The organism is Mesorhizobium sp. 113-1-2 (genome assembly GCF_016756475.1).
GTDB classification, from domain to species: Bacteria; Pseudomonadota; Alphaproteobacteria; order Rhizobiales; family Rhizobiaceae; genus Mesorhizobium; species Mesorhizobium loti_C.
The window spans coordinates 6,596,687-6,652,412 of sequence record NZ_AP023242.1 but is presented as its reverse complement, the minus strand read 5'-3'; the positions used below and the strand labels follow the sequence as shown (position 1 = coordinate 6,652,412).

The window sequence follows — 55,726 nt, the reverse complement described above, 5'->3', positions numbered from 1 at the left end:
AATTCTTGAAAAGGATGGCTACCCGGTGGTCGCTGTCGCCAATCCTCTGCGCAGCGTAAAGGCAGATGGCGATTATGTCCGCTCCCTTCTCAATACGATCAAGACGCCAATCGTGCTGGTCGGCCATTCTTATGGCGGCATGGTGATCAGCCAGGCCGCCGACGGGGAGGCGAATGTCAAGGCGCTGGTCTATGTTGCCGGTTTTGCACCGGATAAAGGCGAAAGCGCCGGCGCGCTCGACACCAAGTTTCCAGGAGCCTTGGTTGGACCCGATACGCTGGCGCAGCCAGTGCCTCTCCTGGCTGGCGGCAACGACCTCTATGTCCGGCAGGACAAGTTCCACGAAGCGTTCGCGCCGGATCTGCCCGAGGATGCGGCGAGACTGGCAGCGGCAACGCAGCGACCGATCACCGACATCGCTTTCGGCGAACCGGCGACCGCCTCCGCCTGGAAGACCATTCCGTCGTGGTTCATTTACGGTGACGGTGATACTGCCATCCCGCCGAAGGCTCAGGCCTTTATGGCCGAGCGGGCGCACGCCAAGGGCGTCGTGGTCGTGAAGGGCGCGTCGCACGTCGTCATGATCTCGCATCCCGATGCGGTGGCCAAAATCATCGAGGACGCGGCGACCGCGGCTCCTTGATCCTTGCGGCAATGTGCCCCGTCATCGGCAATGCCGCGTCGCCTCAAATTTCACATCGGCGATCCGCATCCTGGATGCTGCCCATGTCACTTTCCTTGCGGTCAGGATCTGGAGAACATGGCCACGCTGGTTGATTGAACTGATAGCGGTCACGATGGCGTCGGCTGCTTCGCAGGCGATCAGGTGGCAGAGATCGACGGGCGTGTTCAGCGTCCAGACAACCTCGTAAAACCGTCGGCACTCCAGCGCTCGCTGCCGACACCGTGACGATTGATGAAAAGGCCATCCGGATCGTAGCGCTCTTTCGCCGCAAGCAATCGCGGATAGTTCGTTCCCCAGAACGCATCCTGCCAGCGCTCTTCGAAAAAGTCACTTTCGGCTACATAAGAGCCGGGATTCGGAACTAGGCGCCGAACCTCGCTCATCGCCCTGCCGATGGCTTCGACATCCCTGTCCGCCTTGACGGCGCCAGGCTCGTGGCCGGGGATGCCAGGATAGGCTGGCGGCCCTTCGGCAGCACTGATCAAAAGCGCGAAGGCTTCCAGTGCCGCCGGATTGATGGCGGTATCGCGCGCCTGTTCCACGACTTCAGCCGGTACACCGGCGAGCCCCTTGTTCGTGTGTAGCGAGATGCTCCAGTGGCGGCTTGCCGCAAACAGCATCTCGGCCAGTGCCTCGCGGCGGTCCCGCTCCAGAAGCGAGGCGGGCAACCAGGCTGACTGATAGCCATGCAGCACCTGGCCTGCCTCTTCCAGATTGCCGGCCCAGAACATGTTGTCGGCCCAGGCGCCGGGGCGGGTGTCGAACAAGACGATGCCCGGAACCTTCTCCAGGAAACGCGGATCCCAGAAATGTCGCGCCGGGGCCGAGATGAAGAAAGGATCAGCCGATAGCTGGAAATCTTGATTGCCTTCGGCTAGCAGTCAAGAAAGGGCCGCCATGCGACTTCGGCCTGTTCCTGATCGATGCCCTGAAACAACATGTTGATGGCAAGCAAATTGCCGGGGCGGAAGACGATCTGCTCGCCCCAATGCGGGTTGAACAGCGCGGTGGTGTAGAATTCCATGATACGCGCGATCAGTGCCTTGTAGGCATCATCCGAACATCGCGGCGGTACCCGGCACTTGCTCGACGGCGCGGAGAGACGCATCGAAAGGCCGGGTGCCCACACTGCCTAATCTGTAGGGTGTCTGCTGGTTCGTGGTTCCTTAGCTAAAGCGGTGGCGAAGATCGACCGCGTCTTTTCTCAATGCGGCGGCATGGATCGTCACCGTGCAGTGTCTGTAAGCGTTGAGAGGCGTCGAGTCGTCACCGTAAGCACGTGCCACGGGCGGTCCAGTTGCCCTTGTGCTCCATCGGCAATCTATCCCTGCATGAGCTTCTCACGCGAGAATATGAACGAGGCGACCCTCGCGAACGGCGACATCAACAAAGTGCCGTGTACTCGATGGTGACTTGGCCTCAAATCCCAGCTTGGCTAGAGTTCTTAGCATGCTGAATGCCATTCACCACGTCGCGCTCATCTGCACCGACTACGACCGGTCGCGACGGTTCTACGTCGAACTCCTCGGCCTCGATTTGATCCGCGAGGTCTTTCGGGAGGAGCGGCAGTCATGGAAGGCCGATCTGCGGATCGGGTCCGTCCAGCTGGAATTGTTCTCCTTCCCTGCACCAGCGATGCGGCCGTCTCATCCAGAGGCAACAGGCCTGAGACATCTGGCGTTTGCCGTGACGAAACTCGATCCCGTAATTGTACGCCTAGAAGCCGCCGGCGTTGCGGTTGAACCAATCCGGATCGACCCATACACAGGCCAACGGTTTACCTTTTTCAACGACCCAGATGGATTGCCGCTGGAACTCTACGAGGCCTCATAAGGTGGCGAACCTCCGGGCATCGAGAATGATCGCCAGCACTACGGCTACTACAATATGGGGTCACTGAGTTCGCTTCTTCGGCCTCGACGGAATGATACGGGACGGGAAGGCTTCAGATTTGGCTTACGAAAAAGTCAATGAAATCAAAGATTCCAACTCCGGTCCGGATTGACGACCTCCTGAAGGCCCACGGCTAGATCACCGTCTCTCCTCCATCGACAACCAGAATCTGGCCCGTCATGTACGAGGACCGGTCGGACACCAGAAACAGCACTGCCTCCGCGATTTCCTCGACGCTTGCCCAACGGCCAAGCGGCACTTTTTCGCGGATGTAGGCTTCGATGGCTTCTCGGCCTCCCATCTGGGCGATGAAAGGAGCATTGAAGGGCGTGTCGACCCAACCCGGGCAAAGCGCGTTGACGCGAATGCCGAAACGGCCATAGTCGCCCGCCATCTGCCTCGTCATCGCGATCACCGCGTGCTTGGTCGTCGTATAGGCGATCATCTCGCGGTCGTAGAGCACGCCGGAGCTCGACGACGTGTTGAGGATGACCCCGCGACCCGCCTTTTTCATGAACGGCATGACGATGCGGGCACCGAGGAAGTGAGCCCGCACGTTGAGCGTCCAGGACGTGTCGAAGCCTTTGACGCTCACGCCGAGCACGTCACCCTCTACCTGTACGCCGGCATGATTGTGCAGGATGTCGATCCTGCCTTGTGTGTCGATGAAATCGCGGAAACCGGCTTCAAGCGCCTGATCGTCGGTCAGGTCGAACACAAGCGCTTTCGCCCGGCCACCAGCAGCAACAATCTGGTCGACGGTCGCGTTCGCGCCGTCAGCGCTGCGGTCCGCCACGCCGACCACCGCACCCTCGCGCGCGATGATCAGGGCTGCGGCCCTGCCGATGCCTGATCCTGCCCCGGTCACGATAGCGGTCCTGTCCTTCAGGATCATCCTTCCCCCTTTCTCCCCGGTCGGTAATCCTGCATCATCGAGCGGGCGAGCCTCGCCGGCTCCGGTGCGCGCCGATCAACCTTTGAGGACAAGACAGGCATGTACGACTTCGGCCCCTTTGAGTTCGAGTCGAAGCAGGATTTTTTCGACAAGGCAATGCGTTTCTGGAATCCTGACAAGACCAGGTTCTGGCAGAAGGCCGGGATCGATCTGGTGATCGGCAGGCGGGAGGGTTATTTCCTCTACGACATGTCGGGGCGCCGCCTGATCGACCTGCACCTGAATGGCGGCACCTACAATCTCGGTCACCGTAATCCGGAGCTGGTCGAGACGCTGAAGAGCGCGCTCGACTATTTCGACATCGGCAACCACTGGTTCCCTTCAGTGGCGCGAACGGCGCTGGCCGAATCCCTCGTCAATGTCTCACCGGGAATGAAATATGCGATCTTCGCGCCGGGCGGCGCGGAGGCGGTGGACATCGCCATCAAGAGCGCCCGCTATGCCACCAAGCGGCGCAAGATCGTGTCGATCATCAAGGGTTATCACGGACACTCGGGGCTCGCGGTGGCGACCGGTGACGATCGCTTCACCAAGATCTTCCTTTCTGACCAGCCGGAGACGTTCATCCAGGTTCCGTTTAACGATATCGACGCCATGGAGCAGGCGCTGAAGGGCGAAGACGTCGCGGCGCTGATCATGGAGACGATCCCCGCCACGTACGGCTTCCCGATGCCGAAGGACGGCTATCTCAGCGCCTGCAAGGCGCTGTGCGAAAAGCATGGCGCGATGTACATCGCCGACGAGGTCCAGACCGGCCTGATGCGGACCGGCAGCATGTGGGGCTGGCAGGCCTATGGCGTCCAGCCGGACATCATGGTGACGGCAAAGGGCTTGTCCGGCGGCCTCTATCCGATCAGCGCGACACTGGTGAACGACAGGGCCGGCGGCTGGCTCAACGAGGACGGGGCGGCCCACATCTCGACCACCGGCGGGGCCGAACTCGGCTGCGTCGTTGCTCACAAGGTCATCGAGATGCTGCAGCGGCCTGAACTGGTGGCCAATGTCGGCACCGTGACCGAGTTCATGGCGCAGGCCATGCGTGAGATGCAGGTTCGTCACGGCGATATCTTCACCGGGGTGCGCCAGAAAGGCGTGATCCTCGGCCTGGAGTTCAGCAATCACAGGGAAGGCGCCGTCTTCGTCTCGCGCGCACTCTACGAGCACGGCGTCTGGGCGATCTTCTCGTCGCTCGACAAGCAGGTGCTGCAGTGGAAGCCTGGCGTGCTTCTCGATCACGAAACCTGCCGGGACATCATGGATCGCTTCGACGCGGCAATGCCGCGCGCCCGGGAACTGCTGCATCAGGCAGACAAGGCGAGTTGACATGGTCCAAGGCTGGTTGAAACTGCAGGGGTCCAACTCGAACCGGCGGTTGGGCTTGCCGGGACCGCACGGGTTCTGGCAGGGGACAAGGGCACAATGATCGGGCAGGACGGACAGTGACGGATTTCGACGCGCTCAGCCATGACCAGCAACTCGGCATCCTTCAGGAGACGGCCGAGGCGGCCACCGCCAACTACGACCTTCCGGCGGATGTTTCCGTCGAGATGATCAACCTGTCGGAGAACGCGACCTACAAGGTCGCGGCTCGCGACGGCCGGCGGTGGGCGCTTCGCATCCATCGCGACGGCTACCATTCAAGGACGGCTATCCAATCTGAACTGGCCTGGCTTACCGATCTGCGCCAGACCGGGATTGTCCTCACACCCGTGCCGGTTGCGGGCAAGGACGGCGAGCAGATCCAGCGTGTTGGCCATGCCAGGATGGCGCAACCCCGCAATGTCGTGCTGTCGCAGTGGGAGACCGGTGCGGAGCCGGGCATAGGCGAGGACCTTGCCGAACCTTTCGAGGTGCTGGGCGAGGTGACTGCTCGCATGCACATCCACGCCCGGCGGTGGAAGCGCCCTGCCTGGTTCAGCCGCCACATGTGGGATTTCGAGACAAGCCTCGGCGAGGAAAGCCCGCATTGGGGACGCTGGCGTGACGGCATGGGCGTCGACGCCGCGAAAGCCAGGCTTTTTGGCCGCACCGCGGAGCTGATCGGCCGCCGGCTCGCCGCCTTCGGCAAGGGCCATGACCGCTTCGGCCTCATCCATTGCGATCTGCGGCTCGCCAACCTTTTGATCGACGGCAAGACGGTGAAGGTCATCGACTTCGACGACTGCGGCTTCGGCTGGTATATGTACGACGCGGCGACGCCCATCTCTTTCTATGAGCACGAGCCACAGGCAGCCGATCTCATCCGATCATGGACGACCGGCTATCGCCGTGTGCTTGACCTGCCCAGGGCGGACGAGGACGAGATCCCGACCTTCGTGATGCTGCGGCGTCTGCTCCTGGTCGCGTGGATCGGCTCGCACGCCGAGACAGACCTCGCCAGGTCGATGGGCCTTCCCTATACCGAAGGAACGGTCGAGCTGTGCGAGGCCTATCTGAGCAAGTTTTGAACCGCTCTATGCCAGTGCCTCCAGGCTCTCCGGCAGGATCTGGCCGCCATCGACAATGATTGTCTGTCCCGTCACGTAGCCGGCTTCCTTCGACGCAAAGTAGAGCGCGGCGTAGCCGATGTCCTCCACGGTTCCGAGCCGCTTGAGCGGGATCGAGGCGGCCATGGTCTTCTGATAGTCCTCGCCCAGTCCGACAAGGCCCTCGGTGATGATGTTGCCCGGCATCACGGCGTTGACGGTGATGCCGTATTTCGCCAGCTCGATGCAGGCCGTACGCATGAAGCCGAGCTGCCCCGCCTTGGTGGCGCCGTAGTGCGACCAGCCGGGAAAGCCGGTGACCGGGCCGGTGATCGACGACGTCAGCACGATGCGGCCCTGGTCGGATGTCTTCAAATACGGCACCGCCGCCTTGACCGCGTGGAAGGTGCCCTTGAGGTTGGTGTCGACAACCTCGTCCCATTGTTCCGAAGTCATGTCCTCGAGCCGCGCCTGCGGGAAAATTCCGGCATTGGCGCACAACACGTCGACGCCACCGTTTCTCGCGGCCACTGTCGCAAACGCACTCTCGATGCTGGCCAGTGAGGTGACGTCGCCCACCACGCCAAAGGCGCCGTGGCCGATCTCGGCGGCCGCGGCTTCGGCCTGGTCGAGATGGCGCGCGATGATGGCGACCTTGGCGCCAGATAGCGCGAACACCCGTGCTATGCCTTTGCCGATGCCTTTCGATCCGCCGGTAACAACGACGGACCGACCCTTCAAAGACTGGGTCATGATTTGAAGCTCCAAATGAGAAGGGGACAGAGCGATACTCTGTCCCCGTTGCCGAAAAGGATTCGGGGCGGTGAGCGCCCTAGCCTTCGTTCACCATGTGCCCAATGTTCTCGTACGCCTTGGGATTGGCGGACTTCAGCACGAAGCCCCAGATCAGGCCGACGACAAGGATCGCAAGCCCGACATACGGGATGCTCCTGGCAAGACCATTGGTGCCGCCGAGCGTCGCGAGATTGGCCACGAGCGTGTAGACGAGGACCAGCTGGACAACGAGCGAGATCAACGGCGCGATGACAGTCGTCAGCATGCTGCCGCCGCCGTTCTTCTTGAACCACATGTAGATCGCCAGCGAGACAACGGCCTGCAACACCAGCAGCAGTCCGGTGCCAAGCACCGCAAACAGAGTGTAGACGCCAAGCCAGGCCTGCCCCGACGGATCGTCGAAGCCGTAGGCCAAACCGTAGAGCAGCACCCATACCGCCGCCAGCACCGACTGCAGCGCCGAGGCCTTGTGGGGGCTCTTGTGGTGGTCATGCGTCTCGGCGATCGCCTGTGGCAGGACGCCCTCGCGTGCCAGCGAGTACAGATAGCGGGAAGCGGTGTTGTGGAAGGCCATGCCGCAGGCGAAGGAACTGGTCAGGATGAGCAGCGACATCAGCTGATAGCCCCAGCCGCCGACATAATTCTGAACCGGCGTCAGGAAGAAGTTCACGCCGTCGGAGAAGGCCTTGGCCACCATGTCGGCCTCGGTGGGATAGGCCGCCACCGCGCACCAGCTGACGAAGGTGTAGAACAGGCCAAGGCCAATGACCGAAATCAGCAGCGATTGCGGAATGATGCGCTTAGGATCGCGCGATTCCTCGGCGTAGTTCGGCGCCATCTCGAAGCCGACCCACGACCAGAACGCCATGAAGATACCGACGGCCGCTTCGCCCGCCGGTATGGCGACAGTGCCGACCTTCTGCTCGGCGACAGGCGTGAACACCTTGAACACATTGAGCGAATCGCCGGAAAAATTCGTCCCGCCATGAGCGAAAAGCACGCCCAGCGAGAAGATCACCAGCATGATTACTTCAAGAATGAGGGCGATCCCGAGCAGCCGTGCCGACACTTTCACGTCGCGGTAGGCGAGCGCTGCTATGACCACGATCATCGCGAGCGCAAGGACGATCCACGGCACGTTGATGCCGAAGTGCTGGGAGATCCACAAATTGCCGAAAAATGCGAACAGCCCGGTGAGAGAGGCTTCGAAGAGCGAGTAGCAGGCGAGCGAGCCAATGCCTGCCGACATGCCGACCTCGCGGCCGAGCCCCTGGCTGATGAAGGAGTAGAAGCCGCCGACGGACGACACGCGCGATGCCATCGCCGCATAGCCGACCGAGAAGATGGTCAGCACGATCGTCGCCATCAGGAAGGCGGCCGGCGTGTATTTGCCGATGCCGTAGCCTGCCGCGAACGGGACATTGCCCAGCATCGCCGACATTGGCGCCGCGCCGGTGACGGCCAGGAAGAGCACTCCCGCGAGCCCCACGGCCTTGGAGTGCAAAAGATTGATGCTGTTACTCTTCGAGACGTCGATCGTCCCGCGTGCAGTTTCTATGGCCATGAAGCCCTCTCCATTCGTGACAGCTGTATTTGGTCCCCGCACGTGGCGGCCGATGTGTCCCGGCCTGCGAGTGCAGCCATGACACTACGGACGCCGCGTCACTTTGCCAAGGCCATGATTTTGCATAGCTCGGCGCTCGACATCACGTGGCAGTAGATCATGTTGATGATTTCGAGCTCCTTGCGATGGAGATCCTCGGTCGCCGCCGCGCAGCAATCCTCCAGCACAATGACCGCATAGCTCTCGTCCGCCAGGCTGCGCACCGTCGAAGACACGCACTGGTCCGTGAAGATACCGCAGCAGATGACATTCCTGATGCCGAGATTGTGCAGGATCAGGCGCAGATTCGTTCCCGTCAGCGCGGAATCGGTGGTCTTGGTCACCACGATTTCGTCGCCGACCGGCTGCAGTTCGGCGACCAGCTGCGAGGGCGCATCGTTCTTGGGCAGCAGCAAATTGTTCCAGCCCGGCATTTTCTGCGAGAGCGAGCGGTCACGCCCGTCCTTGGTGTGGCAGGCGATGCGGGCAAAAAGGCATTCGATGCCGTTTTGCCGTGCCAGCGCCAGCAGTCTTGCCGTGTTCGGTATGACCGTGCCGTGCATGCGCTCATGGAACGGCGTCCACAGGTCGTAGCGGTGTTGCTCTTGTGGCGAGACCGCCGCGCGATCCGGCCGTTCCAGGTAGGTGTTCTGAACGTCGATGACCAGGATGGCGGTTTGCGCCGGCACTAGTACCGGGTCATCCGGCTCGGGTGCGCCGAGATAGTAGAGCGAACGGAATCCGGTTTTCCAGCTCATGCGGTCCTTTCAGAAGCGGAAGGTGAAAAGGCCGCGCGCCGCATAGGTCTCGGCGGCCTCCTCGATGAAACGGGCGATGCGTTCGGCCTGGTAGGTGTCGCGCATCGTGGCGGCGGCCTCGAGCAATTCTTCCTTGGACTTGGCGCGGCCTGGGCGCAGCAGTTCGTAGACCTGCATGATGAAATCCTGCGGCACCTCGACAAGCTCTGCCCCACGCTCGAAGTTGAGTGCCAGTGTCGGCCGTCCGACATCGCGCGCCACATCGGCCTGTGCCTGCAGCGCTTGTGGGGTGATGCGAAGGTCTTCCATCGTCACGTCGCCGGCAAGCACCGAATCCAGCGTTATCTCAGCAAGCGACTTGCCGCGCTTGCCCTTCACCGCGCCGGGCTGTGTTTCGGCGAGCGGATAGTCGGCGCGCGTATGGGTCACGATTTCACCCCCGTCAGGGTGACGTCGACCTCTTCGGGAGCCGCACCGGCCTCGGTCAGCCCGGTTTCGATGGCGTATATGAGGGCGACGCGGGCGTGGTAGCGCGATCCCATGGCCTCGCCTCGCTGCGGCACCACGATGGGCTCCGGCATTTCGCCCAGTGCATAGGCCGCCGCATTGGCACCGAGCGCACGATAGTGCTCGAGCCTGGTGATCGGCGCATTGGAAAACAGTTCGAGATTGTTGTGCGGCTGGCGGTCGCGCTGATGGATGACGGCCGTGCCCTTGGCCTGGATGCCGATGCCGATGCCGCTGCCGGCAAGCCGGGCGGCGGACAGACCGAGGAAGGACGTATCCGCCGTATGACGGAAGCGGACGACGCGCGCCTTGAGCCCGCGTGCGCGAATTGCATCCAGCATAGCGCCAAGCACTTCGGAGAGCCGATGTCCGGCCGTCGTCCGATAAAGCTTGAGCCCGAATGCCGGGCTGATGCCGATGACCACATCGTCCTTGGCCGATCCGTTGGCCGCCGGCCCAAGATTGCGATAGCGGATGTGCCTTGCCTCGTCCTTCTCGTGCAAGGCTTCCGAGCGCAGCACCTCCTTCTGGTCCAGCACATCGCGGATGTCATTGAGCTGCAGACGCCGTTCTTCGGACACGCGGTAGCCGGAGCCCGGGCCGAGATAGTCGTTTGGATCGTTCACCGCGCTGACGATCCGCCCGTTGCGGATCATCGCCGAGGTCTGGAGATAGTCACCGGAAAGGCGCAGCTTGACCACGTCGAGGAGGTTCTCCGCCTCTTCGCGGAACCCACGCTTGGCCAGCGCCTTGACCACATCGATCACGGTGATGCCACGCTCCTTGATGGCTTCGCTGATAAAGCTGACGTCGCGCGGCATCAGGCTGCGCGTATCGTCGGAACCGGACGCGTAGACCACACTGCTCTTCATGTCCTCGGTCGGCGAGGACAGGCCGAGTTCCTCGAACACGGCGGCGATCGCTTTCACCGCCCGCTCGCGCAGCTCGATCGCGCGCGACTCGGGCAGCGGCGTCAGCCCGCCATCGGCCTCGAAATCGCGTTGCAGCACCAGATAATCTTCCAGTTCCTCGCCGTTGATCAGCGACGGGTTGAACGAATTGTCGTATTTCAGGATCGATCCCATGCCGGAGCAGATCAGATCCGAGCCGGCAATCAGATAGGGAAGGATTTTGGCGCCGACGCGAATTTCCGATTCGGTCGAGCGCGCGTCATTGCCGGACGCGCATTCGAGATCGAGCCAGACGGCGATGAGGTTCTCGGCCATCAGCTCGCGGACGCCGCCGGGTATAGTGGCGGTCAAGGGCGCCCCGTCGATGCCGCCATTTTGCGTGCCTTGTACCCCCATGCCACGCTGCAGACAGAGGCAGCGCGCCTCCAGGTAGAGCAGTGATTTTGCTTCATGGAAGCCCATCAGCAGCTCTGAGCCGGCACCCGACGTGCAGCGCATCTTGACGCCGCGCGAGGCATAGGCGGCGGCGAGAAATGCCTTGGACCACGGCGTGTCATCGCCATCGGTGAACGACTTTTCAGTTCCGTAGACGGAAACGGTTTCGGCGTAGGAGGTGAAGCCGGCCATGGCGATGCGCAGCTCTTCGGCTTCCTCGCTGGAACACTGGAACAGCGTTCCCCAGCGGCCAACCGCGCCGCCCACCGCGCACGCCACCGCGTTGGACCAGGCGTTGCGCGACACGCGCATGGTCGTTTCGATCTCGTCGAAGCCAAAGGCGACAGCAGTCGCCGCGTCGGCGGCGAGCTGCAACGGGTCGTCCTTGGCGTTGGTGACATGCGCCTGATTGCCCGGCGTCTTGCGCGCCCGCATCTTCGAATAGGCGAAGGCGATCTCCAGCGCGTTGAGCTGCGACACCACCTCGGCGAGTTTCGCGGGCGTCATGCCATGGGCGAGCCGCACCAGCGTTTCGCGCGGCACGTTCATGTCGACCAGCCAGCGTGCGACGGTCGCCGAGTCCAGCGCCATCGCTTCAGGCGCCACCTCCGGGTCGATGTGATGGCGGGCAATGAAGCGGTCGATCATGTCGTAGTCGTGTTCGAGCACCCCATCGAGGGACACGACGCGCCCCTCCTTGATGCCGACGCCGGGCTTGGGATCGGCCGGGCTGGAGAAGGCGGAGAAGCCGTTGGCGGGGTCTTCCGCCGCGAACTTGTCCAGCCGCAACGGCCGCTCGTCCCAGTCGGCGAAGCGCTTCCAGCGGTTCAGTTTCGGCGTCATGCGTGCTATCCTCGACCCAGCCGAAAGACTAGTGAATGCCTATTCGCCACACAATGACCCTGTATCGACCGCCGGCCAAGGGGGTGCACGCCGCAGGCTCAATATACCCGAAGCTCCTCGCCTCGATTGGCGCGGTGACGGTACTTTTGAAAGACCACCTAGGCGCTATCGGACGCCGCAAGCTGCGAGAAATCTTCCAATTGATCTCGATGGTTGGTGAAACCTCGAAATGTTTTTCACGGCAATTTTCCGTTTAAAATCAAAAGCGTAATTTTTTGATGGTTCTGGTGTCGGACTTTGTGGAGTTACGAAAATATTTGACAGTAATTTCAATGGGTTATGTGCTTTTTGAACAATCGAGTGGGAGTAGAGGGAAACCGGCGGCAATAGCGTAGCGGCGGCGATTTTCGCAATCGTATGAATTGTTTTCGTGTCCGCATTTCGCTTCCTGCCGAACTGGCATTCTCCATCTGCAGTCTGGCAAGTCAGATCTGCGGCAGCCCTTTCAAAAAGGGGAGAGGGCTATAGCGTAGAATGGCGTGCGAAGAGGCGGTCTGCCTTCCCCGCATCTCGGTCTTTGACATCAATTTTGCGGTTTGCCCGAAAGTAGACATCTACGGCGACTTCAGCGACTTGCCGCGTCGTGGCAAGCGTTCGCCTCCAGATTTGGAGGTACATTGGCGTCGCGGCCGGTCGGCCGTTCAATTGGCAATCCGTGAGGGTTCATGTTTGCAGCCGCATTTGCGCTGCATCAATGCCACGCACAGCCGACAGACTTAGAAACGAAATCAGTAGACCGGGATTTCAGCTCGGATCGAGAAAGGATCGCAGCCGTTACGTGACAGCGATGGTCACATAGTGGTCGATAGATATGTGCGACGGTTCCTGCCGAAAACGGATTGAAAGCGTCGAACGAACTCAACTCACTGGTTTGCGTTAGACGGTGGCCAGGATTTTCGCGAATGCAGAGGGATCGGAACATGGACGACCATTCGAGAACTGCGGCTGATGCGAACCGTTTGTCCGCACGGGAGCTACACGATCTCGACGCGTACTGGCGCGCCGCCAACTACCTGACCATCGGCCAGATTTACCTGCTCGACAATCCGCTGCTGCGCGAGCCGCTCCGGCTTGAGCATGTCAAGCCGCGGCTGCTTGGTCATTGGGGGACCTCGCCGGGGCTCAGCTTCATCTATGCGCATCTCAACCGCGCAATCAGGCAGCGCGACGCCAACGTCATCTATGTCTGCGGTCCCGGCCACGGCGGCCCCGCCATGGTGGCCAACACCTATCTCGAGGGCACTTACAGCGAACTCAATCCCGATGTCTCGCTCGATGAGACCGGCATGAAGAAGCTGTTTCGCCAGTTTTCCTTTCCGGGCGGCATTCCCAGCCACGCGGCGCCGGATGTGCCGGGATCAATCCATGAGGGAGGCGAGTTGGGCTATTCGCTCTCGCATGCCTATGGCGCGGCATTCGACAACCCGGATCTCATCGTCGCTTGCGTGGTCGGAGACGGCGAGGCGGAAACCGGACCGCTTGCCACCGCCTGGCATTCCAACAAATTCCTCAATCCGGCGCATGACGGTGCGGTGCTGCCGATCCTGCATCTCAATGGCTACAAGATCGCCAATCCGACCATTCTCGCCCGGATCCCCGAAGAGGAACTGCGCGCGCTGTTCGTAGGCTACGGCTATGAGCCGCTGTTCGTCGAAGGCCACGACCCGGCCCTGATGCATGAAAAGATGGCGGTCGTGCTCGACGAAGCGCTCGACCGAATCAAGGCGATCCAGGAAACTGCGCGCAGCAGCGGCGCCATTGTCCAGTCGCGGCCGAGATGGCCGATGATCGTGCTGCGCAGCCCGAAGGGCTGGACCGGGCCCAAGGAAGTCGACGGATTGAAGACCGAAGGTTTCTGGCGCGCGCATCAGGTTCCCTTGTCGGGTCTCGCCGAAAACCCGGCGCATCTGAAGATGCTCGAGGATTGGATGCGCAGCTACCGGCCGGAAGAGCTGTTTGACGCAACAGGTGCTCCAGCGCCGACGATCCGCGCGACTGCTCCGCAGGGCTCAAGGCGCATGAGCGCCAACCCGCATGCCAATGGCGGCCTTCTGCGCCGTTCTCTCGATTTGCCCGGTCTTGATCAGCACGCCATTGCGATCGAGCGCCCCGGAGCCGTGAAGGCGGAGTCGACACGGGTCATGGGCCACTTCCTGCGCGACGTGATGGCACTCAACCAGGGCGCCAGGAACTTCCGCATCGTTGGCCCCGATGAGACGGCGTCGAACCGGCTTCAGGATGTCTTTGAGGTGACGGAACGCGCCTGGATGGAAGAAATCCTTCCAGAGGACGTCCATCTCGGACGAGACGGCAGGGTGATCGAGATCCTGTCCGAGCATACCTGCCAGGGCTGGCTGGAAGGCTATCTGCTGACCGGCCGGCATGGCTTTTTCTCGTGCTACGAGGCCTTCACGCACATCATTGACTCCATGTTCAACCAGCATGCCAAATGGCTTGACGCCTGCCGCAAGCTGCCATGGCGGCAGCCGGTTGCGTCACTGAACTACCTCTTGTCCAGTCACGTCTGGCACCAGGAACACAATGGCTTCAGCCATCAGGATCCCGGCTTTATCGACGTCGCCCTGAACAAGAAGGCTGATGTCGTGCGTGTCTATCTGCCGCCGGATGCCAACAGTCTGCTCTGTGTGACCGACCATGTGCTGAAGACCTGGAACCGCATCAACGTCATCGTCGCCGGCAAGGCGCCATCCTGGCAGTGGCTGGGCATCGAGGAGGCGATCGTCCACTGCAACGCCGGCGTCGGGATATGGGAGTGGGCCTCGACTGACCACGGCGCCGAGCCGGACGTGGTCATGGCCTGCGCCGGCGACGTGCCGACGCTGGAGACGCTTGCCGCGGTACAGATCCTGAAAGAGCATATTCCGGATCTGCGGATCAGGGTGGTCAACATTGTCGACCTGATGACCCTGCAGCCCAAGGAGCATCATCCGCACGGCCTGTCGGACCGCGATTTCGACGCGCTGTTCAGCAAGGACAAGCCAGTGATCTTCGCCTACCACGGTTATCCCTGGACTATCCATCGGCTGACCTACCGACGGACCAACCACCAGAACATTCATGTGCGCGGCTACAACGAAGAAGGCACGACCACCACGCCCTTCGACATGACTGTACTCAACGGCCTCGACAGGTATCATCTTGTGCTCAGCGTGCTCGACCGGATTCCCGAGCCGAGCGGCGCCCATGTCGGGCTCAAACACGCGATGGAAGGAAAGCTGATTGAGCATCGAGCCTATATCCGCGCCCACGGGCAGGATATGCCGGAGATTCTCGGCTGGAAGTGGGGACAGTAAGCCGGTGACAGGCCGATCATGACTGATGCGGTCCTGGTCCTCAATGGCGGCTCATCAAGCCTGAAGTTCGCCGTCTTCGAGGAGCAAGGGGACCTTCCCCTGCTGTTGCGCGGCAGCGTGTCTTCGCTCGCCCGAAATCCGAGACTGCGCACGGTGGCCACGGCAGCGGCGGCCGCGGTCGACAAGAGCCTTGGCGATGGACCGATCGTGATCGCCGACGCATTTTCGGCGGTGGCCTCGTTGCTCGCCGATCGCAATCTCCTCGGCCGGATCGGCAAGATCGGCCATCGCATCGTTCATGGCGGTCAGGCCTTCACAGCGGCGGCTCTGCTCGACGCAGGTACATTGGCAGCCCTGCACGGGCTGGAGCCGCTCGCGCCTATCCATCAGGCTATCAATCTCGAGATCGTCAAGCTGGCAGCTGAGCTGCTGCCGCACGCCGTGCAAGTCGGCTGCTTCGATACGGCATTTCACGCAACCCGGCCGGCGCTCGCCAAGATCTACGGTCTGCCGCGAGACATGGCGGAGCAGGGGATCGTTTCCTACGGCTTTCACGGACTGTCTTACAGCCACATTGCAGGGATGCTGCGGGAACGGTACGGCGCCGGCACCGGTGGCCGGGCGATCGTTGCCCATCTCGGCAGCGGCGCGAGCCTGTGCGCCATGCGGGCAGGGGCAAGTGTGGCGACCACAATGGGATTTTCGACGCTCGACGGTCTCGTCATGAGCACCCGCTGCGGCGCGCTGGATCCGGGCGTGATCCTGCATCTTCTGCGTAGCAAGAACTTATCGGCCGATGAACTGACCGACCTTCTCTACGAGCGCTCGGGCCTGCTGGGCGTGTCCGGCATTTCCGGGGACATGCAGACCTTGCTCGACAGCAAGGACCCAGCGGCCGTTCAAGCCGTCGATCTCTTCATCTATCGCGTCGGGCGAGAGATCGGGTCGCTGGCAGCCGCGCTTGGCGGTCTCGACACTTTGGTGTTTACCGCCGGTATTGGCGAGCACGCGCCCCTGATCCGGCGCAAAGTCTGCGAGGCTGCCGCGTGGCTTGGCCTGGCGCTTGATGAAGGCTTGAACCAAAACGGCGATGGTCTCGTCAGCGCCGCTACGTCACGTGTCGATATTCTTGTCATTCCCGCCGATGAGGAGTTCGCCGTGGCGCGAGACCTGCTTGCTTTCTGAGCAGGTCTCGTTGCGGCTGGGAGGCGAGCGAGTACCTACGCCGGCAGACTGGCGCCCCGCTTGCGCTGAACCAGAACAAGTGTCGCATCGTCGGGGTCGGCAGTCACGGTGAAACCCATCTCGCGCTCAAGATCGATCGCTGCGCGGTTTTCCCGATTTTCGATCGATTCGATCGTTTCGAGACCGTGCTCATCTGCGTAGCGCGCGACGTGGGCGAGCAATTCCCAGCTGACCCCCAAATGTTTGCGGTCATCGCGGATGCAGATGGCGACCTCGCCACGCCTGTCGGCCGGATCGCTGGCCAGCGTCGCCACCGCGATCAACATTCCGTCCGGTGCGAATGCCAGGAAATTATGGATATGCGTATCGTCGGATCGGGTCATCGCAACCAGCCTCTCGTGCGAAACTTCCCGCACGGCGCCAAGAAAGCGGAAGCGCAGATCCTCGGGCGTCACGTGGGTGAAAAACTCGGCGACCGTCGGCTCGTCTTCGGGGCGTGCCCCGCGAACGTCAAAGCGGAATCCTGAGTGCGTGGTAAGGGTCGTGTTCATCGTCTTCGGTCCTTGGCTTGCCCTTGGGGGCATTGTTGTTCTGGATCGCTAAAGCGGTGCGCGTCATTCGCCCATGTCGAGCAGCACGTCCTGCTTGAGAATCTCGAGGCTGCGCAGGCCAAGCAGGCGAATGACGCCCTTGTCCTTCAGGCGGGTGAAGACCCGCGACACGGTCTCGATAGTGAGGCCGAGATAGTCGCCAATATCCATGCGCGACATCGGCAACTCGACCAGGCGCAGGCCGCCCTGGCGTTCCGCCATGTCGACCAGGAAGGCGGCGACACGCTCGATGGCATTCTGGCGGCCAAGCACCAGCAGATGTTCCTGCGCTCTGATCAGACCTTTGAGTGCCAGCGGCAGCAACTGCCGGGACATGTCCGCGGCTGAGGCGATCCGGAAAACCCGGATGCCGGTCGCATTGATCGCCTCGGCGAAGAAATGATGGGTGGCGTCGGCTTCGAAGCCGAATGTCTCTCCGGCCATATGGAAGGCGCTGATCTGCCGGCGGCCATCGGCCAGAAGGCGGTAGACGCGCACGGCACCGAATTCGACCTGGTAAAGCGGCCCTGCCTTTTCGCCCTGGGCGTAGATCTCCGTACCCGCCGGGAAGAAGCTGACCGGCTGCGTCGCATCGAGCAGAGCAAAAGGGGCCTGCTGCGTGGGCAGTTCAATATTGGCGATCTGTTGAGCGTACATGGCTGTGTTCCCGGTTGATCCGTGACAACAGAAGTCGCGCAAAATCGAACCGGCCGAAATTCGGTTATGTCCCTAAGGGAAACTACCTAGGCGCTCGTCGGCGCCGAGCCGGGCGAAGCGGCGTGGCCGCGGGAAACCGCGTAACTGGCGCAGCGCGATCGCCTTGACCAGGGTCAAATGACGACGAGGCCGGTCAGCTTGATCGGGATCAATGTTTCGCGCGGCGGTTCTGCCACTCTTGGCCAGAACCAACGAGAGGATTTGACCATGTCCGCCGATGTCATCGTTCTCTGGGGCGTCGCGTTTGGGTTTGCCTATCTCGCCGGAGCATCGATTTGCTTTGAACTCGCGTCGGCAACCACAGGCGAACCTTCTGCGACAAACTACAGCTTTGGCCGCCATGCACGACCTAGTCGGGTGAAGGTGAGGTACTGAGATGACGACATGCGATCTGGAAGACGTCATCGCACCTTGGAATGAGGCGTTGCGCGTGCCGGAGATGCTTCCTTTCATAAGGTCAGGGCAGAAGCTTCTGCAGGCGAACGTCGCCTTGCAGGCGCATTCCGCGCGGATTCTTATGCGCTATCAGCTTGAAGGCCTCTCGTTCCTCGGGCGTCGGTTGGAAGCCGACCTGAAACTGGTCGAGACACTGATCGCCAGCGGCGAATTCGTGGATGCGTTCGACGTCGTCGGCAACTTTGTCCAAAACTCCACAGCCGCCTATGCGGACGAAATCGGCAAGGTCGCCTCGATCGGCGCCAGCTTCGCCGCGGAGGCGGCCGGGCATCTGCGCAAGGAGGCGCGCAACACGATCGAGGACATGGCCGCGGCGACCGCCACCGCCTGAGAACGTCCGGCTCTACGAACGCGCCGCGGAGGTGGCGGGGGGCTCGGTTCGTGCCGAACGCGCCAGTAAAGCCATGTGTGATCGAGTGCCAGATTTGAGCCAGATCAAGGTATGGCGTCCACATCTCATCCATGCTGGGACGATGAAACCTCGATCCCTGCCTGGACGCTTCCTGCTGCTTGGACTTGCCCTTCTTTGCGCGACGCTGGCATGGGCAGGCGACGACGCGCAGACTGTTCGCGGCAAGAAGCTTGTCGAGACGAACTGTTCCGGGTGCCATGCCGTCGGCTTGAACGACAAGAGCACCCATCCCGATGCGCCGCCCTTCCGCACATTGTCGAGCCGCTATCCGGTGGGGGATCTTGAAGAGGCACTCGGTGAGGGGATCTCGACCGGCCACCCCGACATGCCGGAATTCGTCGCGACTCCCACGCAAATTGACGCCATCGTTTCCTACATAAAGAGCCTGGATCGCAGATGAGACGCCTCCGTCGGCCATAGGCTTAGGCCGCGCCGATGCCTATACGCACTCCGGGCTAGGGATCGAAAGCCGCTCAGGCGTGGAAGGTGGTGCCTTGCCGACCTCTGACGATTTCAACAGCGTCCTCGAGCCGGCCTATCGCTGCCGAATTGCCGGTCGCCTCAACGAATTCGATTGCGGCACTGACTTTCGGCCCCATGGAGCCGGCCGCAAAATTCTTCCCGGATAGCTCCTTGGGGCTCACGCGCCGGAGCGCCCGAGCAGCCGCCGTTCCATAGTCGACATAGACGGCGTCGACATCGGTCAACAGGAGCAGCATGTCGGCTTGCAACTGGCGGGCAAGAAGCGAGCTTGCCAAATCCTTGTCGATGACTGCTTCCACGCCGCAAAGACTGCCGTCATCCCGAGCTATCACCGGAACCCCACCGCCGCCGGTGCAGATGACGATCACGCCGCGCTCGACCAGGAACGAAATCACCGAGGCTTCCAGGATTGCCAGCGGTTTGGGCGAAGGCACGACCCGGCGCCATTTGTCGCCATCGGGTGCGATTCGCCAGCCGCGTTCGGTGGCAAGCTTGCGTGCGGCTGCCTCATCGTAGACCGGGCCGATCGGCTTCGTCGGGTGAGCGAACGCCGGATCGTGCGGATCCACTTTCACTTGTGTGAGCAGGGTTGCGAAAAGCCTCTCCTTGAGGAGGTTGCCGAGTTCCTGCTCGATCACATAGCCGATCATGCCAGCGCTCTCGGCGCCAAGCACGTCCAGCGGGAAGGAGCCGCCGTCCGGGTCCGCGGCCGACTGGAGCGCGAGTAGCCCGACCTGAGGGCCGTTGCCATGCGTGATGACGACCGAATGCCCTTCGCCGATCAATGCCGCCAACGCCGATGCCGCACGCCTGACATTGTCGCGTTGGTTGTCGGCGGTCATCGGCTCGCCGCGCCGCAACAGCGCGTTTCCGCCCAGGGCAACGACGATACGCATCTCAGGTGCCGATCGTGGCTACGAGCAGGGCCTTGATCGTGTGCATGCGGTTTTCAGCCTGGTCAAAAACGATCGAGGCTGACGACTCGAATACCTCGTCGGTAACTTCCATGCAGTCGATGCCATACTCCTTGGCGATGAAGGCACCGATTTCTGTTTCGGTGTCATGGAACGCCGGCAGGCAGTGCATGAATTTGGCGTGGGGATTGCCCGTCGCCGCCATCACCTCTCCGGTGACCCGGTATGGCGTCAACAGACGGATGCGTTCCGCCCAGCCGGATTTGTCCTCGCCCATCGACATCCACACGTCGGTGTAGACGAAGTCGGCGTTCTGAACGCAGCTCGTCACGTCTTCATCCAGCCGGAAGCGGCCGCCGCTTTGTGCCGCGAGCTCCCTGACATGGGCGCAGAACGCCTCGTCGGGCCAAAGGTCCCTTGGCGAGGCAATGCGCATATCGATGCCAACCTTGGCCGCACCCAGCGCCAACGACAGCGCGACATTGTCGCGTCCCTCGCCGACAAAGGCGACGGTCATGTCCGACAAATGCTTGTGCGTGTATTCGCGCATCGTCATGAAGTCGGCAAGGATCTGCGTTGGATGCGCCTCGTCGGTAAGGCCGTTGTAAACCGGCACACCTGCATGCGCGGCAAGCAGTTCGGCCTGGTGCTGGCCAAAGCCGCGATATTCGATCGCGTCATACATGCGGCCCAGCACCCGCGCTGTATCTTTCATGGATTCCTTGTGGCCGATATGGCTGCCGCTCGGCCCGAAATAGGTAACGTGGGCGCCCTGGTCATACGCTGCCACCTCAAAGCCTGTCCGGGTGCGCGTCGAATCCTTCTCGAAGATGAGCGCGATGTTCTTTCTGACAAGACGCGGGATCTCATGTCCTGCGACCTTGGCCGCCTTGAGATCGGCCGCCAGTTTGAGAAGGAAGCGGATCTCATCGGCGGTCAGATCGTCCAGGGTAAGGACGGAGCGGCCGTGAAGGTTGATCGACATTGGAAAATCCTTTCTGGTCAGACCGGGTCGCGGGCAATGGGACAGGTCATGCAGTGGCCGCCGCCGCGGCCGCGGCTTAGTTCGGCCCCCTCGACGGTGATTACTTCGATGCCCGCGCGGCGCAGAAGCGTGTTGGTGTAGACGTTGCGGTCGTAGCCGATGACGACGCCGGGCTCGACCGCGACGACATTGTTTCCGTCGTCCCATTGCTCGCGCTCGGCCTCGTAGCGGTCGCCGCCCGTTGCGATGATGCGTAGTGTCTTCAGCCCGAGGGCCTCGGCGACCACCGTCGTGAAGGGCTTTGTCTCATCGATGACCTCGACCGCCGCCTCTGCATCGCCCGGGCGCAGCGAGAAGGTGCGCAACCGGTCAACCACCGGCGGGTACAGGGTGACGAGGTCGCGGTCGCAGAAGGTGAAGACGGTGTCGAGATGCATGAAGCTGCGGTCGCGCGGCATCAAAGCGGCAATCACCCGTGTCGCTTCACCGGCTGCAAAGAGGCTTCGCGCGAGGTCGCCCACCGCTTGCGGCGTCGTGCGCTCGCCCATGCCGACAAGAACCGTCCCGTCGCCGATTGGCATGACATCGCCACCTTCGAGGCTGATGCCCGTCCCCTGGCTCGGCGAGACGAATGGGACGCCGCTGTCGCGAAAGCGAGGGTGAAAGCGATAGACAGCCTCGACATTGGCTGCCTCCGGGCGCCTGGCAGGCCAGTACATGGCGTTGACCGACACGGCGCCATAGATCCAGCAGGAACTGTCGCGTGTGAAAAGCTGGTTCGGCAGCGGCGGGAGCACGAAGTCCTGGGGGCCAAGCGTTCGTCCAGTCAGCCCCCTGGGCTCGAAGGGAAGCTCCGCACGCGCAATGCCGCCGACCAGATGAGCGGCAAGTTGCTCCGATGGCATTTCGTTCAGCCAGCCGCGCAGCTCGCCGACCATGTCCAGTCCAACCACCCCCGGATGAACCCGGCGCTCGAGCAACCAGTCACGCGCTTCGGCAAGACCTATTGTCTCCGTCAACAGGTCGGCGAACGGATGGACCACGACGCCGCGTTCGCGCAACGCATCGACAAAAACGTCGTGCTCCTGGCGAGCGCGCTTGACCCACAGCACATCATCGAAGAGCAGCGCTTTGCAGTTCTCTGGTGTCAGCCTGCGCAGGCTGAGGTCCGGACGGTGGACCATCACCTCGCGCAGCCGGCCGACCTCGGAGTGGACACCCAGGCTTGTCATCGCGTCAATCCTCTCACAGCGGGCTGACAGCGCCGGTCCACATCTCGTAGACGGCGAGGATGGCGACCGCGATGAGGGTTCCGGCGAGGGCGGCCTCGGCAGGATGGAAAACACGCTGATTGGTTTCGCGACGCGCCCAGATGAAGAAGATGATGCCGGGCGCATAGAGGATCGCGCACATGAACAGGTAGGCAGGCCCTGCCGCGTAGACGAGCCACAGGCCGTAGACCGTTGCCAGCAAGCCGGCGAAAAGCGGACCGACACGCTGCTCGCCGCTTTCGTAACTCTCTCCGGTCAAGGCGAGCTTGGCCGCGTAGGCTCCCGAAAAGATATAGGGCACCAGGATTGCGGCCGACGCGATGTAGAACAGTGCCTGGTAGGTGCTTTGTGCGAAGAGCGTGATCACCAGAAAAGCTTGGACCAGCAGGTTGGTGATCAGAAGCGAAGTCGACGGCACGCCACGTCCGCTTTCCCGGCCGAAGAATTTCGGCATCGTCCCGTCCTTGGCGGCGACATGCGGAATTTCGGCTGCAAGCAGCGTCCAGCTCAGGAAGGCGCCGACGACCGACACGACAAGCGCGATGTTGATGAGGACAGCGCCCCAGGGACCGACGACCGCCTCCAGCACGCCCGCCATGGACGGGTTCTTCAGCGCGGCGAGTTCAGGCTGGCTGAGGATGCCGAGCGACAGCAGCGACACCAGGGCGTAGAGGGCGAGACAAGTGAAGAAGCCGAGGACTGTCGCCATGGCGATGTCTTTGCGGCGCTCCGCCCGGCCGGAAAATACGCTGGCGCCTTCGATGCCGATGAATACCCACAGGGTCACCAGCATCGTGCTCTTCACCTGGGCGGTAATCGAACCGAGACCGGCGTTCCCGAGACCGGTGAAGTCGAGGGACCAGACCTGCAGTTTGAAGGCGACGGCAACAACCCCAACGAACAGGACGATTGGAGCGATCTTCGCTACCGTGACGATGAGGTTCACAACGGCGGCCTGCCGGATGCCGGCGAGAACCAGGACATGGATCAGCCATAGCAGGATCGATGCGCCGAGCACCGCCTGCCAGGTGTTTCCGTCGCCAAAGGCCGGAAAGAAATAGGAGAGCGCGCTGAAAACGATCACCGCGTAGGAGACGTTGCCGACCCATGCGCTTATCCAGTAGCCCCAGGCGCTGTTGAAGCCGATGAAGGGACCGAAGCCGGCCTTGGCGTAAGCGTAGGGCCCGGCGTCGAGCTCGGGCTTGCGGGTGGCGAGCGATTGATAGACGAAGACCAGCGCCAGCATCCCGACAGCGGTGATCGCCCAGCCAATCAGGATAGCGAGAGGCCCGGCGCCTGCCGCCATGTTCTGCGGCAGGCTGAAAACGCCGGAGCCGACCATGGACCCGATCACCAGTGCGGTCAGGGACCCCAGTCTGAGTTTCGTCGGCGCCGCGGTAGCGACTTTCCGAACAGGAACGTTGATGTCGGCCGTGGTCATGATGCTCTCCCGGACTTGAGGCTCAGATGGGAGGCAATCAACAGGAAGACCGGCCAGGCAGCTTTGATGTTGGTCAAATAGAAGCTTGATTTCCAAAGGCGCGAGCTCGGGGCCCGCCGTTTGCTCGAGATCGTTTGATCCGCATCAACGTCCACATGACCTCGCCTCTCCATAATCAAACCTTAGCCGAGCGAGCGCGGCCCGCTCACAAGAAGAGGTGCAACCATGAACAACAACGTTTTGAGGCAGAACATCATCGATGAGTTGGAGTTCGAGCCAAGCATCGACGCAGCCAATATCGGCATCGCCGTTGACAACGGCGTGGTCACGTTGACCGGCCATGTGTCGACCTACGCGCAGAAGGCAGCCACGGAAGAAGCGGTACGGCGCGTCAAGGGTGTGAAAGGTATCGCGGAGGAAATCGAAGTACGGCCCTTGGGGAGTAATCTGACGGCCGACGACGAGATCGCCAAGCGTGCTCTGCACTCGATCAGCTGGAATACTGTCGTGCCGGACGGAGCGGTCCAGGTGAAAGTCCAGAATGGCTGGGTGACCCTCACCGGCAAGGTGGAGTGGCAGTATCAGAGATCCGCCGCGTTCGCCGCCATCCGATACCTGGCCGGCGTGATCGGCGTCGTCAACAACATCGAGGTGATGCCGCACGCGACTGCGCCGAATGTGAAAAAGTGCATCGAAGACGCCTTGAAGCGTAATGCCGAGGTCGAGTCAAAAGCGATAGAAGTCAACGTATCCGACGGCAAGGTTACCCTGAAAGGCAAAGTCAACAGCTGGGCCGAACGCCGCACAACAGAGCGCGCCGCCTGGGCTGTGCCTGGCGTGCGCATGGTTGAAGACCACCTTACAATCGCCTGATGCGTCGGAACGTCAAAGGGAAGCGAGCATGACCCGCTTCCCTTGTTCCTTGCGGCGAACTCGCACGCACACCAAAGTCTATCCGCTAGAACAGGCCAATCGGGCGTTGGACGATCTGAGACAAGGGAGATTGAGCGGCGCCGCTGTCCTGGTGCCATGACGCCGGATTTTGATTATCAGCGCATTTGTCGGACCCACTTCGCCCGTATGGCGTCGCTGGCGCCCGCGATCGCGCTGAACAGGGGCGATCGAAGTGCGCACCGTGATCGTTGAGATGCGAACCGGACTTGGCGCGCTGCAGAACGTCAAGCGATGTCAACGGGCCCGGCCTTGCGTTTGCGGCCGGTGATCATCGCCCGAACCAGGTTTTCGCGATGGCGAAAGCTTGCCAGTGCGACGCCGCCAATGTGGAGGAAGACGAGCAGCAGCAAGCCATGCGCGGCAAGGCTGTGCGCCGCCTCGACCCACGACACGCCGAAATAGGCGTCTGTTGTCATCAGCCATCCGGTCAGCGCGGTTGAACCCATCACCGCAATCAGCGCGATCACCATTGCGCCGCCTGCCGGATTGTGGCCGATGTAGCGGGCTTCGCGACCACTTGCTATTGCGGAGAGGTAGCGCAGCACCGTCACCGGATCGCGCACGAATTGCGAAAACCGCGCATAGGGCGTGCCCAGAACGGCCCATAAGAGCCGCATTGCGACCAGCGCGGCAGCGGCGTAGCCGGCCCAATGGTGAACGTCCTCCGCGGAATGGGAGGTAAACCAGGCCGTAACGAAGCTGAGCACCAGCGCCCAGTGGAAGCTCCGCACGACCCGGTCCCAGACGCGCACCATCTCCGGCGATGGCTGCGCGTCCGCGACTACCGATGCGTTCCGATCAGTTTTCGCCGGCTTCGGCATTGTCGAGCTTTTCAAGGGTCTCTGCGTTGTAGGCGAGGTTCACTTTCTTGCCGGCCTTGTCGACCGCGTAGACTTCGTAGCAGCCCTTCTCGACCTTGATCTGGCGAACGGTGAGGCCTTCGCCCGTCAATTGAGCCTCGAGCGTAGCTTTGGGTTTGAACTGTGATTTCGGGGCGGTGCTGCAGCTGCCGCCAGCAGCGAGCGTTGGCCCTGCAATCATCCCGGCGAGTGCGGCGAGGACAAGTGTGCGATACATGATGGCTCCATTCGGGTGGTTGGGCGCGGATCTTGCGCCTTGAGGGGTGGATTTCGACCGGTCCGGTCAGACGGCGGTATGACCGTCATTGGTGCGGGATAAACAATTCAAGCTGACAACTGGCTGACAGCGGCATCGACGCTGCTGGCTCGGCTCGCCGCCGGTCGATTTGATCTGGCGCAAGGACGGCGGGTGGTGTCACGAGCAGTATGACAATTGGGAAGTAGAGCGCTTCCGCTGCCTTCCTGAGGAGAACGTCATGAAAACCATATCGAGGAGAGCGGCGTTAGGGCTTGCCGCCGCAATGCTCATGGCCGGCAGCGCCGGTGCTGTCCAGGCTGCTGCGATTGTCCAGATCTCGCTATGGGACAAGGGCGCGAGTGCGGAGATGCCGATGGGGCTCGCTTATGCGGCGCCGGGGATAGATTTCTCCAAGGCCACCATGGGCATCAAGGCTTCCCCCGGAACGGTGAAGGCCGGGGAGGTCACATTCAATGTGAAGAATGACTCCAAGGACACCGTTCACGAAATGATCGTGATGTACCTTGCCGATCCTGGCAAGCCGCTTCCCTACGTTGAGGCCGAGAACCGGGTCGACGAAGACAAAGCTGGCGACAAGGGCGAAGTTTCGGAACTTGACCCTGGCAAATCAGGCACGTTGACCGTCGAATTGAAGGCCGGAAAATACCTGCTTATCTGCAACGTTCCAGGTCACTATGGGGCCGGCATGTGGGCCGAATTCACAGTCGATCCATAGGCCGCAGAACAAGGCAACGCCTTGATCAGAGTCGGTGACTTGTCGCAGTTCTCGAAAGCTTGCCGGGATCGCCGTACTTTACCGGTGGGCCGCCGTACGACGGCAAGGCCAAGAGTGGGTCGTAATCCGCTTCGTTTGTTTCCGGGGCAACGTGGGGCGCATCATGAGAGCAATGGTGCTCGAGAGCATCGGCACTCCCTTGAGACTGGCCGACAGATCCGACCCCTTACCGGGGGTCGGTGAGATACGGTTGAAGGTCGAGGCATGCGCGGTCTGCCGGACCGATCTGCATGTCATTGATGGGGATCTTCGTCACCCAAAACTGCCGCTGGTTCCCGGTCACGAAATCGTCGGCATTGTCGATGCCGTGGGCAAGGGCGTTGCGCGTTCCAGGATCGGGCGCAGGGTTGGCGTGCCTTGGCTTGGGCACACTTGCGGACACTGTCCCTACTGCCTCGCGGATAGCGAAAATCTCTGCGATCAGCCAGATTTCACCGGCTATACCCGCGATGGTGGCTTTGCCACCCATGTCGTTGCCGATGCACGCTTCGCCTTCGATCTGGATGCGGACGCAGACCCTGTATCCCTTGCGCCGTTGCTTTGCGCTGGCCTGATCGGCTGGCGATGCCTGAAGAAAGCCGGGGACGGCAAGCAGCTTGGGATCTATGGTTTCGGCGCCGCTGCGCATATCGTTGCCCAGATCGCGATCTGGCAAGGTCGTGAAATCTTCGCCTTCACCCGGCCTGGTGACGAGCAAGCAAAGGAATTCGCCCATTCGCTGGGCGCGGCCTGGGCAGGTGGATCGGATGAGTCACCGCCCAAGCAGCTGGACGCGGCGATCATCTTCGCCCCTGTTGGCGATCTGGTGCCGATCGCGCTTCGTGCCGTGCGCAAGGGTGGCCGGGTGGTGTGCGGAGGCATCCACATGAGTGACATTCCAGCGATGCCTTACGATTTGTTGTGGGAAGAGCGCGAGCTGATTTCCGTCGCAAACCTGACGCGACGCGACGCGCAAGAGTTCTTTCCCATTGCCAAGCGTGCGCAGGTGCGCACGCATACCAAGGTCTATCCGTTGGAACAGGCCAATCAGGCGTTGGACGATCTGAGGCAAGGCAGATTGAGCGGCGCTGCCGTGCTGGTTCCGTGATCGACTGTCGAGGACTATCTGGCCCGTTCACCAAGGTCGCGCATCTGCCGGATCCATTTCGCACGGGTCGCAACGCTGGCGCCAGCGACCATGCCAAACAAGGTCTCGCGCACCGGACTGATGCCGACAAAATGCAGGATGCTTCGCTTCATGCCGGCGATGCCGTGTCCAAGAAACCATAGCCGGTAAAGAACGGATGGCATGCCCATCGTCACCACGACGCGCGCGGAGCGGCCGCGAAGCAATGTCTTGGTGAAGCCGCCGCCCTTGTCCGGGTAGGCAAAAGCCATTCCCGGCCGCATGACCTGTTCGAGAAAAGCCTTGAGCATTGCCGGCATGGTCCCGAGCCACAGCGGAAAGACAAAGACGATGTGCCCTGCCCAGATGATCGCTTCGGCCGCTTCCTTCAGCTCATGGGGAATCGAACCGTGCTCGAACTCCTGCATTGTCCGCAGCATCGGAAAATCGATCGCCGCCAAATCGACCCGGCGAACGGCGTGCCCCGCCTTCTCCGCGCCCTCGCCATAGGCCCTGGCGAGACCACGGCAGAGACGGTCCGGGGACGGGTCGGGATGGCCGACCACAATGAGGATGCGTCGTGACATGGTCTACTCCCGGGGAGCCTGACGTTGCCGCTTCAGGGGCGTTCCACCCTCGCCACCTGATAGGTGTGCATGGCGCCGTTGCGCTCGATCGACACATATTCGCCGGTCACGAACCGTTCGTCGCCGAGATGGAAGCCGATCTCGTCATCGCGATCGCCTTCGGCATAGTCGAAGTACCACTGTCCGCCAGGCTTGCGCCTCAGCCGGCCGATCAAGTCCTCCTCGCCGGTGCGAAAGCGGCGAACGCGGCAAGAGGCTCGGTGCGATTTCCACTCTTCCGCGTCGATTCGGCCTTCGCCGGTCAACGGAGCCAGCACGTCGTAGCCCTCTTCGCGGTCGCCTTCCGGGTGACCCTTTTCACGGGCCAGCAGCAGCCGGACGTGGCGGAATTTGGGGGTGAGATCCTTCAGACTGGTCATGGCGAACTCCTTTCACGGAGTTCTATAGAGCGGTGGCTGGACCTCGCCCTTGATCCGCGTCAAGGAAGGCTCCGTCGCCGCGTTTCTATCCAGGACCAAGCAACAACATGGCGCCGTAGCCGGCGGTCGCTGCGGCCAAGGTTGCGCCGGCTAGCGGCAACCAGAACCTGATCGGCCCGGCAAATACCGCCAGCGAAAGACGGCCGATCGCATTTGCCGCCAGTGCCGCCAGCACCGCCTGGCCGATAGTCTCGACAGGGACGGAATGCGTGACCAGCCGCAAGGCACTGAGCACCGAGACGTCGACATCGAACGTGCCAGCCAGCGCCGAGGTACCCAGCAGGCCGCGGCCACCGAATTGGGCTGCCAATGCAGCGCTTGCGGTCGCGACAACCGCGAAGAGCAGGGCGAACAGAAGCAGTGGACCCAACTCGAATGGATTGCGCGCAATAGCGCTGCCTTCTCCATTCCCGCTGTGGCGAGTCAGTAGCATCGCACCGCAAACAGCGAAGCCGAGCGCGGCTGCCATCGCCGGTATGGCGACTGAAGCCAACACAATTGGCTCTATGATCAGCACCACGGCACAAACGCGGAGCACCGAAACCATTGCTGCCAGGGATGCCGCCCCTGCGAGTGGTAGCGGATTGCTCGCCGAGGCGGCGTTGCGGGCAAGCGCCAAGGTCACCGCGGTGGAAGAGACGATCGCGCCGGCGAGCGAACTGACCAGCAGGCCGCGCGTATTTCCCAGAATTCGGACAGCCACATAGCCGGCGAACGAAATCGAGGCCATCAGCACCGTCAGAAACCAGACTTCCCACGGATTGAAACCGCCCCACGGGTCCATCGTCCGGTTAGGCAGCAAGGGTAGGACGATCGCCGTCATCACGGCCAGGATCAGCGCCGATCGCAGCTCGATCCAGGTCAGTCGCTTCAGCAGGCCGTGCAGGACCTCTCGGCTGGCCAGGATTGCCGCCAATGCGGCGCCGCCGGCGGCAGCCGCCCGATAGTCGTCGGTAACCGAAAGCGCGCCCAGCGCAAAAACGCCAAGGCCCGCGATCACGCTCGTGACACTGAAATCCTCGTCATGGGCAGCCTCGCGCGCCTTGTACCAGGCAAAGATTGCCGCAAAGGCGATGAAGCCTCCGACCAGCACCGATATTGCGCCGAGCGCGTTGGCGAGCGCGGCCAGAACTCCGCCAAGCAGGCCGGATATGCCAAACGTGCGAATGCCCGCCGTGCGGCTGCGATCGGGCGCCTCCCGCTCGCGCCAGCCACGCTCCAATCCAACGAGCAAGCCAATTGCCAGGGCCAGTCCAAGCCGGGCGATGAGCGGATCCATTGGAGCGGCGACTTCAGGCCGCGACCGTCGGCAGGCGGTCGCGAACCCACCTGACGATCTGGCCTGCCGTCATTGCGCCGGATGTGCGCGCGTGCCCGCCATGAAAGAGGATCATGGTCGGGATGCCGCGAATGCCGAGTCTGGCGGCAACAGCCTGCTCATTGTCGGAGTTGAGTTTGATCAGGCGAACATGCGGTTCCAGTTCGCTTGCCGCCGCTTCATAGGCCGGCGCCATCATCTTGCAGGGGCCGCACCAAGGTGCCCAGATGTCGACAACAACGGGCAGGCTGCTGCGCGCGATCTGATGATCGAAAGCTGCGGCATCGACATCGTCTGGATGCCCTGAAAACAGCTTGGCTCCACACTTTCCGCATTTTGCCTCCATGGCGTTGCGGACGGGTGGCAGGCGGTTGACCCCACCACATTTGCCGCAAACCACAAGATCTTGCTGTGCCATGGCCATCCACCGATTTTGTTCTCGACCACTATGCGCGCCACAGATGCCCATCGCCAAGGGTGCGCAACGCGTTGAGGATAACCGCTACGTCGATCCCTTCCTGAAGCAGCGCACCGGCAACCGGCGTGATCTGCCCCATGGCAGCCGCGATCATTGCCAGCCCGGACAGCGCCAGCCCGGCGATGATGCTTTGCAAGGCGATCGATCGCGTTCGCCGTGCAATCCAGACCGCATCGGCAACCGGCTGCAGCCTGTCGGTCAGCACAATGACGTCGGCGGCCTCGGAGGAGGCGGTCGCACCACGTGCGCCCATGGCGATACCGACCGTCGCGGCCGCGAGGGCCGGGGCATCGTTGATGCCGTCGCCGACCATCATCGTCGGCGCCGAAGCTTTCTCGGATTCGACCGTTGCGACTTTTTGGGCAGGGGTCGCATCGGTGACCAGGGCGTCGAGGTCGAGCCTGGCGGAGATGCGCTTCGCCGCCACGCCGTCGTCGCCCGTGAGCATAATCAGGCGCGCAATGCCGGCTGAGCGCAGCTTGCCGAGTGCATCATGCGCATCAACACGCAAGGCGTCGCCGAACGTGAAAACACCGGCAAGCCGTCCGCCGAGTGCTAAAAAAACCCTGAGTACGGGCTCGCCCCGGTATTTTTCTTCACCGCTTTTCGCCCATCCGGGCAGCGGCTTGTCGGCGAGCACGAGAGCCCGCGATCCCGCGGTGATCGACATGTCGTCGACCCGGCCCTTCAGGCCGGCACCGCGATGCTCCTGGACACCACGCGGATGCGAAAGCACCAACTGCCTGCCGCGCGCCGCGCGGATGATCGAGTCGGCGAGCACATGGTGCGAGGCCTGTTCCAGGGATGCCAACAGCTGCAGCAGATGGTTGGCGTCGCGGCCGGGTGCAGCTTCGATTTCGATGAGCTCGGCGCCGCCGATGGTCAAGGTTCCCGTCTTGTCGAAGATCGCGGTTCGGACTTGTGCAAGCGCTTCCAGAGCCGCGCTGCCTTTCATCAGGATGCCGGCACGCGCGGCGCGCGATACGCCACCGATGAAGGCAACGGGCGCGGCGAGGATGAGCGGGCAGGGCGTCGCGACGACCAACACGGCAAGCGCTCTGATTGGGTCGCCGGAAACATACCAGGCGGCGCCGGAAACCAGCAATGTGACCGGCAGAAGGAACAGGGCAAAGCGGTCGGCCATGCGAATGAACGGGGATTTAGCGGTCTGCGCTGCGGCAACCATGCGCACGATCGCGGCATAAGTGCTTTGTTCCGCGAGGGCAGAAGCCCGCATGCTGAAGGTCTCGCCGGCATTGACGGTGCCGCTGCGCAGCACATCCCCTGCGCTGCGCCGCTCCGGCAGGGGTTCTCCGCTCACCGCCGACTCGTCGAGAGAGGCCGAAGCATCAAGCAGGATGCCGTCGACAGGAAGCAGTTCGCCAGCCCGAACCAAAAGCTCGTCGCCGACAGCAACGTCTTCGACGGGGATGGTCTCTGCCCCTGGCGTTGACGTTCGGTGGGCGACACGCGGCGACCGGTCGGTGAGTGCCTTTAGGTTCCGCTCCGCGCGGCCGCGCGCAAAATCCTCGAGCACGGTGCCGCCAGCATACATGATCGCGACCACCACTGCAGCCAGGGGTTGGCCAAGAAGCAGCGCGGCGGACATCGACACCAGCGCAATAACATCGACACCGAAGCGGCCGATCCAGAAATCACGCAGAATGGAGATGGCGAGAGCCACCACCACGGGCAAGGTCGCCACTGTCCAGATCGTGTCGGCCCGAAGGCTGCCCAGGCCGGTTCGCCAAACGCCGATCCCAAGGGCGAGGCCCAGGATGGCAATGACCAGCAATGCGCGCCGCAGGATGGTCTCGTTCATGCAATGCTTTTCCGATTTGAACGATGCGGGCCAATGTCGCAAGCACTGACGAGCGCGTGGTACTCGCGCAATGGGTAATCCGGATAGGCCGAGAAGGCTTTGATCCAACGCAACGAACGGGCAAGCTCGACAGGTGATTGTTGCAAACGAACAGGAGACATCAGGGGTGACGATCCGAAATCTCGAATATGCATTCGCTCCAAAGTCAGTTGCCGTCGTCGGAGCATCAGGGCGCGAGGGCTCTGTCGGACGCGTCGTTTTCGAGAACATCGTGAACGGCGGCTTCGAGGGCGAGATATGGCCGGTCAACCCAAAATACTCGCAAGTCGCCGGTCGACGCTGCTATGCTGGGGCTGCCGATCTGCCTGATATACCGGACCTCGGCGTCATCGTGACGCCGCCTGAAACGGTTCCCGGCATCGTGCGCGAACTAAGTGACAAGGGCACACGGGCCGCGGTCGTCATTACCGCCGGACTGACGCGCGAGAACGGCTTGCGCCAGGCGATGCTCGATGCCGCCAGGCCCAGCCTGTTCCGCATCATCGGGCCGAACACGGTCGGGCTGATGATACCGCCATTGAAGCTCAATGCCGGCTTTGCTCATATGGCCGCCGAGCCTGGCAACATCGCGCTGCTGTCGCAATCCGGCGCCATTGCCACGTCGCTGATCGACTGGGCTGCGGACAACAATGTCGGCTTCTCGCAGATCGTCTCGCTCGGCGACATGGCGGATGTCGACGTAGGCGACTGCCTCGACATGCTGGCGGGCGACATGCACACACGCGCCATCGTAATGTATCTGGAAACCATTCCCAATCCGCGCAAATTCATCTCGGCAGCCCGCGCGGCGGCACGGATCAAGCCGGTAATCGCGATCAAATCTGGTCGGCATGAGCAATCGGCCAAAGCGGCTGCGACCCACACCGGTGCACTATCGGGGGCCGATCGTGTCGTCGATGCGGCATTGCTGCGCGCCGGCATCCTGCGTGTCAAAGGCCTGACCGAGCTGTTTGACGCTGCAGAAACGATCGCCCGCTTCGCTCCCCTCAAGCAGGCCCGCGTCGGCATTGTCACCAATGGCGGCGGGGCAGGGGTATTGGCCATCGATCAGCTCGTCGACTGCAAAGGCGAATTGGCCGTGCTTTCACCCGCCACCATGGAACGCCTGAACGCCGCATTGCCGCCGACATGGTCGCACGCCAATCCGGTCGACATCATCGGTGACGCCCCGCCGGAGCGCTACAAGGCCGCCGTTGGAGCCGTTGCGGCCGATCCGGCAACGGACGTCGTCCTGGTGATGAATTGCCCAACCGGACTGGGCTCGCCGCTGGCCACCGCAAGCGCGGTGGCGGAACTCGCAAGGGACGGGATGATTGGCGGCAAACCGGTCCTGACCTGCTGGCTCGGGGAACGCACGGCGCGCTCCGGGCGGCAAATCCTTCACCAGGCCGGCATTGCGAGTTTCGAAACGCCCGCTGACGCGGCAACGGCCGTCTCCTATCTCAGTGAATGGTCGCGTGCCCAGCGGGCACTGATGCGTACACCGTCGAGCCTCAGCGAGGACGTCGCGAGCGATCGGGAAGCCGTGCTTTCCATATTCAGGCAGGTCGCGAGGGAGGGTCGGCGAATGCTGACCGAGCCCGAAGCCAAGGCAGCAATTTCCGCCTACGGCATCCCGGTGCCCGAGACGGTCGTCGCCAGATCTCCTGCAGAGGCGGAAGCCGCGGCCAGCCGGCTCCTCAAGACGTCCGAGCAGGTCGTCGTCAAGCTGCTGTCCAAGGCAATCTCGCATAAGTCGGACATTGGCGGGGTGGTACTCAACATTGCCGATGCCGAGGCCGCAGGGGAGGCCGCACGCGCAATCGAGGCACGCGTGCGCAGGCACGCGCCGCAAGCCGATATTGAAGGCTATGCCGTTCAGCCCATGGTCGTGCGAAAACAGGCGCAGGAACTCATCCTCGGAATGAGCCGGGATCCGATCTTCGGGCCGGCCATCCTGTTTGGCGCCGGCGGCGTCGCGGTCGAGGTGATGGACGATACGGCGATCGCGCTGCCGCCGCTCGACGACGTTCTTGCCGGGGACCTGATCGGGCAAACGCGAATAGGCCGGCTGCTCGCCGGCTTCCGCGATCGCGAGGCGGCGGATCGGCAAGCGATCATCGCGGCGCTCAACGGGCTGTCGCAGATGGTTGTCGACTTTCCGTGCCTCGTTTCAATGGATGTCAATCCGCTGCTGGCGGACGCCGCAGGCGTGGTTGCGCTCGATGCCCGCGTCGAGATCGAGCCCGAACGCGTGGAGGAGCCTGGACCCAATCCGGCACTTGCCATCAGGCCCTATCCATCGGGTTGGGAGAAGGAATTTTCGACAGGTGGTGCGCACTATCGCATCCGGCCAATCAAGCCGGCCGATATCGCGCTCTATCCCGAATTCCTTGCCAGGATTTCGCCAGACGATCTGCGCCTGCGTTTCCTCTCGCCGCGCAAGAGCTTTTCCGACCAAGCATTGCAGCGGTTCACCCAGCTCGACTACGACCGCAACATGGCTTTCGTCGCTCTGGACGCAAGCACTGGCACCTTGGCGGGTATCAGCCGGCTAGCCTATGATCCTGACCGCTCCGTCGCCGAATATGCCTTGCTGGTGCGCACGGATCTGCAGGGCCACGGCCTAGGCTGGGAGTTGCTCAGACGGATCGTTGACTATGCAAAGGCCGATGGCATCGGCCGGATCGAGGGCATCATGCTCAGCGAAAATGTAAAGATGCTCTCGATGTGCCGAGAGGTTGGGTTCTCGATCGCACATCACCCAAGCGAAACCGGCTTGTCGATTGCGACGTTGGACGTCCGGTGACGAGGCGGTACCGCTCGTCTTCGCAGGCGGTAGGTATCGACGCTCCAAGCCCATCATACCAAAGTGTAAGGTTCCTGCCACAATTCCGGGAGGATTCGGGCGAATTTCGACCAATCTTACGCGATCTTTTCAGTCTCACTACAGCGTGTTGCCTTATAAGGGAGATGGACGTGCCTAAAACTATACGAGGATACTCATTTTATCAGGTCGCTTTGCATTGGATTATTGCATTGCTCGTCCTGTTCCAACTGTTCTACGGTGAGAGCATGACCGGCATCGTCGATGCTGCCGGCGAAGGCCAGCTCGTATCGGCAACCGATCAGGTGTTGGCGTCGGCCCATTATTGGGTAGGCATTGCGATACTTGGTTTCGTTCTGCTGCGCTTGATCCTCAGGCTTGTCCACGGTGCGCCCGCGCCGGCGAACGAGGAACCACGCTGGATGCAACTCGCGGCCCATGCATCACACGGTTTGTTCTACTTCCTGCTGCTGGCGACGCCGATCGTGGGCCTGCTCGCCTTCTACCTGGGTGATCCGTGGGGCGACATTCACGCCCTGAACAAGCCGGCCTTCATCATCCTCATCGGCATCCACGTCGTCGCCGCCCTGTACCATCAGTTCTGGCTACGGGACGGGACGCTGAGGCGTATGATCTCTCCCGCCCGATAGGGACGATGCGGACGGAAGTGCCCCTTCGCGTCCAGAGGCTGGAGTCGCGGCCGCAACGAAACCCTGAATCTGCGTCGCGATTTCAGCGGCGCTTCGATCGGCCTCGATGCTCAACCAGTTCAGCGGACGGGTATCCCGCTGCATCTGCCGCGAAAGGATGTCGACCGTGGCATCGGAAGGGCCACTTGTGCGCTCTTGGACACGACGCCAAAGCACAAGCGGATCAGCCGTCAGCCAAAATCCGGCAAAGGGGATGCCCCTGTCAGCGGCGACGCGTTCGATCCTGTCCCGATCTACGGGCCTGTCGAAGACGGCATCGGCCACAACGGATCCGCCTTCCGAAAGAATGAGGCCGGCGCGCCAGGCAATCTGGCGATAGACCCGTTCGGACACGTCAGGCCGATAGGCCTTGTCTGGCAACCTCGTCTCGGCGGACACACCATGCATCGCCTTGCGTAAGCGATCGCTCTCGATAATCCGGGCGCCGGGCGGCGCGCCGACATGGGCCGCGAGCGCCTCCGCAATGGTCGTCTTGCCGGAACCACTGAGGCCGCCGATGGCAACGAGCCGGGGTGATGTTTGCTGGAGAAATGTCTGGGCAAGGTCGAAATAGCATCTCGCCTCCGCAGTCAGCTTGTCGGAGTCGGCACTGCCTTCCTCGACTTGCGTCGCCGTCACATGGGCGCGCACGGCAGCCCGCACCGCCATGAAAAACGGCAGCAGGATGAAACCGTCTTCGTCGTCGGCTTCGTCGAGATAGCGGTTCATGACCAGATTGGCGAGCTGCGGAAAACCGCGATGCCAGAGGTCCATCAACAAGAAGGCAAGGTCATACAGAACGTCGATGCTGGCGATCTGGTCGTTGAATTCGATGCAATCGAAGAGGCGAGGCTCACCTCCGAAGACGCAGATGTTGCGCAGGTGCAGATCGCCATGGCACCGGCGAACCTTGCCCGCAGACTCCCGGCGGTCGAGCAATCCGGAATGCCGGGTGAGGGCGATGCGGAAGGCCTTGGCAAAGATCTCTATCTCCGGCTTTGTGAATACGTGGCTGGTGCCGAAGCCGGCTTCGTTGATGTCGAGCACATCAGTCAGATTGAACGAGCCTGTGCCATTGTGGATCGTCGGCGCGGTGCGGTGGTAGCCCACGATCATGCGCGCGACCGCGGTCATCAACGCCGGGGTCAGTTCTCCGGCACTTGCCATGCGGTCGAGAAGCTTGGACTGATCGAACCGGACCATCTCGATCGCCGCGTCGACCATTTGCCCTGGACCGTCAAAAGCCAATTTACCGTCGGCTTCCTGCGTGATGCGCCGCACCCCCAGGTAAAGGCCGGGCGCGGTCTTCGAGTTCAGATCCACCTCCTGTTCGCAGGCGGCAAGCCGGAGGGCTGGCGTGGAAAAATCGACATAGGGCAGCTTGACCGCGCGCTTCATCTTGAACGCGCGTTCGCCGATCAGAAAAATACGCGAGATATGGGTCTCGATCGCCTCGACTGACCCGGCCGCGCCATATGAGGCGGGATCGAGCAGAAACGAGACAGCAGCTTGCTGGTCGTCTACGATCATCGCCGGCCTCCTTGATGTGTCTTGTTTCCGCGATCTGCGCTCATTGCTGCAGCGTCTCGACATAACCGGCCAGATCATGGATCCGTTCCCTAGTGACGATTTCCCCGGCATTCGAGCCATATTTCTTCACGTCACCCGGAAGGAATTGCCGGCCCCAGACCGGCATGTCGCGATCGCCATGCGCCGCCACCATGCCGCGGCCGTCGATGACGGCAAAGACGCGCCAATAAGGGAATTCGCCGCCATTGCGCCTGGAGAGGCGCGTCAGGTCGCTCGGCCGCTTCAACAACTCGTCGCCCAACGGGCCGTCCCCCTTGCCTTCAGGGCCATGGCAGACGGCGCATGAGTTCATGTATTCCGCCTTGCCGTTGCCGAGTTCCTGGGCGCCAGCCGCGTTGAGGGCCAATCCCGCCAAAATCGCCGCGATCAGGAATTTCATCTGCGTTTCCCCGATTGATCGACTGAAACCTACAGCCCCAGTCCGCGAGTGCGTTGATGCGGATCAAATGCCGACGCGGTCACGTTGTTTGATTCAGCGCAATGAACGCATCGGGCACCCTCGCTAATGACTGAAACCACGACTGATCTTTCAATCGAAATCAGGAGTTGCCGCCGTGACTTTCAGGACACTGCTTACGGTTACCGGACCGAACCAGGGCGAGGGCGATCTGAAGCTCGTCGCTGACCTGTGCGAACAGATCGGTGCCCATCTCTCCGTGCTCGTTCTCGAGTTGGCCGCACCGCCCTCAGGCGGCGAGTATGCCGCCGTCGTCTCACCGGCCTGGCTGGAGGAACGTCAGGCCGAGGTGAAAAGGCTTGAGAAACGAATTTCTGACGTCGCCGGCTTTCTCTCCCAGAGCTCCGTATCGGCCGATCTGAGCGACGACTATCCTGACATGGGATGGGCGGACGACGTCATCGGAAGGCGTGCCCGCTACGCCGATCTGACCATTCTCGGACCGGATCTGCTGGCAAGCCATACGCTCAAGGATAAAGTCATCGAGGGCACGCTGTTCTCATCGGGAAAGCCCGTTCTGCTCGTTCCCGAGGGGTCGCGGCCGACGCTGAAGCCGAAACGCATCCTCATTGCATGGGACGCGCGTCTTGAGTCATCGCGCGCCGTCCGCGAGTCGCTCGACATGCTGAAAGGCGCAGAAGAGGTTCACCTTGTCATGGTCGATCCGATCGAGGACGAATTCCATCACGGTGCGGAGCCGGGGGCCGATGCTGCGACCTATCTCGCCCGGCATGGGGTGAAGGTTACTGTCGAACGACTCACAAGCTCGAACCATTCAGTTGCCGACGTGCTTCGCCAGCATGCCGGCGACGTTGCGGCCGAGCTGATGGTGATGGGCGCCTATGGTCATTCCCGCTTGCGCGAGCGCATTTTCGGCGGCGTGACGAAATCGGTGCTTGAGGCTCAGTCGCTGCCGGTCTTGATGGCGCGATAGCAATTCAACCGCGGAGAAAAAGGGCCGGTGCAGATTGCGCCGGCCCTTTTCATTTCTCGCAAGATTTGATGGGGCGACTACTCGTTTGCTTCTCGTCCGGACACCTGCTCGATCAGGATCCGAAAGAAAACGTGCGGTGTATTGTCGGCGGTGGGAGGAACGACCGGCTTGAGTGCGCCGGGTTCCCACCAGTCGGAGTGCTTGCTCAACACCGACCAGGCATGATCCCGCTCAAGCTTGTGGCCGATCCGGTCAGGCAGTTCTTCGTATCGGCCGTCGGCAATGACACTTTTCCATCCTCGCCCCTGGCCATGTTCATCGACCTGGACGGACACCAGCGGATTGGCCCGCATCCATTCGATCTTTTTGCCCGGCATGGAAAACGCGTAGAGATGAGCGTCCGAATGGGCGTAGTAGAAGGGCACGACATAGGGCTGCCCATCCTTTGCGCATGCCAGGCGGCCCACGCGATTGGCCGTCAGCAATTTAGTACATTCCAAAACAGAAAGCGTGCGGATCTGCATCAGTGCGATCTCCTGTTCTTCACGGCTTTTGACCTAGGCCGGAAACGTGCCGCCGGCCAGTCTTGTACAGCTGGGCAGCCTCGTCCATAGCGGAGACAACGTCGTTGTCAGAGAGTTGCGGGAATCGCAGATAGTGGTGGCCCAAGGCCCGGAACTGTCCTGGCTGACTAAGGCAGACCACACGGTCCGCTTCTTGCTCCAGCGCGGCGACCGTCTCTTGCGGTGAAACGGGAACTGCGACGATGATTTCCCTCGGCGACCGGCGCTTGAGGGCGCGGACCGCGATTTTCATGGTCGTACCGGTCGCGGCCCCGTCATCGACGATGATAGCGGTCTTTCCCGCAATCGAGATCGGTTTGGTCTTCCCGCGATAGGCCGCGCGCCGGCGTTCGAGTTCCGGCCGCTCATTTGCAATCAAGGCACGTAGCTCGCTTTCGTCGAGCGCATAGGTCTCGACAATCTCACGGTTCAACACGACGTCGCCAGGGTCGCCATCGACGATTGCGGCAACAGCCAACTCGGGATTACCCGGGGCGCCGACCTTGCGGACGATAAGCAGGTCAAGAGGAGCGTTGAGGGCCCTGGCCACTTCCACTGCGACGGGCACGCCGCCACGCGGCAATGCCAGCACGATGGGCCGGTGCAGTTGAAGCCTGCTCAGTTCCAGGCCAAGCTTCACTCCAGCCTCTTCCCGGTCGCGGAACATTGGTCAATCCACCGGCCACAGTTTTCGCAGCGACTTCTTCATCGAGTTTCTGACCTGTACGATCTCACCATGCGAAATGTGACGGTCGAGAAGCTTGAAAACGGCACTGATGGCGACATCGAAATCAATCTCCTCATCGTAGCCGAAACTGTTTCTGACGTGGAGGACAAAGTCGCGCTTCTTGTGCTCACGCGGCGGCGCCGATGGGTTCCAGCCTTCGAAGTAGATGCCGCGCACCAAAACAGGCAACTGCGCCGCAAGATCGGCCATTTCCGCTTGCGATAGCCAGTCCCGCACTGTGTGGAGAACGGACCTCAGGAGACGGCACGCGCTCGGTTCGCTCCAGCCTAGTTCCTTGGCAAGCTCCCTGACCCACTGCTGCGCCTGCTGGGCAGCATGAGTGAAGTCGGCAAAGGACGTGTGAGAACAATGACCCATGGCGGCGCTCCTTGAAGATTGAAATCCATTCTTAGGCGCCGGAAGGCCTTGAGCATTGAGCCGGATCAAATTCCTCGCAAACATGCGGGTGCCTGAAATGCTCCACCATAGAGCGATGAGCATTTGCGGTGGATCAAAGCGCGTCTTGTCCATCGCGACTACGACACATCTCGAAGGAACGGCGGCCGACCGTCCCCCAATGGAGGCCCTGGTGAAAACAATAGCATCGCTCTTCCTGTCAACCTATCCTGACGCAAACTCGCTGCAAATCGCAGCGAGTTCGGTTGCCCTCGTCAAGCAGATCAACGCAGCGCTGCATGCTGTTGCCATTGATGTCGAGATTCCCGACGTTTCGAACGCCCTCTCAAAGCTTTTGCTGGATCTGCCCTACAAGATACAAGAGGCCGAGGCGACCAGTCGCAAGCGCGGAAAAGTTCTTCTCGAGGCAATTGTCCAAGAAGCCGCGCGCGGCGGTGTGACGCTTACCACGCAGGATTTGACGGCATCACCGGCTTTGATGGGCGATGTTGCCGCGGAGCATTCCCGATATTTCGATGTTGGTCTGGTCGGCCTGGCGGCAGGCAACCAGACGGCGCGGATGATGGCCGAAGCGCTGCTGTTCGGTTCGGGTCGACCGACGCTGCTTCTTCCTGATGCCATGGAAGTCGGTATCCTGGATCATATCGTCATCGCCTGGGATGGCAGTCGGGTAGCCGCACGGGCTGTTGCGGATGCGCAGGCGTTTCTTGAACGCGCCTCGATGATCACCGTTTTGACCGTGACCGACGAAAAGCCGCTTCCGGGACATGGCATCGGTGAACGCCTTGCGCTGGGCTTGAGGGCGCGTGGCCTGGTGGCCGAGGCCGCCCCTATCCAGGCGGGAGATCGTTCAATCGGAACCGCTCTACAGGAGCACGCTCTCAAGATCGGCGGCAAGCAGCTTGTCATGGGCGGATATGGCCATTCCCGCATCAGGGACTTTGTGCTTGGCGGAGCCACCGAAGGCATTCTTAGCGATCTGCGGCTGCCGGTCCTGTTATCGCACTAGGCAGAGGCCGGACGTCTGTGATTTCACCGCACCCATGGTGTCACCGGCTCATGTTGTGGGGTCGAGACGCCGCCGCCTTCATTTTGGATTGTTGTTGGTGCAAATTGGAGGCCGGTCATGCAGACGAACGAAACCCCTCGATATGACGGCAGCGTCAATACGACCGGCTGCTGCCCCAGGTTTAACCCGGTGGGTTGGGACGGCCAGGAACTGCACTTCAAGGACAAGCGGTTTGTCAAAGCCACAACGCGCAGCGTCATGCATGTCCCGGTGAACATGGGCAAGGTGTTTGCGCGCGTCAACAAGCACATCGACGACGCCGGCGCTTGCGACAATGGTCAATTCATTGTGCTGAGCAGGGATATCTCGCCTTGGAGGAGCGAGCATCTGTTCGCGGTTTCGAAACCCGTCCCCGGCGAGGAAATGACCACGCTGAGTGGCGACTATGTGACGAAGGTGTGCGAAGGCCCATACAGCCAGGCAAAGACCTGGAACGAGGAGATGCGGGAGGTTGCGCGCGCTCGAAACACAAAGGCGCGCAATGTGTACTTCTTCTATACAACCTGTCCGAAATGCGCCAAAGCCTACGGCAAGAATTATGCAATTGGTGTCGTGGCCCTAGCCTGATGTCTTGAAGGCTCGATGATCAGGCAGGGCGCTCTCGGGCCACGTCAGGCGCCAACCGGTGTATCCCTGCAACCATTGCAGCGGGTGCCTCTCGGGTTGGAGCAAGCTTCAGCCTCCGGCCTTCGCCATGACCAGGGGAACGATCCGATCGCTCTTCGCCACCGCGGGCCGGCCGGCGGATCCGTGGGGAATGCCGAGCGCATCCCAGGTCTCGACCAGCGCGTCCTGCAGTCCCGCGATCAGCGCATCGGAATGGAACGGCGTCGGCGTGATGCGCAGACGTTCCGTGCCGCGCGGCACGGTCGGGTAGTTGATCGGCTGGATGTAGATGCCGTGCACGCCAAGCAGGCGGTCGCTGGCCATCTTGCAGAGTTCCGGATCGCCAACCAGCACCGGCACGATGTGGGTCGGAGAGTCCATCACCGGCAGGCCGGCCGCCGACAGGATCTGCTTGGTCCGCGCTGCCTGCTGCTGCTGGGCGTCACGCTCGGCCTGCGAGCGCTTGAGATGGCGGATCGAGGTGGTGGCCGCGGCGGCGATCGCCGGCGGCAGCGCCGTGGTGAAGATGAAGCCCGGCGCATAGGAGCGCACCGCGTCGATCACGGCACTGGTGCCGGTGATATAGCCGCCCAGCGTGCCGAACGCCTTGGCGAGCGTGCCTTCGATGATGTCGATGCGGTCGGCCAGGCCCTCGCGCTCGGTGATGCCACCGCCGCGCGGTCCGTACATGCCCACCGCATGGACCTCGTCGATATAGGTCATGGCATTGTAGCGCTCGGCGAGTTCGACGATCTCCCGGATCGGCGCGATGTCGCCATCCATCGAATAGACGCTTTCGAAGACGATCAGCTTGGCGCGTTCGCGCCCCGCCGCCTGCAGCAGGCTTTCCAGATGCGCGACGTCATTGTGGCGGAAGATCTTCTTCTCGGCGCCCGAGCGCCGCACGCCTTCGATCATCGAAGCGTGGTTCAACTCATCCGAGATGATCAGGCAATTGGGCAGAAGCCGCGCAATGGTCGAGATCGAGGCTTCGTTGGAGACGAAACCGGAGGTGAAGACCAGGGCGGCGTCCTTGCCGTGCAGGTCGGCAAGCTCATGCTCGAGCTCGACCAACGGGTTGGACGTGCCGGAAATGTTGCGTGTGCCGCCGGCGCCCGACCCCATCTTGCCTGCCGCTTCCTGGAACGCGGCGATGACATCGGGGTGCTGGCCCATCCCGAGATAGTCGTTGGAGCACCAGACGGTGATTTCCTCGGCGCGGCCATTAGAACGCCAGATGGCGCGCGGAAACTTGCCCGCGATGCGCTCGAGGTCGGCGAAGACACGATAGCGACGCTCCGCATGGAGCTGGTCGATCGCTTCTTCGAAGAACCGCCGGTAGTTCATGTCAAAGTCTCCTGAGGGAACGGAATGGCCGCGACACCTCGTCGAAGCTCGTGGCATCACCTTTGTGCTTGGCGGGCAGGCTCGCATTGAGCCAGGTCAATTCATTGATGTGTTCGATAGCTCGTCTCAAGAGGATCGCGGTGCTTGGGCACGCTTTTGCGATCGGCGGATTGGAGTAGGTTCATCCGGTGGATGATCCGCTCGCCATTGAGGGTTTGTCGTGTGCCTCCTGCACACGGCTGTACCCATAGCGACCCAGCACAACGAGATCGGCGGCTATAGTGCTTGCCAGTTGAAGGGCCGCTTCAGAAGCCTCTCCAAGGCGCCGATCCAGTATTTCCGAGCGGGCTTTGGCGCCGTGGCGCCCAAGGAAGAGCTTGACGTCGGCCACATTCTCGCGCGGTGCCAGCTCTGCATCGCGCACGGTTGCAATGAGCACATCACGAGCGCCAACGAGCAGGGGCAGGGCGTCGACGACCACGTGTCTCGTCGTCGTCGATGATTTGAACTTTTCGCCAGCCGTCTGCGCGGTGACGCAGATCGCGTACTCGCGGTTCCTTCGTTCCGGCGATGCGGGCTTCTTCATGAGCCGCCATGCTCGGGCAGACGCTAACTGTGCGGCTCGATGGGTGTGCTAACCCTAAATCATCGCGAACAGCACTTGGCGGCCGCGAAAAATGATTCAAATCAAAGCGTATCACGAGCCCTTCATTCACGATGGCTCGATGTGGAATCCGATCGCAAGCGCCCCATATGGCCGCAGCCTCGAACTGGCCGTCATCGATGAAGACGGCCCGCACACGCTCGTATTTCCGTGTGAAAAAGCGCGAGAAGGCTGGAAGGCCGCCACGACTGGTGCTCGCGTCGACATCCGTCCGACCCATTGGCGTGACTGGGAGCCAGGCAGCAAGCAGGCGGATTCGCGTCCTGTTTCGTCCTAATGTTTGGAGTCGGCAATCAACGCCATTCGCACGAGATGCGACAGGCTGCCGGCGCGCATCTTGCTCATGACATTCGCACGATGGATTTCGACCGTTCGTGGGCTTATCCCAAGGTCATAGGCAATTGTCTTGTTCGGCAAGCCCGAGACCAGACCGTCAAGCACCTGCCGCTCGCGCTCCGAAAGGCTGGACAGGCTCTTGTGAATCTCCGAGGCTTGCGGGTGGGCGACAGTCGAATGACTACGATTATCCAGGGCCAGGCGGATTGCATCGATGAGGATTTGATCGTCGAAGGGCTTCTCAATGAAATCGGCAGCTCCCTCTTTCATCGCCTGAACAGCCAGCGCAACATCGGCGTGACCCGTCATGACGATCACGGGGACAGTCTGTCCGCGCGCTCTCAGCTGCCGCAGAAATTCAATACCATCGATGCCTGGCATGCGCACGTCGGTAAGGATGCAGCCTTCAATATCTTTCGTCGCCGTGGCCAAAAAGGCCGTGGCCGACTCGTGCAGGCGCACGGCAAAGTCAGCCGTTGCGAGAAGAAATCCCAGCGACTTTCGAACGTCGACGTCGTCGTCGACCACGTGCACGACTTCATTGCTTGCCATTGGCGACCTCATCCTTCTCGACAATGCGCAGGGTGAACCGGAAAGCTGTTCCACCCCCAGGCATTGCCTCAGCCCAGATATGACCGCCATGCGATTCGACGATAGTGCGGCAAATGGACAGCCCCACACCCATGCCCTGTTTCTTGGTGGTGACAAACGGTTGGAACAGCTGCGCCGAAATCTCCGGCGCCAGGCCGGGGCCGGTGTCTTTCACGCTGACCTCCGCCATGCCGTCCGCGCGTGTCCTGGTAACCACTCGCAGTTCACGACGTGGCGCTCCCTGCATGGCTTCCACCGCGTTGCGCATCAGGTTGAGCAGAACCTGCTGGATCTGGATGCGGTCGGTCAAGACAAGTTCTGCTGCCGGGTCGAGCTCATAGCTGACGCGCACGTCGGCTTCCCTTGCGCCCACCAGGGCAAGGGACGAGGCTTCCTCGATAATTGTCGTTAAACGCTCAACCTGACGCTCGCTTTCGCCTCTGGCGACGAAATCCCGCAGGTGGCGAATGACGTCTCCGGCGCGCAAGGCCTGCTCCGCGGCCTGCTCGACGGCCTCACGCAACATATCGGCGTTGTCATCCTTACTCTTTTCCAGAAGCCGGCGACTGCCCTTGAGATAGTTGGTGATGGCCGTCAGGGGCTGGTTGATCTCATGGGCGAGTGTCGAAGCCATTTCGCCCAGCGCGGTGAAGCGAGCCATATGAAGCAGCTCCTGCTGCTGCTCCTGTATGCGGGCTTCCGCCTTATGCCGCTCGGTGAGATCGCGGCAGAAGCCGGTAAAGAAACGTCCCGTCCCCGGGTGCATCTCGCCGACGGCAAGTTCCATGGGAAACGTCGAACCGTCCTTGCGCATCCCTGTTACGGTTCGGCCCAGACCAATGATCCGGCGCTCGCCCGTGCTCAGATACCGGTGCAAATACTCATCGTGCTCCTCCCGATAGGGTGACGGCATAAGGATACTGACATTGGCTCCGATGACTTCGCTTGACTTATAGCCGAACAGCGCCTCGGCCGCGGTGCTGAAGGACTGGATACGCGCCTGCTCGTCGATGACGACCATTGCGTCGGGAACCGTCGCCAGAATTGAGCGCAGATGGTCCTCGCGCAACTGCAGGGCAGCATTGGCGAAGGAAAGGTCGCTGACATCCGTGCCCTGGACGAAGATCGCGGTGATGTGACCGTCCTCAGCCTTGATGGGCTGGTAGACGAAGTCGAGGATGCGTTGCTCCGTGGTTCCATCGTGCGCATTGCGAAGGACGACCTTGACACTGCGTCCGACATAGGGCTCGCCCGTCTCGCTTACCTGATCGAGCCGTTCGAAGAAGCCCTGACCCTCAAGCTCGGGCAAGGCCTCGCGCACCGATTTGCCAATGACCTGGCGATGACCGATCAAACTCTGATAGGCGGCATTGGCCAGCTGGAAGATATGGCCGGGTTCGCTCAGCAAGGTCATGAAACCGGGCGCCTGGTCAAACATCAGGGCGAGAAGCTCATGTTCCGCGGCGCCGCGCGGTTCCTTCCGGTTAGCCTCGGAAAGCACTGGCGGCGCGGTTTCCCGGTCGGATGAGACTGGCGCCTTCTTGCTCACTTGCTGCCCTTGGAGTTGAGAACCGGTAGTACCGGCTGATGTAGCACTCATCCCGTCGCACGCAAACCGATCCAAGAGCCATGGCCGGTGGGATAGGCCAGCCAGCGTCGTTTGACCCGCATCAAGGCGGTGGCGCCCGCCCGATGCAAAGTTTGGCGCACCCGACCATCGTGAGCGCGAGGCGTTTTCATGTCCTACAAGTCAATAATCGTCAACCTCGCCGTGGACGCCGATCCCGCGCCTATCGTGAAACTTGCCGCCGGCCTTGCTGGGCGCTTCGACGCTCATCTGATCGGCCTTGCGGCGGCGGATGTTCCGCCATTGGTCTCGACCGGCGAGGGTTTGGTCTACGAGGGCGAGGTCATGCAGATCCAGCGCACCGAAATCGAAAAGCGGCTTGCCGAACTGCGCGGCGCGTTCGAGAGGCTGGTTCCGTCCTCAATCAGCAGCGAATGGATGCAGCAGGTCTGCAGTCCAACCCGCTTGCTCAGCACAGTTGCCCGCGCTTGCGATTTGATCGTGACCGGCGGGGAGGAGGGCGAAAATGTCTTTCGCGCCGTCGATATCGGAAGCCTGGCACTCGGGAGCGGCCGGCCGGTCTTCGTTGCAGCGAGCAATTTCGAGCATGTCCTGGCCAAGACCGCGCTTGTCGCCTGGAAGGATACCAGGGAGGCGCGCAGAGCTATCGCCGATGCCTTGCCCTTCCTGTCGAAGGCCAACGAGGTGGTCGTCGCCACGATCGATGGCAATCCCGATGACAATGTCCGTGACAGCCTCGCCGACGTAGCCGTCTATCTTGAGCATCACGGCATCATGGCGAGGACCGAAATACTTTCGGGCGAGGAGAATGGAGAACGCCTCCTGGTGTTTGCGCGCTCTATCCACGCGGACCTGATCGTCTCTGGCGCCTATGGTCACAGCCGGTTGCGGGAATGGGCGTTCGGCGGCATGACCCGGACGCTTCTGCAGGAGAGCGGCATCAATCGTCTGATGTCGTACTGAGACTGTGATGTCGATCGGCAAAATCGATCTGGTGCAACACTCGACATACGGGGCGGGCGACACGCAACCGGCTCGCCATTTGCCGGAAGCCTATTGGTCGTTTGACGCAGGGCAATTGGTGAAGCAACTGCAGACGTCCACATCCGGGCTGTCCGGTGTGGACGCGGCGGCCCGGCTGGCAAAATTTGGTCGAAACACGCTGACGGCGTCGCGGTCTGGACGATCGGCCGCAGCTGTTTTCGCCGGCCAGTTCCGCAGTCCGCTGGTTCTCATCCTCATTTTTGCGGCGATCGTGTCGGGCTTCGTCGGCGAAGGCAATGAAGCCGCGATCATCGGCGTGATCGTGCTGGCGAGCTGCATCCTGAGCTTCACGCAAGAGTATGGCGCGTCCCGCGCCATGGAAGCGCTCCGGCAGCGCATTTCCCGCAAGGCCAGCGTGTTGCGGGATGGCTTTGAACGTTCGATAGACGCTCAGGACATCGTCCCTGGCGACGTGATCAGCCTCGCGGCTGGAAATCTCATCCCGGCCGACGGCGTCATTCTGGAATCGCAGGATTTCAACGTCAGCGAAGCCGTGCTGACGGGCGAGACCTTCCCGGTAGTGAAGTCGGCGGGACGCTCCGCCCCCGAGGCTGGCATCGCGCAGCGGGCCAACACCGTCTTTGCCGGCACTTCGGTTCGCAGCGGCAAGGCGAAGGTGCTTGCCGTGGCCACGGGATCGAGCACCGAGTTCGCGCTTATCGCGAGCGCTCTCGAACGCCGTATCCCAGAAACCGGTTTTGCCCGTGGCATCAGGCAGTTCGGTTACCTGATGACCGAAATCATGCTGGCTATCGTCATCATGGTCTTCTTCGCCAATCTGATGCTTGGACGGCCGCTGATTGAATCGCTTCTGTTTTCCCTGGCGCTCGCCGTCGGGCTTACGCCGGAACTGCTGCCTGCAATCATCAGCGTAACACTTGCCCGAGGGGCTCGGACCATGGCGGCGAGCGGCGTCATTGTGCGTCGACTCGATGCCATCGAGAATCTGGGCAGCATGGATCTTCTTTGCACGGACAAGACAGGAACTCTGACCGAGGGCGTTATTCATCTCGACGGATGCCTAGATGTCGAAGGCAACCCGTCAGGCAATATCCAACTGTGGGCCTACCTCAATGCAACGCTTCAGACCGGACTGAAGAACCCGCTCGACGAGGCAATCGCAACCACTCCGCTTGGAGACCTCGATCCGTCAGCGTTCACCAAAGTCGAAGAAATTCCCTACGACTTCATTCGCAAGCGCCTGTCCGTCGTGGTCCTCGACGACAAGGCTGAACAGCTTCTGATCAGCAAAGGCGCTGTGCGGAACATTCTTGAGGTTTGCGACTTCGCCCTCGGCGCCGATGGGAAACTCGGCGCCTTGGACGAGCGGCAACGGTCGGCGATTGACGACAAGTTTCGGCGTTGGAGCGCGCAGGGCTATCGTGTGCTTGGGCTCGCGATCCGGCGGTTCGCAGGCCAGTCGAAATTCACCAGGAGCGATGAAAGCGCGCTTGGCTTTGCCGGCTTTCTGCTTTTCCTCGATCCGCCAAAAGTGGGCGTGAAGGAAACGCTCTCGGCGCTTGCCCATCGCGGAATCGCGGTAAAAGTCATTTCTGGCGACAACCGCTATGTTGCCGCGCATCTGGCGCAAGCCGTGGGTCTTCGTGCCGACAGGATCATGACCGGCGAAGACCTGTCGAAAATGACGAAGAATGGGCTGTTCGCCAGTGTCGGCTCCACGGATCTCTTCGTCGAGATCGATCCTAACCAGAAGGAGCGTATCGTCGAAGCGCTCCGCAGAAACGGCCACGTTGTCGGGTACCTCGGCGACGGCATCAACGACGCACCGGCGCTACATGAGGCTGATATCGGCATATCGGTTGACACCGCCGTCGATGTCGCGCGCGAAGCCGCCGACATCATCCTGCTCAAGCGGGATCTTGCTGTTCTGGTGCTCGGGGTCGACGACGGCCGAAAGACCTTCGCCAACACGATGAAATACATCTCGATCACAACCAGCGCCAATTTCGGCAATATGATCAGCATGGCTGCCGCTTCGCTGGCCCTGCCATTCCTGCCGCTCCTGGCAAAGCAGATCCTGCTCAACAATTTCCTCTCCGATATCCCCGCTTTGTCCATCGCCGGCGACAATGTCGATGCGGATCAGCTGCGGCGACCCCGCCACTGGGACATCCATTTCGTGCGCAGGTTCATGATCAGTTTCGGCCTCGTCAGTTCGTTGTTCGACTTCGTGACCTTTGCCTTTCTTCTTTTTATCGTGCACGCCGCCGTAACCACATTCCAGACAGCCTGGTTTGTCGAATCCCTGCTTACCCAGCTCTCCATCCTGCTGATCGTACGGACACAGAAGGCTTTCTGGGTAAGCCGCCCAAGCCGCTTGCTTGCCGGCCTTGCGCTTGGCATTGCCGTCGTGGCCGTGCTTATTCCGTATACCCCATTTGCTCCTTGGTTCGGCTTTGTGCCGTTGCCCCTGCCAGTGCTCGCGGGGCTGGTAGGAATCACAGCCCTTTATGTGGTGGCGTCCGAACTCACCAAGCGTTGGCTGTTCGACAAGGGCAGCCGCGGCAGTGCTCGGTCGAGGACAATGAAAAAGGTTGGCGCACGAGCATCGGGAACAGACAGAGCCAAGCGCTAGCCAGATGATCCAGATCAATGTCGAACACCACAAATTGGCTACAACCGCAGGGAAAGGAGTGAGCGACATGAGTCTTCTCGATTACTTGATCACGGTTGACGCGAGAACGGCCTTGATGGGCCGTATGATGCGCAAACTGGGGGTCGACAGGCAGCTGAAGGTCGTCGCGGATCACGTTGCAGTCTCGAATCGTGCCGTGGACAGATGCCGGTCTTGCGGCCATCAGGACGAATGCGCGGCTTGGCTCGACGAAACGCAGCACGCCGATCATCCTCCTGCCTATTGCCGCAACAGTGACTTGATCGCGCGCTTGCAGTCTATTTCGGACCATCGCTAATGCAGACATCTCGAGGCGGTCATGAAAGCCGGAAGGTCCCGTAGGCTTGCTCGCCAAAATCCGGCCGAACGCTGACAAACCGCGTGGCGCGGACGATGTAAAATCCACCCGAACGGGTTGGTCCAGATCCATCCGCGGTCATGATATCGTTCTCAGTATTGGCAAGCGGGCCTGCCTCAATTGGAAGAGCCATGCTGTTCTGCGTCATAGCCGCAACCCTCACGCTCGGCGCTTGCCTGGCGGTGCTTTTGCCGCTGATCGGAGGGATCAAGGGCGGTCCCGCCGCCGCGGATCACGATCTCGAAGTCTATCGCGATCAGCTTGCCGAACTCGGCCGTGACGTGGCGCGTGGCCTGATCCATTCGGCAGAGGCGGAGGAAGCGCGCGCCGAGATCGGCCGCCGCATCTTGCGTCTCGCTGCCGCCGAGTCCAGTGCGGAAACGAAACGGTCCACGCGCGTCACGCAATTCGTGGCGACAGTCGCGGTCTTGGCAATACCGTTGGTGAGCTGGGGCCTTTACGGCAAGCTCGGTTCGCCGGCTCTCCCCTCGCAGCCGCTGGCAGCAAGGTTTGCCAACAGCCCCACCAATTCCTCCGTGGACGCGCTGATCGCCCGCGCCGAAGCCCACCTTGCCGCCAACCCTGCCGACGGCAAGGGCTGGGACGTGCTGGCGCCCGTCTATCTGCGCCTGCAGCGCTTCCCCGCGGCGGTGACCGCCTATCGTAACGCGATCCGCCTAAACGGCAGCAGCGCCGCTCGCCAGACGGGCCTCGGCGAAGCGATCGCCAACGCCGCCGGCGGCATCGTATCGGCCGACGCGCAAGCCGCGTTCCAGGCGGCGCTAACGCTCGATCCCGCAAACGCCAAGGCAAGCTTCTACCTGGCGATGGGCTTGGCGCAGGAGGGCAAGAGGGCGCAAGCCACCGCCGCCTGGCAAAAGATGCTTGAGACGCTGCCGCCCGATTCTCCTTGGCTTGGCGCCGTCCAGCAGGCGCTCGGGCAGGCGGCCGAACCATCGGTTGCCGCCGAAGCCCCGGTCAACGGCCCGGACGCCCAGCAGATGGAAGCGGCACGACAGATGCCGCAGCAGGACCGCCAGGCAATGATTGAAACCATGGTCGCCGGCCTCGATAGCCGGCTGAAGCAGAATCCGCGCGACCTGCAGGACTGGATGCAGCTCATTCGATCCTATGCCGTGCTCGGCAAGCCAGTGCAGGCGCGCGACGCGCTCAGCCGTGCCTTAGCTGCCTTTGGCGCTGGCAGCGACGAAGCCAGGAAATTCACCGCCTTTGCCGTCTCGCTCGGCGTAACGGCGACGGAGTAAGATATGACGCGAAAACAGAAGCGATTGTCGGTGATCGTGGCCGGACTGGCCTTTCTGGGCGCAGCTACCGGTCTAACCTTCTACGCGCTCGGCCAGAAGGCTTCCTATTTCTACATGCCTGCCGAGCTCGCCACGGCAACCGTCCAGCCCGGCCAGCGCATCCGCCTTGGCGGCCTCGTCGAAAAGGGCACCATCGTGCGCGGGGAAGGCACCAGCGTCGTCTTTTTCGTCACCGACGAGCAGAAGTCGGTAAAGGTCACCTATACCGGCATTCTGCCTGATCTCTTTCGCGAGGGGCAGGGCGTCATCACCGAGGGCGCCTTCGGTCCGGATCACGTCTTCATCGCGGACAGCGTATTGGCCAAGCATGATGAGCGCTATATGCCCAAGGAAGTCGCCGATGGCTTGAAGGCCAGGGGCGTTTGGGAGCAAAGCAAAAGCGAGTAGGGCCTCGACCAGCTTTTGGCCTTCGGGAGGCCGATACCGCATCGGGCAGCACCATGTTGACGCTTGAGTTTTGACGCGTATCAACGCAACCGGCGCTTTTGCAGTCGATGGTGGTCTTGCATCCATAGGATAAGAAGTTTGGACCCCCTCGTTCTTTTCGAAGCCTTTCTGCTCTTTGTCGCGCCGGGGCCAACCAACGCCCTTTTGCTGGCGGGAGGCGTCAAGCGGCATAGGGCGTTGACGCTTTTGACTGCGCAGGCATGCGGATATGGGGTTGCTGCCGCCTGCTGGTTTTCGCTGCGTCCGTGGATGCCGCCCGGGGCAAGCGAAACCCTCAAGCTTATCGCAGCTCTGTGGCTTGGAGCCCTCGGGCTACGTCTCCTTTTGAGTACCAAGATCCGTTCGCCCAGAGAAGGCGGCGGAATTTCCGTGCTCACAACCAGTGCTATCAATCCAAAGGCGTTCATCTACTGCCTGGCAATCGTGCCAACGGATAGCGGGCCACGTTCGCTGGCGATCTATTGGATTGTATTGCTCCTCGTCACGCTTGCCACCGGGTCGGTGTGGGTTCTGCTTGGCAGGAGGCTTGGCGACGACGGAAGCCTAGCAGACAGGGTCGCTGGCGCGGCGCTCATTGCGTTCGCGCTTCTGCTGGTAAGACCATTGATGATACAGTTCACCGCGACCTGAGCAGAAAGGGCGAAAGCGGCGGAGGCTTACCCCGCTATGCGCTGGCATTTTGTCGCGGGCACATGACGAGCGTCCTATGCCCAAGGCGTGTGGCTTAATGCCTGAAGTACGAGGGGGAGCTCGGCAGGGGAGCAAGGCGGACGACAAGCCGTTCACCGAGATTGCTTGGCTGCACGCGAGCGACCACTGCCTGTGGCTAAGGACATCAGCCGAAGCTTAAGGTCTAAGAAACGAGAATGACGGACACGGGTCCAGCGCAGAAAAGACTGTCCTTTACCGATATGACTCCGGGGACGTTTTCCGCGGCCACGATCGCCGCCTGGCGTTCGCGCTCGTCGAATATGGCGCCGCTCAGTTCCACCGCGCCATTTTCCACGGCGACGCCGACCATGTCGGCTCGAGCCCATTTTTGTACCGAGAGTTCTGCGACAATCCTGTCTCGTATCTCCTCGTCGCTGGCCGCAGCTGACGACGTGTTTGACAAGACGCCCGCCAACGCGCGAACGAGATCGGAGCGGGTGATAATGCCAACCACCTTTCCCTCGGCGACGACCGGAATGCGCTTGAAATTGTGACGGGTCATCAGATCGACGACTGCTGCAAGTGACGTTGTGGGCGTTGCGGTGACGACGCTGTCGCTCATCACCTCGTCGACGCGCCGTGCGTTGGCCAGGACATATTCTTCGGCGGCCTTCCCCGAACTGATCAAAAATTCCAGCCAGCGTGGGCGCTTGCGCTCGGTGCCCAGTTCTCGGCGGCGAAGGAAGTCGCCCTCGCTGACAATGCCCCTGAGTTCACCGTCGCTGCTAACAACGGGAAGGCCGCTGATCTTGTTGGCAAGCATTAGTGCCGCTGCATCGGCGACTGACGCAGAAGGGTGAATTGCAATAACCGGTGTCGTCATAATCGCTTCGGCTTGCATGGTTGCCTCCTGGGATAGTTTCCCTTTTCATATCGAGATCTCGGTCCCTCCGTCCTTGATCTGAATCATTTCGAACCGCTAACCTCGCGGCTGAGAACCGGTGCCGCGATCATTGCGTCCCGACCATGCCGGGAGAGTCCACCATCGCATTCACCACAACGGCGTCTTGATTGCCGCCAGCGTGCTCGCCAAGCAGGACGAGTGCCATATATGCCGAAGAAAGTCGCCGACGACTTCAAGTCCAATGGGAAGTGGGAGGAAAGCAGAACCGGCACGGCTCGGCTTTGCGTTGCCGCCTTTTCTTGCAGCTACGAAACCATCGTGACCGAGAACGGATCTCTGCGGAAGTTGTCCCTCACTTGCCGGACGCCGGCAACGTTTTCCGCCGCAACGATTGCTGCCTTGCGTTGACGCTCGTCGACAATAGCCCCCGTCAGTTCGACAACGCCCTCGCTGACCCTGACATCAATCGAGTCACCACCACTCCACGATTGGCCCTGCAGTTCGGCAAGTATAGCCTTGCGGATCAGGCCGTCATCGGTTGACGTGGTGTCCTGTTTAGGCAGGGCACCGATCAGGACAAGCAGCAAATCAGTTCTTGTAATGATGCCGACGACCTTTTCCCGATCGACAATAGGCACGTTGTTGATGCGGTGTTGCATCATCAGGTCGACAATATCTGCAATCGAGGCGCTTGGAGGCCCGAAAATGACGTTTGTGGTCATCACCTCGTGGACGATGCGTCCGTTCGAACGAACATAGTCGTTGGCGATTGTACCTGGCCCGAGATCAAACTCCAGCCAACGAGGACGCATCCGCTCAGTCCCAAGTTCCTCTCGGCGCAACAAGTCGCTTTTGCTTAAAATGCCAACCAGGGCACCGTCGCTATCCATCACGGGGAGGCAGCTGACTTTGCTTGAAAGCATGAGCTCGACCGCTTCAGTGATCGTCGCGTTCCCATCCGTCGTGATGACCGGCTTGGTCATTATGGCTTCGGCTAGCATTTTCACCCTCCGATTTTTCGTCAACGACAATGGGACATCGCGACCCGCGGCGCTTTGATCTGGGTCACTTGGAACGAGGGGCCGCGCCGTCATCGCGGTCGATGAGAATGCGCTCGGCGGCGCCATCGAGGTCCTCATACTGACCGCTTCTTAGGGCCCACAAAAAGCCGGTAAGTCCAAGGGCACCAAGAAGGAGTGCTACCGGGATGAGGTAGACGAGTGTGGTCATGATGGTTGCGCCGCTACGTGTGTACCTGCGCGCCGGCCTGGCTTGGTGCCGGCGAACGACAGACCCTTGAAGGCCTGCAGGCGCATGGCGTTTCCAATCACGATCAGGGATGAGGCGGACATCGCGATAGCCGCGATAAGTGGCGTCACATGTCCGGTGATGGCGATCGGAACGGCAATTGCGTTGTAGATGATCGCGATGGCAAGGTTCTGGCGGATCAGATGCTTGGCCTTGCGCGACACTTCGATGGCGAGCGGCACGGCGATAAGGCTCTCGCGCAGGAAGACGAAGTCAGCGACGTTGCGGCCGACATCGGCGGCCGTCGCTGGGGCGATCGAGACGTGAGCGGCCGCGAGCGCCGGCGTGTCGTTGA

Annotated in this window: 57 protein-coding genes and 1 pseudogene (2 of these 58 cut by a window edge); 24 read left to right on the top strand and 34 right to left on the bottom strand. The window is 61.6% G+C overall.

Going from position 1 to position 55,726, the window contains the following annotated elements; all coding sequences use genetic code 11:
* Positions 1–643 carry the 3' portion of an alpha/beta fold hydrolase gene (locus JN279_RS32250; protein ID WP_202351200.1) on the top strand. It extends 137 nt beyond the left edge of the window, so the window shows 643 of its 780 coding nt (coding positions 138–780); its start codon lies off the left edge, out of view; it ends in the stop codon at positions 641–643.
* A 206-nt stretch (positions 644–849) separates the two neighbouring features.
* On the opposite strand, the gene JN279_RS32245 is transcribed toward JN279_RS32250, so the two are convergent.
* Both JN279_RS32245 and JN279_RS32240 read right to left on the bottom strand, forming a co-directional pair.
* On the bottom strand, positions 850–1,452 hold the full coding sequence (locus JN279_RS32245) for a BBE domain-containing protein (RefSeq protein WP_202351199.1): 603 nt from the start codon (positions 1,450–1,452) through the stop codon (positions 850–852).
* Between the two features lie 107 nt (positions 1,453–1,559).
* Positions 1,560–1,793 (bottom strand): hypothetical protein, encoded by a 234-nt coding sequence (locus tag JN279_RS32240; RefSeq protein ID WP_202351198.1) that lies wholly within the window; start codon positions 1,791–1,793, stop codon positions 1,560–1,562.
* Positions 1,794–2,134: 341 nt separating this feature from the next.
* Here JN279_RS32240 and gloA2 point away from each other — a divergent pair, with 341 nt between their 5' ends.
* The gene (gloA2, locus tag JN279_RS32235; protein WP_202351197.1) at positions 2,135–2,518 is read left to right on the top strand and encodes an SMU1112c/YaeR family gloxylase I-like metalloprotein; all 384 of its coding nucleotides are present in this window, start codon (positions 2,135–2,137) and stop codon (positions 2,516–2,518) included.
* Positions 2,519–2,711: 193 nt separating this feature from the next.
* Here the strand turns inward: gloA2 and JN279_RS32230 are convergent, their stop codons facing one another.
* Entirely contained in the window at positions 2,712–3,473 is a 762-nt protein-coding gene (locus tag JN279_RS32230) for an SDR family NAD(P)-dependent oxidoreductase (protein WP_202351196.1), read from the bottom strand.
* 99 nt (positions 3,474–3,572) lie between these two features.
* On the opposite strand from JN279_RS32230, the gene JN279_RS32225 reads away from it, so the two are divergent.
* Positions 3,573–4,856 (top strand): class-III pyridoxal-phosphate-dependent aminotransferase, encoded by a 1,284-nt coding sequence (locus JN279_RS32225; protein WP_202351195.1) that lies wholly within the window; start codon positions 3,573–3,575, stop codon positions 4,854–4,856.
* A 116-nt stretch (positions 4,857–4,972) separates the two neighbouring features.
* A complete protein-coding gene (locus JN279_RS32220) occupies positions 4,973–5,980 on the top strand; it encodes a phosphotransferase enzyme family protein (RefSeq protein WP_202351194.1) in 1,008 nt (335 codons plus the stop codon).
* Positions 5,981–5,986: 6 nt separating this feature from the next.
* Here the strand turns inward: JN279_RS32220 and fabG are convergent, their stop codons facing one another.
* From fabG to JN279_RS32195, 5 genes are all read right to left on the bottom strand, one after another.
* Positions 5,987–6,751: a 3-oxoacyl-ACP reductase FabG gene (fabG, locus tag JN279_RS32215; protein WP_202351193.1), complete on the bottom strand. Its 765-nt coding sequence runs from the start codon at positions 6,749–6,751 to the stop codon at positions 5,987–5,989.
* A gap of 79 nt (positions 6,752–6,830) precedes the next feature.
* Complete coding sequence (locus JN279_RS32210) at positions 6,831–8,357, bottom strand: APC family permease (RefSeq protein ID WP_202351192.1); 1,527 nt, start codon at positions 8,355–8,357, stop codon at positions 6,831–6,833.
* Positions 8,358–8,455: 98 nt separating this feature from the next.
* Positions 8,456–9,154 (bottom strand): cysteine hydrolase family protein, encoded by a 699-nt coding sequence (locus tag JN279_RS32205; RefSeq protein WP_096454886.1) that lies wholly within the window; start codon positions 9,152–9,154, stop codon positions 8,456–8,458.
* Positions 9,155–9,163: 9 nt separating this feature from the next.
* The gene (locus tag JN279_RS32200; RefSeq protein ID WP_096454888.1) at positions 9,164–9,583 is read right to left on the bottom strand and encodes a diol dehydratase small subunit; all 420 of its coding nucleotides are present in this window, start codon (positions 9,581–9,583) and stop codon (positions 9,164–9,166) included.
* Entirely contained in the window at positions 9,580–11,850 is a 2,271-nt protein-coding gene (locus tag JN279_RS32195) for a propanediol/glycerol family dehydratase large subunit (RefSeq protein ID WP_202351191.1), read from the bottom strand. The genes JN279_RS32200 and JN279_RS32195 overlap by 4 nt, the downstream gene beginning before the upstream one ends.
* Positions 11,851–12,830: 980 nt before the next feature.
* Between JN279_RS32195 and JN279_RS32190 the strand changes: the two genes are divergently transcribed.
* Both JN279_RS32190 and JN279_RS32185 read left to right on the top strand, forming a co-directional pair.
* The gene (locus tag JN279_RS32190; protein ID WP_202351190.1) at positions 12,831–15,224 is read left to right on the top strand and encodes a phosphoketolase family protein; all 2,394 of its coding nucleotides are present in this window, start codon (positions 12,831–12,833) and stop codon (positions 15,222–15,224) included.
* Between the two features lie 18 nt (positions 15,225–15,242).
* A complete protein-coding gene (locus JN279_RS32185) occupies positions 15,243–16,409 on the top strand; it encodes an acetate/propionate family kinase (RefSeq protein WP_202351189.1) in 1,167 nt (388 codons plus the stop codon).
* 35 nt (positions 16,410–16,444) lie between these two features.
* On the opposite strand, the gene JN279_RS32180 is transcribed toward JN279_RS32185, so the two are convergent.
* Positions 16,445–16,960, bottom strand: a complete 516-nt coding sequence (locus JN279_RS32180; protein ID WP_202351188.1) for a GNAT family N-acetyltransferase — start codon at positions 16,958–16,960, stop codon at positions 16,445–16,447.
* A gap of 63 nt (positions 16,961–17,023) precedes the next feature.
* Positions 17,024–17,656: a helix-turn-helix domain-containing protein gene (locus JN279_RS32175; RefSeq protein WP_202351187.1), complete on the bottom strand. Its 633-nt coding sequence runs from the start codon at positions 17,654–17,656 to the stop codon at positions 17,024–17,026.
* Between the two features lie 484 nt (positions 17,657–18,140).
* Between JN279_RS32175 and JN279_RS32170 the strand changes: the two genes are divergently transcribed.
* Together JN279_RS32170 and JN279_RS32165 are read left to right on the top strand one after the other, a co-directional pair.
* Positions 18,141–18,503 carry a phasin family protein gene (locus tag JN279_RS32170; RefSeq protein WP_202351186.1) on the top strand — a complete coding sequence of 121 codons (363 nt, stop codon included), beginning with the start codon at positions 18,141–18,143 and terminating at the stop codon, positions 18,501–18,503.
* A 94-nt stretch (positions 18,504–18,597) separates the two neighbouring features.
* On the top strand, positions 18,598–18,984 hold the full coding sequence (locus JN279_RS32165) for a c-type cytochrome (RefSeq protein ID WP_342216289.1): 387 nt from the start codon (positions 18,598–18,600) through the stop codon (positions 18,982–18,984).
* A gap of 73 nt (positions 18,985–19,057) precedes the next feature.
* Here the strand turns inward: JN279_RS32165 and arcC are convergent, their stop codons facing one another.
* From arcC to arcD, 4 genes are read right to left on the bottom strand one after another with little or no spacing between them, the layout of a single operon-like run.
* Positions 19,058–19,963 (bottom strand): carbamate kinase, encoded by a 906-nt coding sequence (arcC, locus tag JN279_RS32160; protein WP_202351185.1) that lies wholly within the window; start codon positions 19,961–19,963, stop codon positions 19,058–19,060.
* Between the two features lies 1 nt (position 19,964).
* The gene (argF, locus tag JN279_RS32155; protein ID WP_202351184.1) at positions 19,965–20,966 is read right to left on the bottom strand and encodes an ornithine carbamoyltransferase; all 1,002 of its coding nucleotides are present in this window, start codon (positions 20,964–20,966) and stop codon (positions 19,965–19,967) included.
* Positions 20,967–20,983: 17 nt separating this feature from the next.
* The gene (locus JN279_RS32150) at positions 20,984–22,198 is read right to left on the bottom strand and encodes an arginine deiminase (protein WP_202351183.1); all 1,215 of its coding nucleotides are present in this window, start codon (positions 22,196–22,198) and stop codon (positions 20,984–20,986) included.
* Positions 22,199–22,211: 13 nt separating this feature from the next.
* On the bottom strand, positions 22,212–23,678 hold the full coding sequence (gene arcD / locus JN279_RS32145; RefSeq protein ID WP_202351182.1) for an arginine-ornithine antiporter: 1,467 nt from the start codon (positions 23,676–23,678) through the stop codon (positions 22,212–22,214).
* A gap of 225 nt (positions 23,679–23,903) precedes the next feature.
* On the opposite strand from arcD, the gene JN279_RS32140 reads away from it, so the two are divergent.
* Positions 23,904–24,551, top strand: a complete 648-nt coding sequence (locus JN279_RS32140) for a BON domain-containing protein (RefSeq protein WP_096454914.1) — start codon at positions 23,904–23,906, stop codon at positions 24,549–24,551.
* A 61-nt stretch (positions 24,552–24,612) separates the two neighbouring features.
* A pseudogene (locus JN279_RS38965) lies at positions 24,613–24,711 on the top strand (alcohol dehydrogenase); the annotation flags it as partial.
* A 145-nt stretch (positions 24,712–24,856) separates the two neighbouring features.
* Here the strand turns inward: JN279_RS38965 and JN279_RS32135 are convergent.
* A complete protein-coding gene (locus JN279_RS32135) occupies positions 24,857–25,387 on the bottom strand; it encodes a cytochrome b/b6 domain-containing protein (protein ID WP_096458766.1) in 531 nt (176 codons plus the stop codon).
* A gap of 43 nt (positions 25,388–25,430) precedes the next feature.
* Complete coding sequence (locus JN279_RS32130; protein WP_096454916.1) at positions 25,431–25,709, bottom strand: PepSY domain-containing protein; 279 nt, start codon at positions 25,707–25,709, stop codon at positions 25,431–25,433.
* Between the two features lie 259 nt (positions 25,710–25,968).
* Here JN279_RS32130 and JN279_RS32125 point away from each other — a divergent pair, with 259 nt between their 5' ends.
* Positions 25,969–26,466: a cupredoxin domain-containing protein gene (locus JN279_RS32125; protein WP_096454918.1), complete on the top strand. Its 498-nt coding sequence runs from the start codon at positions 25,969–25,971 to the stop codon at positions 26,464–26,466.
* 163 nt (positions 26,467–26,629) lie between these two features.
* Positions 26,630–27,613: a zinc-dependent alcohol dehydrogenase family protein gene (locus JN279_RS32120; RefSeq protein ID WP_202353842.1), complete on the top strand. Its 984-nt coding sequence runs from the start codon at positions 26,630–26,632 to the stop codon at positions 27,611–27,613.
* 14 nt (positions 27,614–27,627) lie between these two features.
* Here the strand turns inward: JN279_RS32120 and JN279_RS32115 are convergent, their stop codons facing one another.
* The 5 genes from JN279_RS32115 to JN279_RS32095 all read right to left on the bottom strand — a co-directional run bounded on the left by JN279_RS32115 (position 27,628) and on the right by JN279_RS32095 (position 32,315).
* Positions 27,628–28,218, bottom strand: coding sequence for an NAD(P)H-dependent oxidoreductase (locus JN279_RS32115; protein ID WP_096454920.1), 591 nt, complete (start codon positions 28,216–28,218; stop codon positions 27,628–27,630).
* A 32-nt stretch (positions 28,219–28,250) separates the two neighbouring features.
* A complete protein-coding gene (locus JN279_RS32110) occupies positions 28,251–28,637 on the bottom strand; it encodes a hypothetical protein (RefSeq protein WP_095775423.1) in 387 nt (128 codons plus the stop codon).
* An 85-nt stretch (positions 28,638–28,722) separates the two neighbouring features.
* The gene (locus JN279_RS32105) at positions 28,723–29,976 is read right to left on the bottom strand and encodes an MgtC/SapB family protein (protein ID WP_096454922.1); all 1,254 of its coding nucleotides are present in this window, start codon (positions 29,974–29,976) and stop codon (positions 28,723–28,725) included.
* A 13-nt stretch (positions 29,977–29,989) separates the two neighbouring features.
* Positions 29,990–30,433: a thioredoxin TrxC gene (gene trxC, locus JN279_RS32100; RefSeq protein ID WP_202353841.1), complete on the bottom strand. Its 444-nt coding sequence runs from the start codon at positions 30,431–30,433 to the stop codon at positions 29,990–29,992.
* 28 nt (positions 30,434–30,461) lie between these two features.
* Positions 30,462–32,315: a heavy metal translocating P-type ATPase gene (locus JN279_RS32095; RefSeq protein WP_096454924.1), complete on the bottom strand. Its 1,854-nt coding sequence runs from the start codon at positions 32,313–32,315 to the stop codon at positions 30,462–30,464.
* A gap of 166 nt (positions 32,316–32,481) precedes the next feature.
* Here JN279_RS32095 and JN279_RS32090 point away from each other — a divergent pair, with 166 nt between their 5' ends.
* Complete coding sequence (locus JN279_RS32090) at positions 32,482–35,163, top strand: bifunctional acetate--CoA ligase family protein/GNAT family N-acetyltransferase (protein ID WP_202351181.1); 2,682 nt, start codon at positions 32,482–32,484, stop codon at positions 35,161–35,163.
* Between the two features lie 230 nt (positions 35,164–35,393).
* Entirely contained in the window at positions 35,394–35,831 is a 438-nt protein-coding gene (locus JN279_RS32085; protein ID WP_244734218.1) for a cytochrome b, read from the top strand.
* Here the strand turns inward: JN279_RS32085 and JN279_RS32080 are convergent.
* On the bottom strand, positions 35,787–37,400 hold the full coding sequence (locus JN279_RS32080) for a bifunctional aminoglycoside phosphotransferase/ATP-binding protein (RefSeq protein WP_096454928.1): 1,614 nt from the start codon (positions 37,398–37,400) through the stop codon (positions 35,787–35,789). The two genes, JN279_RS32085 and JN279_RS32080, sit on opposite strands and share 45 nt — an antisense overlap.
* Before the next feature lie 40 nt (positions 37,401–37,440).
* A complete protein-coding gene (locus JN279_RS32075) occupies positions 37,441–37,839 on the bottom strand; it encodes a c-type cytochrome (protein WP_096454930.1) in 399 nt (132 codons plus the stop codon).
* A gap of 175 nt (positions 37,840–38,014) precedes the next feature.
* Here JN279_RS32075 and JN279_RS32070 point away from each other — a divergent pair, with 175 nt between their 5' ends.
* The gene (locus JN279_RS32070) at positions 38,015–38,851 is read left to right on the top strand and encodes a universal stress protein (protein ID WP_096454932.1); all 837 of its coding nucleotides are present in this window, start codon (positions 38,015–38,017) and stop codon (positions 38,849–38,851) included.
* A 77-nt stretch (positions 38,852–38,928) separates the two neighbouring features.
* On the opposite strand, the gene JN279_RS32065 is transcribed toward JN279_RS32070, so the two are convergent.
* Genes JN279_RS32065 through JN279_RS32055 form a run of 3 tightly spaced genes read right to left on the bottom strand, consistent with a single transcriptional unit; the run spans position 38,929 to position 40,672 of the window.
* Positions 38,929–39,375: a pyridoxamine 5'-phosphate oxidase family protein gene (locus tag JN279_RS32065; RefSeq protein ID WP_096454934.1), complete on the bottom strand. Its 447-nt coding sequence runs from the start codon at positions 39,373–39,375 to the stop codon at positions 38,929–38,931.
* A 19-nt stretch (positions 39,376–39,394) separates the two neighbouring features.
* A complete protein-coding gene (locus tag JN279_RS32060) occupies positions 39,395–40,081 on the bottom strand; it encodes a phosphoribosyltransferase (RefSeq protein WP_096454936.1) in 687 nt (228 codons plus the stop codon).
* A 3-nt stretch (positions 40,082–40,084) separates the two neighbouring features.
* Positions 40,085–40,672, bottom strand: a complete 588-nt coding sequence (locus JN279_RS32055) for a DUF2267 domain-containing protein (RefSeq protein ID WP_244734217.1) — start codon at positions 40,670–40,672, stop codon at positions 40,085–40,087.
* A 58-nt stretch (positions 40,673–40,730) separates the two neighbouring features.
* Between JN279_RS32055 and JN279_RS32050 the strand changes: the two genes are divergently transcribed.
* Positions 40,731–41,567, top strand: coding sequence for a universal stress protein (locus JN279_RS32050; protein ID WP_202351180.1), 837 nt, complete (start codon positions 40,731–40,733; stop codon positions 41,565–41,567).
* Positions 41,568–41,684: 117 nt separating this feature from the next.
* On the top strand, positions 41,685–42,194 hold the full coding sequence (locus tag JN279_RS32045; protein ID WP_096454940.1) for a hydrolase: 510 nt from the start codon (positions 41,685–41,687) through the stop codon (positions 42,192–42,194).
* Positions 42,195–42,302: 108 nt separating this feature from the next.
* On the opposite strand, the gene hemA is transcribed toward JN279_RS32045, so the two are convergent.
* Together hemA and JN279_RS32035 are read right to left on the bottom strand one after the other, a co-directional pair.
* Entirely contained in the window at positions 42,303–43,580 is a 1,278-nt protein-coding gene (gene hemA, locus JN279_RS32040) for a 5-aminolevulinate synthase (protein ID WP_096454942.1), read from the bottom strand.
* A 181-nt stretch (positions 43,581–43,761) separates the two neighbouring features.
* Positions 43,762–44,166 (bottom strand): universal stress protein, encoded by a 405-nt coding sequence (locus tag JN279_RS32035; protein ID WP_096454943.1) that lies wholly within the window; start codon positions 44,164–44,166, stop codon positions 43,762–43,764.
* Between the two features lie 91 nt (positions 44,167–44,257).
* Here JN279_RS32035 and JN279_RS32030 point away from each other — a divergent pair, with 91 nt between their 5' ends.
* On the top strand, positions 44,258–44,521 hold the full coding sequence (locus tag JN279_RS32030; RefSeq protein WP_342216288.1) for a hypothetical protein: 264 nt from the start codon (positions 44,258–44,260) through the stop codon (positions 44,519–44,521).
* Here JN279_RS32030 and fixJ read toward each other — a convergent pair.
* Both fixJ and JN279_RS32020 read right to left on the bottom strand, forming a co-directional pair.
* On the bottom strand, positions 44,518–45,132 hold the full coding sequence (gene fixJ, locus JN279_RS32025; protein WP_096454945.1) for a response regulator FixJ: 615 nt from the start codon (positions 45,130–45,132) through the stop codon (positions 44,518–44,520). The genes JN279_RS32030 and fixJ overlap by 4 nt on opposite strands.
* Entirely contained in the window at positions 45,119–46,771 is a 1,653-nt protein-coding gene (locus JN279_RS32020) for a PAS domain-containing sensor histidine kinase (protein ID WP_274608609.1), read from the bottom strand. Before JN279_RS32020 ends, fixJ begins: the two co-directional genes overlap by 14 nt.
* Positions 46,772–46,909: 138 nt before the next feature.
* Here JN279_RS32020 and JN279_RS32015 point away from each other — a divergent pair, with 138 nt between their 5' ends.
* The 6 genes from JN279_RS32015 (at position 46,910) to JN279_RS31990 (ending at position 53,198) form a co-directional block, all read left to right on the top strand.
* Complete coding sequence (locus JN279_RS32015; RefSeq protein ID WP_096454947.1) at positions 46,910–47,722, top strand: universal stress protein; 813 nt, start codon at positions 46,910–46,912, stop codon at positions 47,720–47,722.
* A 7-nt stretch (positions 47,723–47,729) separates the two neighbouring features.
* Positions 47,730–50,399: a magnesium-translocating P-type ATPase gene (gene mgtA, locus JN279_RS32010; RefSeq protein WP_202351179.1), complete on the top strand. Its 2,670-nt coding sequence runs from the start codon at positions 47,730–47,732 to the stop codon at positions 50,397–50,399.
* 4 nt (positions 50,400–50,403) lie between these two features.
* The gene (locus JN279_RS32005; protein ID WP_244734216.1) at positions 50,404–50,736 is read left to right on the top strand and encodes a DUF6455 family protein; all 333 of its coding nucleotides are present in this window, start codon (positions 50,404–50,406) and stop codon (positions 50,734–50,736) included.
* Between the two features lie 191 nt (positions 50,737–50,927).
* Positions 50,928–52,061: a c-type cytochrome biogenesis protein CcmI gene (gene ccmI / locus JN279_RS32000; RefSeq protein WP_202351178.1), complete on the top strand. Its 1,134-nt coding sequence runs from the start codon at positions 50,928–50,930 to the stop codon at positions 52,059–52,061.
* A 3-nt stretch (positions 52,062–52,064) separates the two neighbouring features.
* A complete protein-coding gene (gene ccmE, locus JN279_RS31995) occupies positions 52,065–52,508 on the top strand; it encodes a cytochrome c maturation protein CcmE (protein WP_202351177.1) in 444 nt (147 codons plus the stop codon).
* 138 nt (positions 52,509–52,646) lie between these two features.
* Positions 52,647–53,198, top strand: coding sequence for a hypothetical protein (locus tag JN279_RS31990; protein ID WP_202351176.1), 552 nt, complete (start codon positions 52,647–52,649; stop codon positions 53,196–53,198).
* 223 nt (positions 53,199–53,421) lie between these two features.
* Here the strand turns inward: JN279_RS31990 and JN279_RS31985 are convergent, their stop codons facing one another.
* The 4 genes from JN279_RS31985 to JN279_RS31970 all read right to left on the bottom strand — a co-directional run.
* Positions 53,422–54,120 carry a CBS domain-containing protein gene (locus tag JN279_RS31985; RefSeq protein WP_096454957.1) on the bottom strand — a complete coding sequence of 233 codons (699 nt, stop codon included), beginning with the start codon at positions 54,118–54,120 and terminating at the stop codon, positions 53,422–53,424.
* A 308-nt stretch (positions 54,121–54,428) separates the two neighbouring features.
* Positions 54,429–55,124, bottom strand: a complete 696-nt coding sequence (locus tag JN279_RS31980) for a CBS domain-containing protein (RefSeq protein WP_202351175.1) — start codon at positions 55,122–55,124, stop codon at positions 54,429–54,431.
* A 64-nt stretch (positions 55,125–55,188) separates the two neighbouring features.
* Positions 55,189–55,353 carry a cbb3-type cytochrome oxidase assembly protein CcoS gene (gene ccoS / locus JN279_RS31975; RefSeq protein WP_202351174.1) on the bottom strand — a complete coding sequence of 55 codons (165 nt, stop codon included), beginning with the start codon at positions 55,351–55,353 and terminating at the stop codon, positions 55,189–55,191.
* Positions 55,350–55,726 carry the 3' end of a cation-translocating P-type ATPase gene (locus JN279_RS31970; RefSeq protein WP_202351173.1) on the bottom strand. Its footprint extends 1,906 nt past the window's final position, so only the last 377 of its 2,283 coding nucleotides appear in the window; its start codon lies beyond the right edge, outside the window; the stop codon is at positions 55,350–55,352. The genes ccoS and JN279_RS31970 overlap by 4 nt, the downstream gene beginning before the upstream one ends.

Coding starts and splice junctions, on each gene's coding strand:
- JN279_RS32240 (WP_202351198.1), bottom strand. CDS start 1,793: ATGCGTCTCTCCGCGCCGTCGAGCAAGTGCCGGGTACCGCCGCGATGT.
- gloA2 (WP_202351197.1), top strand. CDS start 2,135: ATGCTGAATGCCATTCACCACGTCGCGCTCATCTGCACCGACTACGAC.
- JN279_RS32230 (WP_202351196.1), bottom strand. CDS start 3,473: ATGATCCTGAAGGACAGGACCGCTATCGTGACCGGGGCAGGATCAGGC.
- JN279_RS32225 (WP_202351195.1), top strand. CDS start 3,573: ATGTACGACTTCGGCCCCTTTGAGTTCGAGTCGAAGCAGGATTTTTTC.
- fabG (WP_202351193.1), bottom strand. CDS start 6,751: ATGACCCAGTCTTTGAAGGGTCGGTCCGTCGTTGTTACCGGCGGATCG.
- JN279_RS32210 (WP_202351192.1), bottom strand. CDS start 8,357: ATGGCCATAGAAACTGCACGCGGGACGATCGACGTCTCGAAGAGTAAC.
- JN279_RS32205 (WP_096454886.1), bottom strand. CDS start 9,154: ATGAGCTGGAAAACCGGATTCCGTTCGCTCTACTATCTCGGCGCACCC.
- JN279_RS32195 (WP_202351191.1), bottom strand. CDS start 11,850: ATGACGCCGAAACTGAACCGCTGGAAGCGCTTCGCCGACTGGGACGAG.
- JN279_RS32190 (WP_202351190.1), top strand. CDS start 12,831: ATGGACGACCATTCGAGAACTGCGGCTGATGCGAACCGTTTGTCCGCA.
- JN279_RS32185 (WP_202351189.1), top strand. CDS start 15,243: ATGACTGATGCGGTCCTGGTCCTCAATGGCGGCTCATCAAGCCTGAAG.
- JN279_RS32180 (WP_202351188.1), bottom strand. CDS start 16,960: ATGAACACGACCCTTACCACGCACTCAGGATTCCGCTTTGACGTTCGC.
- JN279_RS32175 (WP_202351187.1), bottom strand. CDS start 17,656: ATGTACGCTCAACAGATCGCCAATATTGAACTGCCCACGCAGCAGGCC.
- arcC (WP_202351185.1), bottom strand. CDS start 19,963: ATGCGTATCGTCGTTGCCCTGGGCGGAAACGCGCTGTTGCGGCGCGGC.
- argF (WP_202351184.1), bottom strand. CDS start 20,966: ATGTCGATCAACCTTCACGGCCGCTCCGTCCTTACCCTGGACGATCTG.
- JN279_RS32150 (WP_202351183.1), bottom strand. CDS start 22,198: ATGACAAGCCTGGGTGTCCACTCCGAGGTCGGCCGGCTGCGCGAGGTG.
- arcD (WP_202351182.1), bottom strand. CDS start 23,678: ATGACCACGGCCGACATCAACGTTCCTGTTCGGAAAGTCGCTACCGCG.
- JN279_RS32140 (WP_096454914.1), top strand. CDS start 23,904: ATGAACAACAACGTTTTGAGGCAGAACATCATCGATGAGTTGGAGTTC.
- JN279_RS32135 (WP_096458766.1), bottom strand. CDS start 25,387: ATGGTGCGCGTCTGGGACCGGGTCGTGCGGAGCTTCCACTGGGCGCTG.
- JN279_RS32130 (WP_096454916.1), bottom strand. CDS start 25,709: ATGTATCGCACACTTGTCCTCGCCGCACTCGCCGGGATGATTGCAGGG.
- JN279_RS32125 (WP_096454918.1), top strand. CDS start 25,969: ATGAAAACCATATCGAGGAGAGCGGCGTTAGGGCTTGCCGCCGCAATG.
- JN279_RS32120 (WP_202353842.1), top strand. CDS start 26,630: ATGAGAGCAATGGTGCTCGAGAGCATCGGCACTCCCTTGAGACTGGCC.
- JN279_RS32115 (WP_096454920.1), bottom strand. CDS start 28,218: ATGTCACGACGCATCCTCATTGTGGTCGGCCATCCCGACCCGTCCCCG.
- JN279_RS32110 (WP_095775423.1), bottom strand. CDS start 28,637: ATGACCAGTCTGAAGGATCTCACCCCCAAATTCCGCCACGTCCGGCTG.
- JN279_RS32105 (WP_096454922.1), bottom strand. CDS start 29,976: ATGGATCCGCTCATCGCCCGGCTTGGACTGGCCCTGGCAATTGGCTTG.
- trxC (WP_202353841.1), bottom strand. CDS start 30,433: ATGGCACAGCAAGATCTTGTGGTTTGCGGCAAATGTGGTGGGGTCAAC.
- JN279_RS32095 (WP_096454924.1), bottom strand. CDS start 32,315: ATGAACGAGACCATCCTGCGGCGCGCATTGCTGGTCATTGCCATCCTG.
- JN279_RS32080 (WP_096454928.1), bottom strand. CDS start 37,400: ATGATCGTAGACGACCAGCAAGCTGCTGTCTCGTTTCTGCTCGATCCC.
- JN279_RS32075 (WP_096454930.1), bottom strand. CDS start 37,839: ATGAAATTCCTGATCGCGGCGATTTTGGCGGGATTGGCCCTCAACGCG.
- JN279_RS32065 (WP_096454934.1), bottom strand. CDS start 39,375: ATGCAGATCCGCACGCTTTCTGTTTTGGAATGTACTAAATTGCTGACG.
- JN279_RS32060 (WP_096454936.1), bottom strand. CDS start 40,081: ATGTTCCGCGACCGGGAAGAGGCTGGAGTGAAGCTTGGCCTGGAACTG.
- JN279_RS32055 (WP_244734217.1), bottom strand. CDS start 40,672: ATGGACAAGACGCGCTTTGATCCACCGCAAATGCTCATCGCTCTATGG.
- JN279_RS32045 (WP_096454940.1), top strand. CDS start 41,685: ATGCAGACGAACGAAACCCCTCGATATGACGGCAGCGTCAATACGACC.
- hemA (WP_096454942.1), bottom strand. CDS start 43,580: ATGAACTACCGGCGGTTCTTCGAAGAAGCGATCGACCAGCTCCATGCG.
- JN279_RS32035 (WP_096454943.1), bottom strand. CDS start 44,166: ATGAAGAAGCCCGCATCGCCGGAACGAAGGAACCGCGAGTACGCGATC.
- JN279_RS32030 (WP_342216288.1), top strand. CDS start 44,258: ATGATTCAAATCAAAGCGTATCACGAGCCCTTCATTCACGATGGCTCG.
- fixJ (WP_096454945.1), bottom strand. CDS start 45,132: ATGGCAAGCAATGAAGTCGTGCACGTGGTCGACGACGACGTCGACGTT.
- JN279_RS32020 (WP_274608609.1), bottom strand. CDS start 46,771: ATGAGTGCTACATCAGCCGGTACTACCGGTTCTCAACTCCAAGGGCAG.
- JN279_RS32015 (WP_096454947.1), top strand. CDS start 46,910: ATGTCCTACAAGTCAATAATCGTCAACCTCGCCGTGGACGCCGATCCC.
- mgtA (WP_202351179.1), top strand. CDS start 47,730: ATGTCGATCGGCAAAATCGATCTGGTGCAACACTCGACATACGGGGCG.
- JN279_RS32005 (WP_244734216.1), top strand. CDS start 50,404: ATGATCCAGATCAATGTCGAACACCACAAATTGGCTACAACCGCAGGG.
- ccmI (WP_202351178.1), top strand. CDS start 50,928: ATGCTGTTCTGCGTCATAGCCGCAACCCTCACGCTCGGCGCTTGCCTG.
- ccmE (WP_202351177.1), top strand. CDS start 52,065: ATGACGCGAAAACAGAAGCGATTGTCGGTGATCGTGGCCGGACTGGCC.
- JN279_RS31985 (WP_096454957.1), bottom strand. CDS start 54,120: ATGCAAGCCGAAGCGATTATGACGACACCGGTTATTGCAATTCACCCT.
- JN279_RS31980 (WP_202351175.1), bottom strand. CDS start 55,124: ATGCTAGCCGAAGCCATAATGACCAAGCCGGTCATCACGACGGATGGG.
- ccoS (WP_202351174.1), bottom strand. CDS start 55,353: ATGACCACACTCGTCTACCTCATCCCGGTAGCACTCCTTCTTGGTGCC.